Source organism: Streptomyces sp. CNH189, assembly GCF_000527195.1.
Window position 1 is genome coordinate 56,803 of sequence record NZ_AZUS01000001.1, and the last position, 57,671, is coordinate 114,473.

A 57,671-nucleotide genomic window follows, 5' to 3' on the forward strand; every position below is an offset into this window, starting at 1 on the left:
CGCTGATGCGCCGGTCCAGCCGGCTCAGGCCACGGGGATCCATGGCTCCACGGTAGGCGGCGGGCGGGTCACACGGGCGCGGGGTGCAACTCCACCTCCCCGGCCCGGTGCATCGGGCCCGCGCGGATATCCCGCACGGGCCGCGGGGCGCTGGGGCTAAGGTCGGGAGCATGGTTGCGGAGGGTGCGCAGGACGACAAGGTGGCCGGTACGGCCGGTGACGCGGCGGCGGACGGGCCCGCCGACGGCGCGGGGACGACGCCCGAGCCGACGGACCCGAAGATCGCCGCGGCGGTGGCGGCCGCCGAGGCGGCCGGACCGCAGAACGGCGAGAGCGTGCGGATCGACAGCTGGATCTGGGCGGTACGGCTGGTGAAGACCCGGTCCATGGGGGCCGCCGCCTGCAAGGGCGGGCACGTCCGGGTGAACGGCGAGCGGGTGAAGCCCTCGCACTCCGTGCGCGTCGGTGACGAGGTACGGGTGCGGGTCGAGACACGGGAGCGGGTCGTCTTCGTGAAGCGGCTGATCCGCAAGCGGGTGGGCGCCCCGGTGGCCGTCCAGTGCTACATCGACAACTCGCCGCCGCCCCCGCCCCGCGAGGCCGTCGCCCCGGCCGGTGTCCGCGACCGGGGCACGGGCCGCCCGACCAAGCGCGACCGCCGGGAGATGGAGCGGCTGCGGGCGCTGGGCGGCCCCGGCCCGTTCGGCGGGTTCGCGGGTCCGCCCGCTCCCGGCACCCCGTCCGCCGCAACCGACGGACCCGGCGGGCGAGGCAGGCCCGCGGGCCGCGGCACGGGCGGTGGCAACCGCCGGGGCCGGAACAAGTGAGCCCGGTGTCCCGCGGTCAGCCGCGGGACACCGGCACCGCCCTCACCCACGTCCGGTCCTCGGTCAGGTACCGGTCCACCTTCAGCCCCTGCTCCGCGAGTGCCGCCTCGAACTGCTCCCTGGTCAGCGGTCGCGCCCGGAACGTCTGCGTCCAGGTCGCGTCCGGGAACACGTACTCCGCGCGCACCGAGTCGACGCCGTCACCCACCGGCTCCACCGACGCGATCCGCACCGTGAAGCCCGCCGGGTCGGCCCGCTCGCGCGGCACGTCGGTGTGGTAGTCCTCGCCCTCCCGCTGGATCAGCACGCACCCGTCCTCCGCCAGGTGCCGCACGCAGGCGCGCAGCATGCCCCGCCGCACCTCCGTGTCCCCCGTGTGCACGAGGAACGAGGCGAGCAGCACCACGTCGAACGTCTCACCGAGGTCGAGCCGCTCCACGGTGCCGCATATCGTCCGCGCGCCGCGGACGCGCCGCAGCATCTCGGCGGACTCGTCCACCGCCGTCACCTCGAAGCCGCGCTCCACCAGCGCGTGGGTCATCCGCCCGACACCGCTGCCCAGCTCCAGGATCCGCGCCCCGGACGGCACCGCGGCGGCGATGACCTCCGGCTCCTTCCCGACGGGCAGCCGCTCGTACAGCTCCACCGCGCAGCCGTCCGGGGTGATCGCCCCGGGCCCCGTCCCCTCATGGCCTTCACGCATCGTCGGTTTCATGTCTGTCGAACGGCCCGCGCCCGCACGCCCGTTCCCCTCCCCGCCGATGCCACCCGATCGAGTGAACGCGTGGTCCGGGGCGATTCCGGGAAGCCGTGAGGAGAGGGACCGCCGGCGTGGACGGAGTGGGGATCGCGATGCGTACGGGCAGTGAACCGACGACCGCGCGGAGTCCGCTGCGGATGCGGTTCTGGCTCAGCGTGTGGGGCGTCGTCTGGACGGTGGCCGGGACGGTGGCGTTCGCGCTCGCGGGACATCCGGGCTGGGCGCTGGCCTGCGGAATGCTGTTCCTGCTCGTGACGGCCGACCTGGTCTTCGTCCTGCGGCACATCCGCCAGGGCCCGCACTACCAACCGGGCCGGGACGTCCCGCCGTACGAACCGCCGGCGGGCCGGCGCTGAACGGATACGGCGAGGCGTCGTCGCCTGCCCCGTGCGTCGGCTCAGCCGTCGATCAGTCGTCGAAGCGGGCCGCCTTCAGGTACTCCGGGTTGGGGTCCAGCGCGGCCGCCAGCCGGAAGTGGCGCTTGGCCGGGTGGGGGCGGCCCTGGCGCTGGTAGGTGCGGGCCAGCGCGAAGTGCGCGAAGGCGTTGTCCGGCTCCCGCTCCAGGACGAGGGAGAACTCCAGCTCGGCGGGCCGCAGCTGGGCCGCCGCGAAGAAGGCGCGCGCCCGCAGCAGCCGGGCGGCGGTGTTCTCGGGGTGGACGTCGATGACGCCGTCGAGCAGCTTCACCGCGCCCCGCGGGTCCCGGGAGGCGAGCAGGTGCTCGGCGGCACGGAAGTCGATGACGTGCGTCTCCGGCGTACGTCCGGGCGCACCACTGGTTTCGGGCACGGCGCAATCCTTCCCTCGCTGAACGGGATCAACGCCCCGGGCGGTGCCGGCTATTCCGGCGGGGACTCCTGCGCGCGCCGGACCAACTCGGCCCACACCTCCTCGACGCGCCGCCGCAGGGCGTCGAGGGGCACATCGTTGTCGACGACGATGTCGGCGATCGCCCGGCGCTGCTCGCGGCCTGCCTGGGCGGCCATGCGGGCCCTGGCGTCCTCCTCGCTCATGCCGCGCAGCCGTACCAGCCGGTCGAGCTGGGTCTCGGGGCTCGCGTCGACGACGATCACGAGGTCGTAGAGCGGGGCGAGGCCGTTCTCGGTGAGGAGGGGGACGTCGTGGACGACGACGGCGTCCTCGGGCGCGGCCTCCTCCAGCTCCCGCGAACGGGCGCCCACCAGGGGGTGCACGATGGCGTTCAGCCGGGCCAGCTTCTCCGGGTCGCCGAAGACGAGGGCGCCGAGGCGGGGCCGGTCCAGGCCGCCGTCCTCGGCGAGGATCTCCTCGCCGAAGGCCTCCACGACGGCGGCGAGGCCGGGAGTGCCCGGTTCGACGACCTCGCGTGCGATGCGGTCGGCGTCGATCAGCACGGCCCCGCACTTCACGAGCAGCCGCGACACCTCGCTCTTGCCGGCTCCGATACCGCCGGTCAGCCCCACTGTCAGCATGGGCAGCAGCCTAGGCCCTGACGCCGGCCGGCGGTCCGGCGGGCGTCAGTTGTCGCCCTCCCGCTCGGCCAGGAACTTCTCGAACTCGCGGCCGATCTCGTCCGCCGACGGGATGTCCACCGGCTCGGCCAGCATGTTGCCCCGGGTCGCGGCGCCCGCCGCTGCGTCGTACTGGTGCTCAAGACCCTGGACGAGGGCGGTGAGCTCGTCGTCGCCCTCCCGGATCTGGCGGTCGATCTCGGTCTGGGTGCGCTGGGCGTCGGTACGCAGCGCATGCGCCACGCCGGGCAGCACCAGTCCGGTGGCGGCCGTGACGGCCTCGAGCGCGGTCAGGGCCGCGTCCGGGTACGGGGAGCGGGCGATGTAGTGCGGCACGTGCGTCGCGACGCCCAGGACGTCGTGTCCCGCCTGCATGAGCCGGTACTCGACCAGGGCCTCGGCGCTGCCGGGGACCTGCGCCTCGTCGAAGGGGCTGTTGCTCACCGGGACGAGGTCGGTGCGGTTGCCGTGCGGGGTGATGCCGACGGGACGGGTGTGCGGGACGCCCATGGGGATGCCGTGGAAGTTCACCGAGAGGCGCACCCCGAGGCGTTCCACGATCTGGCGCACGGCGGCGGCGAAGCGCTCCCACTCCACGTCCGGTTCGGGGCCGGAGAGCAGCAGGAAGGGCGCGCCGGTGGCGTCCTGGACGAGCCGCACGGTGATGTCCGGCTCCTCGTAGTCGGTCCACCGGTCGCGGGTGAAGGTGAGCAGGGGGCGACGCGCCCGGTAGTCGACGAGCCGGTCGTGGTCGAACCGGGCGACGACCTGGTGGGGCAGCGAGTCGAGGAGCCGGTCGACGATCTGGTCCCCGGTCTCCCCCGCGTCGATGTATCCGTCGAAGTGGTAGAGCATGACAAGTCCGGCCGACTCCTGGGCCAGCGCCATGTCGACGACGCTCAGACCCTTCGGCTCCCAGGCGTACAAATCCTGCGGATCAAGCACAGTGACCGCTCCTCCTCGTGTTTCACCCACCACAACGTGGCACGAAGCACAGGCATTCCCAGCACGCCGCGGATGCCCTGAGGGGAACGCCTCGAAGGGGCGCGGGGAACTGCGCGGGACCCCCCACGGGTGCCGCAGCCGACAACGCACCGCACGGGGGCACGCCTGAGGGGCCGCACCTCGAAAGGTACGGCCCCTCAGTTCAACCGCTACACCTCAGCGGCGAGCGTTCAGCTCTGGCCACCCGCCAGCTTCTCGCGAAGCGCGGCCAGCGCCTCGTCCGAAGCCAGGGCGCCGGACTGGTCGCCACCCTCGGAGGAGTACGAACCGCCGCCGCCACCGCCGGACGCGACCGGAGCGGCAGCCTCGCCACCCTCGGCAGCGGCCTTCTCGTCCGCCTCGCGGGACTTGATGACCTGCGCCTGGTGCTGCTCGAAGCGCTGCTGCGCCTCGGCGTACTGGCGCTCCCACTCCTCGCGCTGCTTCTCGTAGCCCTCGAGCCAGTCGTTGGTCTCGGGGTCGAAGCCCTCGGGGTAGATGTAGTTGCCCTGGTCGTCGTAGGACGCGGCCATGCCGTACAGGGTCGGGTCGAACTCGACCGTCGACGGGTCGGCACCGAAGGCCTCGTTGGCCTGCTTCAGCGAGAGGCTGATGCGACGGCGCTCGAGGTCGATGTCGATGACCTTGACGAAGATCTCGTCGTTGACCTGGACGACCTGCTCCGGGATCTCCACGTGGCGCTCGGCCAGCTCGGAGATGTGGACCAGACCCTCGATGCCCTCGTCCACGCGGACGAACGCACCGAACGGAACCAGCTTCGTGACCTTGCCGGGCACGACCTGGCCGATCTGGTGGGTGCGGGCGAACTGCTGCCACGGGTCTTCCTGGGTCGCCTTCAGCGACAGGGAGACGCGCTCGCGGTCCATGTCGACGTCCAGGACCTCGACCGTGACCTCCTGGCCGACCTCGACGACCTCGGAGGGGTGGTCGATGTGCTTCCAGGACAGTTCGGAGACGTGAACCAGACCGTCGACGCCACCCAGGTCCACGAAGGCACCGAAGTTGACGATCGAGGAGACGACGCCGGAACGGACCTGACCCTTCTGCAGGGTGGTGAGGAACGTCTGGCGGACCTCGGACTGGGTCTGCTCCAGCCAGGCACGACGGGACAGGACCACGTTGTTGCGGTTCTTGTCCAGCTCGATGATCTTGGCCTCGAGCTCCTTGCCCACGTAGGGCTGGAGGTCGCGGACACGGCGCATCTCCACGAGGGAGGCCGGAAGGAAGCCACGGAGGCCGATGTCGAGGATGAGACCACCCTTGACGACCTCGATGACGGTACCGGTGACGATCCCGTCCTCTTCCTTGATCTTCTCGATGGTGCCCCAGGCACGCTCGTACTGGGCGCGCTTCTTCGAGAGGATCAGGCGGCCTTCCTTGTCCTCCTTCTGGAGAACAAGGGCCTCGATCTCGTCACCGACGGCGACGACCTCGTTGGGGTCGACGTCGTGCTTGATCGAAAGCTCGCGGCTCGGGATAACGCCTTCGGTCTTGTAACCGATGTCGAGCAGGACCTCGTCCCGGTCGACCTTCACGATGACGCCGTCGACGATGTCGCCGTCGTTGAAGTACTTGATCGTCTCGTCGATCGCGGCGAGGAAGGCTTCCTCGTTACCGATGTCGTTGACCGCTACCTGCGGGGTGGTGGCGGTGGTCTCGGTGCTGCTCGTCATGTGGGAAAGGGCTCCGGTACGGACATTGAAGTCGTAGGTACTGCTACGCCGGAGCCCGTTTCGCTCTGCAGAAGCCGGACAGCCAAGGAAGCGCCACGAAAAACCGGTGACGCCTCGACAACCGAGGGGACATACATACAGATGCGAGCGCAGCCTGCTACGTCTGAGGTGCGCAGGCCCGCAGCGCAACTTGTAGCATACGGGGACGGCCGGGCAGGGTCAATGCGCGAAGCCGCCCACCCGGGGCGGATCGCCGCATAACCGGCACAACTGCCGTCTCCCGAGGCCACGCAGGGGTGAAGAAGACCCCCTCGGCGACACACCGGGGACCCGGCTGGACGGAAGAGTACGACGAGGGAGCCCACCATCCAAGAGCCCGAAGTCCCCGAACCCGAGGCGACCCGGCGGCAGGCCGGGGTCACGGAGAGCTCCCGGGCCAACCGGGGCTGGTGGGACCGCAACGCCGACGAGTACCAGACCGATCACGGCACGTTCCTCGGCGACGACCGCTTCGTGTGGGGCCCCGAAGGCCTCGACGAGGTGGAGGCGGAGCTGCTCGGCCCGCCGGAGGAGCTGAAGGGGCGCGACGTCCTGGAGCTGGGCGCCGGCGCGGCGCAGTGCTCCCGCTGGCTGGCCGCGCAGGGCGCCCGTCCCGTCGCCCTGGACATCTCGCACCGCCAGCTCCAGCACGCGCTGCGCATCGGCGGGGCGTTCCCCCTGGTGTGCGCGGACGCGGTCGCCCTGCCCTTCGCCGACGGCTCCTTCGACCTGGCCTGCTCGGCGTACGGCGCGCTGCCCTTCGTGGCCGATCCGCGGCTGGTGCTGCGTGAGGTGCACCGGGTGCTGCGGCCGGGCGGGCGGCTGGTGTTCTCCGTGACCCATCCGATCCGCTGGGCGTTCCCCGACGAGCCGGGCCCGGAGGGGCTGAGCGTGTCCGGGTCGTACTTCGACCGCACTCCGTACGTCGAGCAGGACGACAGCGGGAACGCGGTGTACGTGGAGCACCACAGGACGCTCGGGGACCGGGTGCGTGACGTGGTCGCATCCGGTTTCCGGCTGGTGGACCTGGTGGAGCCGGAGTGGCCGGCCTGGAACACCTCCGAGTGGGGCGGCTGGTCCCCGCTGCGGGGCAACCTGATCCCCGGCACGGCGATCTTCGTGTGCGCGCGGGACTGAGCGCGTGATCCGTCAGGACGCCCTGGAGTCCCTTCCCGTCCGCGAGGCCCTGCCCGGGCTCACCGAGGCTCTCGCCACGCACGGCACGTCCGTGCTGGTCGCCCCGCCGGGCACCGGCAAGACGACCCTGGTGCCGCTGGTGCTGGCCGGCCTGTGGGGCGCGGGCCCCGCACGGCGGGTGCTGGTCGCCGAGCCGCGGCGGATCGCGGCCCGCGCGGCGGCCCGGCGCATGGCGTGGCTGCTGGGCGAGCGGGTCGGCGGGCCGGTCGGCTTCACGGTGCGCGGGGAGCGGGCCGTGGGCCCGGACACGCGCGTGGAGGTCGTCACGACCGGTGTGCTGCTCCAGCGGCTGCAGCGCGACCAGGAGCTGGCCGGGGTGGACGTCGTGGTGCTCGACGAGTGCCACGAGCGGCATCTGGACGCGGACACCGCGGCGGCGTTCCTGTGGGACGTGCGCGAGACGCTGCGGCCCGATCTGCGGCTGGTGGCCGCGTCGGCGACGACGGACGCGCAGGGGTGGGCCCGGTTGCTGGGCGACGCGCCCGTGGTCGAGGCGCGGGGCACCGCGCACCCCGTGGACGTGGTGTGGGCGCCGCCCCCGCGCGCGGTGCGGCCGCCGCACGGCATGCGGGTGGACCCGGCGCTGCTCACGCATGTGGCGGCGGTGGTGCGCCGGGCGCTGGCGGAGCGGGACGGCGACGTGCTGGTGTTCCTGCCGGGGGTCGGGGAGATCGCCCGGGTGGCCGGGCTGCTGGGCGGCCTGGCCGGGGTGGACGTCCTGCAGGTGCACGGCAGGGCGCCGGCCGCCGTGCAGGACGCGGTGCTGTCGCCCGGGGAGCGGCGCCGGGTGGTGCTGGCGACGTCCGTCGCCGAGTCGTCGCTGACGGTGCCCGGCGTGCGGGTGATCGTGGACTCGGGTCTCGCCCGTGAGCCCCGTGTCGACCACGCGCGCGGGCTGAGCGCCCTGGCGACGGTACGGGCCTCACGGGCCGCGGGGCGGCAGCGGGCGGGCCGCGCCGGGCGTGAGGCCCCGGGCGCGGTGTACCGCTGCTGGGCGGAGGCGGAGGACGGGCGGCTGCCGTCGTTCCCCTCCCCCGAGATCAAGGTGGCCGACCTGACGGCGTTCGCGCTGCAGGCGGCCTGCTGGGGCGATCCGGACGCCTCGGGGCTGGCGCTCCTGGACGCACCGCCGGGTGGTGCGATGGCGGCGGCCCGGGACGTCCTGGCGGCGATCGGCGCCGTACGTCCGGACGGGCGCCCCACGGAGCGCGGTGCCCGTCTGACCCGCCTCGGCCTGCATCCGCGTCTGGGGCGCGCCCTGATGGACGCCGCGCCCCGGGTGGGTCCCGGTCTCGCGGCCGAGGTCGTCGCCCTGCTGTCCGAGGAGCCACCGCGTGACTACGGCGACGACCTCGCCGCCGCGCTGCGCGCCGCACGCCGTGGCGGTGACGGGTACGCGGCCCGCTGGCGCACGGAGGTGCGCCGGCTGCGCCGGGCGGCGTCCGCGGCGGGCGGGACCGCGCCCGGCGGCGCCGCGGAAGGCGGCAGGACGGCATCCGCGTCCGCGGGCGTGGGTGCGGAGGAGCGGGCGGCCGGTGTCGTCGTGGCGCTCGCGTTCCCCGAGCGGGTGGCGCGGGCGGAGGGCGGGTCGTACCTGATGGCGGGCGGGACCCGTGCCGAGGTGGGGGCGGCGTCCGCGTTGCGCGGCACCGAGTGGATCGCCGTCGCCGTGGCCGACCGTCCCGTGGGGCGCGGGCACGCACGCGTACTGCTGGGGGCCGCCGTGGACGAGGACGTGGCCCGCTGGGCGGCGGGGGCCCTGGCGGAGCGGCGCGAGGAGGTGCACTGGGCCGACGGGGACGTGGTGGCACGGCGCGTCGAACGGCTCGGGGTGGTGGAGCTGACCGCGCGGCCGCTCACCGACGCCGACCCGTCGCTGGTGCGCGCCGCGCTGCTGGACGGGCTGCGGCGGGAGGGCTTCGGCTTGCTGCGGTGGCCGGCCGGGGCGGCCGTCCTGCGGCAGCGGCTGGCGTTCCTGCACGCGCTACGGGGCGCGCCCTGGCCCGACGTGTCCGACGAGGCGCTCCACGCGCGCGTGGACGAGTGGCTGGAACCGGAGCTGAGCCGGGCGCGGCGCCGGGCGGACCTCGCCCGGATCGACGCCGGGCAGGCGCTGGGGCGGCTGCTGCCGTGGGCCTCCGGGGACGCGGCGCGCCTCGACGAGCTGGCGCCCGAGCGGATCACGGTGCCCAGCGGGTCGGCGATACGGATCGACTGGTCCGACCCGGAGCGGCCGGTGCTGGCCGTGAAGCTCCAGGAGATGTTCGGCCTGCAGGAGTCGCCCACGGTCGCCGGGATGCCGCTGCTGGTCCACCTGCTGTCCCCGGCAGGACGGCCCGCCGCGGTGACCGCCGACCTCGCGTCCTTCTGGCGGGAGGGCTACCAGCAGGTGCGCGCCGAACTGCGCGGCCGCTACCCCCGCCACCCCTGGCCCGAGGACCCGGCGTCGGCCCGCCCGACCCGCCACACGAACGCACGGCTGCGCCGCTGAGCGGCGCGATCGCGCGCGGGGCGGTGGAGGGGGGCCGCCACCGCCCGCTCACCACGGTGAGCGGGCGTCAGGGCGTCAGGACGTCGGGGTCTCCGTCGGGGTCGGGTCCGGGTCGGAGGAAGGGTCCGGGTCCGGGTCCGGGGACGGGGTGTCGGCCGGGGCCACGGTCAGTTCCACCGTGAGGGTCGCGCCGCCCGCCGTGGTGAGGCGGAGCAGGAACGTGCCGGCGGTGTCGTCCGCGTACAGCTTCGGCAGGGTCAGCCGGCCGTCCGCGCCCGTCCTCAGCCCCGTCAAGGTGCGGACCGCCTTGCCGTCGGCGTCCTTGAAGAAGGGGCCCTTGTCGTTCTCGGTGAGGTCCTCGGCCGACGTGACGAGGGTGGCGGCGACGGCGACCTTGCCCGCGGCCTCGCCCCGGTAGGTGGCCCTGACCTCGACCGGCTCGGCGAACTCGCCGCCCGGCACGCATGTCAGCGCCTTCTCTCCGGTGCGGACGAGCGCGTCGGCGGCCCGCTCCGTGACCGTGGCCTTGTAGGCGACCCCCTTGACGGAGCGCCCCACGACGGCGGCCTGGACGGCGAACGCGCCGGTCCTCTCCCCCGCCAGCAGCGCGGGCGCCACGGCGACACCCGACGCGTCGGTGACGACGGTCGCCACGCTCTCCCCGCCGGCGAAGGTGGTGTCGGTGTCCCCGACGATCGTGAAGCGGATCCGTACCTTGGCCACCGCCTTGCCCGCGTCGGTCTCCGCGCGGGTGCTGATGCGCTCGGCGAAGGTGTGGCCCGCCATGGCGGTCAGGCTCGCCGTGCCGGCGTCCTCCAGGTGACCGACCGTGTCGGTGGGCGTCGGCGGGGTGGTCGCCGGCGGCGTGGTGGGCGGCGCGCTCGGGCCGCCGCCGGGGGCGGGCGAGGTGGGGGTGGGCCGGGAACCGGTGGGCTTGCCGGGCCGGGTGCCGGGCCTGGCCGGCGGGGTGGTGCCCGGGGCCGACGGGGTGACGCCGGGGCGGCCGTCGTCGCTGCGGTCCACCGGCAGGCTGCCGCTGCCGTCCGGGATCTCGTGCGTGCCCTTGCGGTAGAACTCCAGCCACGACAGGACGGTGTTCAGGTAGTCCGTGGAGTTGTTGTAGCTGAGGATCGCCTTCCTCAGATCCTTCGGCTCGGACAGGTCCCAGTCGAAGCGGCACAGATAGTGACCGGCGGCGAGGGCGGCGTCGTAGACGTTGTTGGGGTCCTTGCGGCCGTCGCCGTTGCCGTCACGGCCCGCCCAGTCCCACGTGGAGGGGATGAACTGCATGGGGCCGACGGCCTGGTCGTAGGTGGCGTTGCCGTCGTAGGCACCCTTGTCGGTGTCCTTGATGAGGGCGAAGCCGTTGCCGTCGAGCTGGGGGCCGAGGATCGGCGAGACGGTCGTGCCGTCGGCGGTGACCTGGCCGCCCCGGGCCTGACCGGACTCCACCTTGCCGATGGCGGCGAGGAGTTGCCAGGGCAGGTTGCAGCCGGGGCTCTTCTCGCGCAGCGCGGCCTCGGCCTTCTTGTAGGCGTCGAGGACGGTCGCGGGTATGCCGGCCTCCGTGGCGCCCTGGGCGCCGGTGCCGGTCTCCGAGCCGGCGGAGGGCGACGGGTTGGGGCTGCTGAGGGGAGGGAGGTCCGTGTAGTACGGCGAGTTGCCGGTGGCACTGTCGTCGCCGTCGACGGTCGTGTCGGGCGCGGACGTGGCGTCGCCGGTGTTCTGTCTGCCCTGGTCGTCGACCGTCACGCCGGGAGCCTGGGACGCGGACAGGGCCGCCACCGCTGCCGCGGCCACGGCGGTGGTTGCCGCTCCCTTGCGCAGCCTCCTGCCGAATTGCGCCGCCATAGAGTGAACCCCTCCCGTGGGCGCTGTCGGCGCCCGTCACCGTGTGCTGTGCCCGCCCTGTTGTGACGATCCGTGCGCCCCGCCGGTTGCCTTGTTGTGCGGCCCCGGCTCGGCGACCCTCGCGACCCTACGACAACTTGCTTTGCGCGGACACCCGTTGCTGCCCGATATTCACCGGTTGGCCATCTCTTCGAGGGGCAGGTCCGCGGGGTGGCGGCCGGTGGCGTCGCGCTCTGCCGAATACTGGGTGCCCCGATCACCGGGGCCGCCGGCCGACGCGCCCGTTGACCGTCCCGGCCAACCCTTGCCGCGAGGAGTCCCGTTGCCGTTCACACTCAGCCACGCGGCGGCGGTCCTGCCCGCCGTCCGCACCGACGGAGGCGGACGCGGCCCGCTGGTCCCGGCCGTGCTGGTCGCGGGCAGCTTCGCGCCCGACATGACCTACTACGCGGCAAGTGTGGTGTCCGGGGCCATGGAGTTCGGTGACGTGACGCACGCGGCCTGGGGCGTGTTCACCGTCGACGTCGTCATCGCCTGGGTGCTGGTGGGGCTGTGGCTGCTGGTGCGGGAGCCGCTGGTGGCGTTGCTGCCGCGGGCGGGTCAGGGGCGGGTGGCGGCGCTGACGCGGTGCGGTGCGCCGCGGGCGCGCGTACGGCCCTCCCTGGTGGCGCGCTGGTACGTGTCGGCGGTGCTGGGGGTCGCGACGCACGTGGTCTGGGACGCGTTCACCCATCACGACCGGTGGGGGACGCGGCTCGTCCCGGTGCTGGGCGAGGAGATCGGCGGGTCGCCGGTGTACTGGTACGCGCAGTACGGGAGTTCGGCGGTGGCCGCGGTGGTGGTCGCGCTGTTCGTGGCGCGGGCGGTGCGCCGCGCGGTCCCCGGGGCCGCGGGGCCCTCGGGGGTGCCGGTGCTGTCCGCGGGCGACCGGTGGCGGGCGCTCGCGCTGATCGGCGGCTGCGCGCTCGTGGCGGCGGTGCTGCGAGCTTCGCGGTGGTGGGCCTACTGGGGCTCCGTCGCGAAGCCCTACGAGCTGATTCCGACCGTGTGCTTCGGCGCGGGCGCGGGGCTGGTCCTCGCGCTGCCGGTGTACGCCGTGGCCGTCAGGGTGCGGCGTCCGGCCCCGGCCGCGGAGGACCTTGCGGACGTGGATACGCGGCGGCCGGACCGTACGGCCGCACGCTGAGCGTCTCGCTCGCGGCGACGAACACGGTGACCGTGCGGACCGGGCGGGGCCGGGGCAGCAGGGTGAGGACGAGGGTGAGGTAGGCGCGGGCCAGCTCGGCCCACAGCCGCCACGGCGGCTGCTCGGTCCCCTGGCCGGGGGCGGTGGGGGTGCGGCCGGTTCTCCATCGGCCGTCGGTGAGGCGGCGGCCGAGGTGGGCGGCGGCGTCACGGAGTCCGGTGGTGAGACCGGTGGGGATGCGGGCGGTACTTGCGGCGGCCGCGAAGACCGGGACCGGCGGAAACGTCTTGGGGGTGGGTCCGTCGGATCCGGCCCGCGGGGGTGCCGCTCTGCGGTGAAGCATGCGTATACCCATGCATGGCATGCTGTCCGCCCACCTCACCGACGGCCCCCCTGCGGGGGCCACGTGGGTGAAACACCCCCGTGCCCGGCATACGCCCCGACGCCCCTGCGGAAGCCCTTCCGGGCGGACGACCCACGCGGCGGACCGAGCCGCACGGTGCCGCTCAGGACCACGCCCGGCTCAGCTGCCCGCCGCCCACCAGGAAGTCGCGGTCCCGCCCGGCCGAAGGCCCCGACACCCGCACGGCGTCCGGGGGGAGACACGGCGATCTGCCGGCCCACTGCCTGCCGCGCGCAACGACAGGCCCTGCGTGACGCGCGGCCGGCGGCCAACGACGCACGGCGTCCGACGACGCGAGGTGCCCTGTCGGACCCTCGGTGTCGGACCCGCCGGCCGGACGCCCCGCAGCCGCGACGCGTGGCACCCCCGCGGGCGGCCGGCGGCGCACCGCTGCCCGCCGGACCGAAGCCCGGCGGGCAGCGCGAGCTGCTGTGGCCCGTGCGGAGCCGTCCCCGCGCACCGGCGAGGTGAGCCGATCGGACGCCCGCCCGATCGGGTCACGCTCTCCGCGGCCGCGGCGGCCGGCCTCAGTGGGCCGCCGACTCCCAGTCCGGGCCGACGCCGACCGAGACGCCCAGGGGGACCCGCAGCTCGACGGCGGACGCCATCTCGCGGCGGACCAGGTCCTCGACCTGCTCGCGCTCGCCGGGGGCCAGTTCCAGGACGATTTCGTCGTGGACCTGGAGGAGCATGCGGGAGCGCAGGTCCGCCGCACGCAGCGCGCGGTCCACGTTCAGCATGGCGATCTTGACGATGTCCGCCGCCGTGCCCTGGATCGGCGCGTTCAGCGCCATCCGCTCCGCCGCCTCGCGGCGCTGACGGTTGTCGCTGTTGAGGTCCGGCAGGTAGCGGCGGCGGCCGAACAGGGTCGCGGTGTAGCCCGTCGCCCGCGCCTCGTCCACGACGCGGCGCAGGTAGTCCCGTACGCCGCCGAAGCGCTCGAAGTACGCGTCCATCAGCTGGCGCGCCTCCGCCGCCTCGATGTTCAGCTGCTGGGAGAGGCCGAACGCGGACAGTCCGTAGGCCAGGCCGTAGGACATCGCCTTGATCTTGCGGCGCATCTCCGCGTCCACCGCGGACTGCTCGACCGAGAACACCTGGGCCGCGGCGGTGGTGTGCAGGTCCTCGCCGGAGGTGAACGCCTCGGTCAGGCCTGCGTCCTCGGAGAGGTGCGCCATCACGCGCAGTTCGATCTGGCTGTAGTCGGCGGTGAGCAGGGACTCGAAGCCCTCGCCGACCACGAAGCCGCGGCGGATCGCGCGGCCCTCGTCCGTGCGGACCGGGATGTTCTGCAGGTTGGGGTCGGTGGAGGAGAGCCGGCCCGTCGCGGCGACGGTCTGGTTGAACGTGGTGTGGATCCGGCCGTCCGCGGCGATCGTCTTGATCAGGCCCTCGACGGTGACCCGCAGCTTCGCCTGCTCCCGGTGACGCAGCATGATCACCGGGAGTTCGTTGTCCGTCTGGCCGGCCAGCCAGGCCAGGGCGTCCGCGTCCGTGGTGTAGCCGGTCTTGGTCTTCTTCGTCTTGGGCAGGGCCAGCTCGCCGAAGAGGACTTCCTGGAGCTGCTTGGGCGAGCCCAGGTTGAACTCGTGTCCCGCCGCCGCGTGCGCCTCCTTCACCGCCTGCTGCACCGCACCGGCGAACATCTGCTCCATGGCCTCCAGGTGCGCCCGGTCGGCCGCGATGCCGTGCCGCTCCATGCGGGCGAGCAGGGCGGAGGTGGGCAGCTCCATGTCGCGCATCAGGTCGGAGGCGCCGACGTCCGCCAGGCGGCCCTCGAAGGTCTCGCCCAGGTCGAGGATGGCGCGCGCCTGCACCATCAGCGACTGCGCCTGCGCGCCGTCGTCCGCGCCGAAGGCCAGCTGCCCGTCGGGGGCGGCGGCGGGCGCCAGCTCCCGGTGCAGGTACTCCAGGGACAGCGCGTCCAGGTCGAAGGAGCGGCGGCCCGGCTTGACCAGGTACGCCGCGAGCGCGGTGTCCATGGTGACGCCCTCGATCTCCCAGCCGTGCTCGGCGAAGACCCGCATGGCGCGCTTGGCGTTGTGGAACACCTTGGGCCGGGCGGCGTCGCCGAGCCAGGCGCGCAGCGTCTGCTCGTCGGTCTCGTCCAGCTCGGACGGGTCGAACCAGGCGGCCGGTCCGTCCGCCGTGGCCAGCGCGATCTCGGCGACGGAGCCGGTGCCGAGCGCCCAGGTGTCGACGGCGGCGACGCCGAGGGGTCCGGTGCCGTGTTCCGCCAGCCAGCCGGCCAGCTCGCCGGTGCCCAGCACGGTGCCGTCGACCTCCACGCCGTCCGTGACGACCGGGGTGGTGTCGGCCTCCTCGGCGCCGGGGTCGACGCCGAACAGCCGCTCACGCAGGGACGGGTTCCTGATCTCCAGGGTGTCGAGGATCATCGCCACGGCCTTGCGGTCGTAGGCGGTGCGCTCCAGGTCGAGCACACCCTTCGGCAGCTCCACCCGGCGCTCCAGCTCGGTGAGCCGGCGGTTGAGCTTGACGGCCTCCAGGTGGTCGCGGAGGTTCTGCCCGGCCTTGCCCTTGACCTCCTCGACCCGCTCGACCAGCCCGGCGAAGGAACCGAACTGGTTGATCCACTTCGCGGCGGTCTTCTCGCCGACGCCGGGAATGCCGGGCAGGTTGTCCGACGGGTCGCCGCGCAGCGCGGCGAAGTCCGGGTACTGCGCGGGCGTGAGGCCGTACTTCTCGAAGACCTTCTCCGGGGTGAAGCGGGTCAGCTCGGAGACGCCCTTGGTCGGATACAGCACGGTGACGTGGTCGGAGACCAGCTGGAAGGAGTCCCGGTCGCCGGTGACGATCAGCACGTCGAAGCCCTCGGCCTCGGCCTGGGTGGCGAGGGTGGCGATGACGTCGTCCGCCTCGAAGCCCTCGACGGCGAAGCGCGGCGCGTTCATCGCGTCGAGCAGCTCGCCGATCAGCTCCACCTGGCCCTTGAACTCGTCCGGGGTCTTTGAACGGTTCGCCTTGTACTCGGTGAACTCCTGGGACCGCCATGTCTTGCGGGACACGTCGAAGGCGACCGCGAAGTGCGTGGGCGCCTCGTCACGCAGGGTGTTGGCGAGCATCGACGCGAAGCCGTAGATCGCGTTCGTCGGCTGGCCCGTCGCGGTGGTGAAGTTCTCCGCGGGCAGCGCGAAGAACGCGCGGTACGCCAGTGAGTGCCCGTCCATGAGCATCAGGCGCGGGCGGCTTCCGCCGGGGGTCTGGTCGGTCTTCTTCGATGCTGTGTCTGCCACGTGTCCGATCCTGCCACGCCACACTGACACCGAGCCCCGCCCCCGCCGCGACCTCGCCCAAGGGGCACCGAGCACCGGCGTCGGCGTGGGCGTGGGGCGTCTGCGCGCCTCGGCGCCGACGAGGTGCCGCCGCGCCCACCCGTGCCGCCCCAGGCGGCACGATTGCCCGCAGTTGGCGGGACTGGCGCCCGCCGCCCGCCACCGGTGTCGGTGCAGCCGCTCGGGCGGGGAGGGGACGGGGTGGGGGTGGGCGCCCGCAGCGGCTGGCGCGTCCGCGCCGTTCCCCTTGCAAGCGGCCCCATCGCGCCAGACCGAGGACGACCGCCCCCACCGCGGCCCCGCACCACAAACCCACCGTCGGCGCTACGCCCGCCCCCACCGGACCGCCACCCTGCGCCGCAGGCACACGACCCCCAGCCCCCACCGGACCGCACCGTAGGCCCGGCCCCTCCCCCGTGCGAGGATCGAAGAGATCCACCTCACACATGCGTGAACAGGAGTGCGCGATGGCAACGAAGCCGCCCCAGGGCGACCCGGTTCAGGACGCGCCGCAGGTGGCCGAGCGGAAGCGGGCGGCCGCCGGACTTCCCGCGGTCGGCCACTCGCTGCGCATGGCCCACCAGCAGATGGGTGTGAGGCGCACGGCGCTGACGCTGCTGAGCGTGAACCAGAAGGACGGCTTCGACTGCCCGGGCTGCGCCTGGCCCGAGCCGGAGCACCGGCACAAGGCGGAGTTCTGCGAGAACGGCGCGAAGGCGGTGGCCGAGGAGGCCACTCTCCGCCGGGTCACCCCCGAGTTCTTCACCGCGCACCCCGTCTCCGACCTGGCCCGCCGCAGCGGTTACTGGCTGGGGCAGCAGGGCCGGCTGACCCACCCCATGTACCTCCCGGAGGGCGCCGACCACTACGAGCCGGTGAGCTGGGAGCGCGCCTTCGACATCGTCGCCGAGGAGCTGACCGCGCTGTCGTCCCCCGACGAGGCCGTCTTCTACACCTCGGGCCGGACCAGCAACGAGGCCGCGTTCCTCTACCAGCTCTTCGCCCGCAAGCTCGGCACCAACAACCTGCCCGACTGCTCCAACATGTGCCACGAGTCGTCCGGCTCGGCCCTGTCGGAGACGATCGGCGTCGGCAAGGGCAGCGTGCTGCTGGAGGACCTGTACCAGGCGGACCTGATCGTGGTCGCCGGGCAGAACCCGGGCACGAACCACCCGCGCATGCTGTCCGCCCTGGAGAAGGCCAAGGCGAACGGCGCGCGCGTGGTGAGCGTCAACCCGCTGCCCGAGGCGGGTCTGGAACGCTTCAAGAACCCGCAGACGCCCAAGGGCCTCACCGCCGGCACCACGCTGACCGACCTGTTCCTGCAGATCCGCATCGGCGGCGACCAGGCCCTCTTCCGTCTCCTCAACAAGCTGATCCTGGACACCCCGGGCGCGGTCGACGGGGAGTTCGTCCGCGAACACACCCACGGCTTTAAGGAGTTCACCGAAGCCGCGCGCGCCGCCGACTGGGACGAGACGCTCACCGCGACCGGCCTGGCACGCGAGGACGTCGAACGCTTCCTGCGGATGGTGCTGGACTCGGAACGCATCGTCGTCTGCTGGGCGATGGGTTTGACCCAGCACAAGCACTCGGTGCCGATGATCCGCGAGATCGTGAACTTCCTGCTGCTGCGCGGCAACATCGGCCGTCCGGGCGCGGGCGTGTGTCCGGTGCGCGGTCACTCCAACGTGCAGGGCGACCGCACGATGGGCATCTTCGAGCGGCCCGCGCCGGCGTTCCTGGACGCCCTGCAGCGGGAGTTCGGTTTCGCTCCGCCGCGTGAGCACGGCTACGACGTCGTACGGGCGATCCGCGCGCTGCGTGACGGCGAGGCGAAGGTGTTCTTCGCGATGGGCGGCAACTTCGTCTCCGCCTCCCCCGACACGGAGGTCACCGAGGCGGCCATGCGCCGGGCCCGGCTGACGGTGCACGTGTCGACGAAGCTGAACCGCTCGCACGCGGTCACGGGCGCGCGCGCCCTGATCCTGCCGACGCTGGGCCGCACCGAGCGCGATCTGCAGGCGAGCGGCGAGCAGTTCGTGACGGTGGAGGACTCCATGGGCATGGTGCACGCCTCCCGCGGGCGCCTGGAACCGGCGAGCCGGCACCTGCTGTCGGAGCCGGCCATCGTGTGCCGGCTGGCCCGCCGCGTCCTCGGCGCCGAGGACGACGTGCCGTGGGAGGAGTTCGAGAAGGACTACGCGACGGTCCGCGACCGCATCGCGCGCGTGGTGCCCGGCTTCGAGGACTTCAACGCGCGCGTGGCACACCCTGGCGGCTTCGCGCTGCCGCACGCCCCGCGCGACGAGCGCCGCTTCCCCACCGTCACCGGCAAGGCCAACTTCACAGCGGCGCCGGTCGAGTACCCGCACCTGCCCGAGGGGCGGCTGCTGCTGCAGACGCTGCGCTCGCACGACCAGTACAACACCACGATCTACGGCCTGGACGACCGTTACCGGGGCATCAGGAACGGCCGCCGGGTGGTGCTGGTGAACCCGGAGGACGCGCGGGACCTGAAGCTGGCGGACGGCACCTACGTCGACCTGGTCGGCGAGTGGAAGGACGGCGTGGAGCGCAGGGCGCCCGGTTTCCGCGTCGTGCACTACCCGACGGCCCGGGGCTGCGCCGCCGCGTACTACCCGGAGACCAACGTGCTGGTGCCGCTGGACGCCACCGCGGACACCTCCAACACCCCGGCCAGCAAGTCGGTCGTGGTGCGTCTGGAACAATCGGCGACCGACTGAGCGTTCGCTCAGCACACAGACGTACCGACGTACCGACGCACGACGATTGGAGCCGGGCCCATGGGAGAGTCGCAGCAGGTGAAGTTCCCGCAGGAGGTCATCGACGAGTACGCCGCGCTCGGTGTGGACCTGCGGGCGCTGTTCTCGGCGGGCCACCTGGGCACGCGGATGGGCGTGCAGATCACGGAGGCGTCGGCGGAGCGCGTCGTCGGGACGATGCCGGTGGAGGGCAACACCCAGCCCTACGGCCTGCTGCACGGCGGCGCGTCCGCCGTGCTGGCGGAGACGCTGGGCTCCGTCGGCTCGATGCTGCACGGCGGCGTGCACAAGATCGCGGTCGGGGTGGACCTCAACTGCACGCACCACCGCGGGGCGCGCTCCGGCCTGGTCACCGGGGTCGCCACCCCGGTGCACCGGGGGCGGTCCACGGCGACGTACGAGATCGTGATCACCGACGAGGCGGACAAGCGGGTGTGCACCGCCCGGCTGACCTGCCTGCTGCGGGACGTGCGGCCCGGCGACGCGGAGAAGGCCGCGGGCTGACGGCGGTTGGCGGTGCCGGGTGACAAAGCACCCGCACCGCCCCCCTCACCACGCACCGCGCCCTCGCGACCCGCATCGCACCCCAGCCGCCCCGCACCCCGCCCGGGTCGCCACGGGCGCACCGCCCCCGCCCCGTCCCTCACCGCGCCCGTCGCCGCCATTGCCTGCGGTCGGCGGGCGCCTTAGCGTTCGGGGCATGGGACGGGGCAGCACCTCTCGGCCGGGGGCGTTCGGTGTGCTTCTGCCGGCCGCGCTCGCGGCGGGCCTGACGGTGACCGTGGCCGGGTGCGGCGCGGCCGGCTCGGGCCAGGCGCGCGACGCCCCCTCGACGGCGCCCGGCCCCGCGTCACCGTCACCCCGGGTGACCTCCGACGTGGACCTGTGCGTGAGCATCGTCGGCCACTGGTCGCGCGAGGTGCTCGACGGCCGCGGGTACGGCGACTACCAGTCCATGGGGATGTCCGGCGGCCAGTACGAGATCCTGCGCGAGGTGGTGGACGCCGCCCGGGCCGCCCGGCGCCAAGGGACGCGCGTCGTGGACGCGTTGATCGACCGTCAGTCGCGCGAGGGGTGCGAGGCGTGGTACCGGGGCGGCGGGCCCGGCGAGGGGCCGTGGCGATGAGCGGGGGCGGGGTCGGCCCCGTGGAGCCGGAGGGGGACACGCACGTCCGGGACACGGACCCCGCCCCCGGCCTCCGGCGCGCGTTCCTCCCACGGTGGTCGCGCCGCCGCCGCAGGACCACGGCCGGCACCCTTCTCGCCGTGGCCGTCCTGGCCGGCGGCACGTCCCTGTACCTCACACGACCCCGCCCTGAACCGCCTCCCGAGCCCTCATTTCCGAGCCAGGTGACCGCCTTCGCGTACCTGGACATGCAGGTCAGGGGCTCGCGGGGGACTTTGCGAACTTTTGAGTTCACAATACAAGCATTTATGGAATCCGGCCCTCCGGTGACCGTTCTGCACATTTCCCAGCCCTATGCCGGTCTCAGCCTCACCTCCACCCCGACCGTCCCTTTCGGGGTGAAAAGCGGATCGCCACGCAAGATCACCGTGACCGCGGAGGTGACGGATTGCGGGAAAGTGCCACGGAACACCGGACTCCCTTTCCTGGATGTAACACTGCGTAACATGCGCGCAAAGGAGGTGCACAGCTTCATCCTGGGAGCCCGGTACGCACAGGACCTCTCGCAGGCCCTGCAGGTCGCCTGCGCCAACGAATTCCGGTAATCAGCAAAACGCCTGATACACCTGAACCGCCCCCGCCGAGTCCTGCGGTTTCTCACCATGCGGACAGGGCAAAACGGCGGGAATTCTGCTCTTCCCCCCACTCAGTACCGCTCTGCAATACGTCGTGTCATAACAAGAGCGTCACAGCCTTGGCCAGAGTCTCCTCCGCATTCCCCACACACGCTTAGAGTCACGGCCAGTCACCGCGCCGCCTGATTCTCACTCGGCCCAGCGCTCGACTCGGCCGTTTCCACCGGGAAGCGGCTGTCAGGGGAAAGGACTGGATCGTGCGTCAACGTTCGCTCATAGCCATCACCGCCGCCCTGGCGGCGGGTGCACTCACCCTCACCGCCTGCGGCTCACGCGACGACGACGGCGGCGGCAGCTCGGACTCCGGCAACGGTGGCACCACCGTGGTCATCGGCGTCGACGCGCCGCTGACCGGCGACCTCTCCGCGCTCGGCCTCGGCATCAAGAACTCCGTCGACCTCGCCGCGAAGACCGCCAACAAGGAGAAGTACGTCGAGGGCGTCACCTTCAAGATCGAAGCCCTCGACGACCAGGGCCAGGCCTCCGTCGGCCAGCAGAACGCCACCAAGCTCGTCGCCAACAAGGACGTGCTCGGCGTCGTCGGCCCGCTGAACTCCTCCGTCGGCGAGGCGATGCAGAAGGTCTTCGACACCGCCAAGCTCGTCGAGGTCTCCCCGGCCAACACCAACCCCGCACTCACCCAGGGCGTCAACTGGGCCAAGGAGAAGGCCCGGCCGTACAAGTCGTACTTCCGCACCGCGACCACGGACGCCATCCAGGGCCCGTTCGCCGCGCAGTACGTCTACAACGACGCCAAGAAGAAGAAGGTCTTCGTCATCGACGACAAGAAGACCTACGGCGCCGGTCTGGCCGCCACCTTCACCGAGGAGTTCAAGAAGCTCGGCGGCCAGGTCGTCGGCACCGAGCACATCAACCCGGAGAGCAAGGACTTCAGCGCCGTCGCGACGAAGGTCAAGAACTCCGGCGCCGACGTCGTCTACTACGGCGGCGAGTACCCGCAGGCCGGCCCGCTCAGCAAGCAGATCAAGGAAGCCGGCGCCAAGATCCCGCTCGTCGGCGGTGACGGCATCTACAGCGCCGACTTCATCAAGCTGTCCGGCGCCTCGGGCGTCGGCGACCTCGCCACCTCCGTCGGCGCGCCCGTCGAGACGCTGCCGTCCGCCAAGGAGTTCGTCGCCAACTACAAGGCCGAGGGCTACAAGGACGCCTTCGAGGCCTACGGCGGCTACTCCTACGACTCCGCCTGGGCGATCATCGAAGCCGTCAAGAAGGTCGTCGAGGACAACGACGGCAAGCTCCCCGACGACGCCCGCTCCAAGGTCGTCGACGCCATGCAGAACGTCTCCTTCGACGGCGTGACCGGCAAGGTCTCCTTCGACGAGTTCGGTGACGCGACCAACAAGCAGCTCACCGTCTACACCGTCAAGGGCGGCGACTGGGCCACGGTCAAGTCCGGCACCTTCACCGGCTGACCACCCCCGCACCACTCACACGGGCCGCGCGGGGCGCTGTTCCACTGGCGCCCCGCGCGGACCCGGTTCCGGCCCATCCGTCGAACATTCCGAAAGTCTCGGAGGACATGCGGTGAACGAACTGCCGCAGCAGCTGGTCAACGGCCTGCTACTGGGATCCATGTACGGCCTGGTCGCCATCGGCTACACAATGGTCTACGGCATTGTCCAGCTCATCAACTTCGCCCACGGCGAGATCTTCATGGTCGGCGCCTTCGGCGCCATCACCGTGCACCTGTACGTCTTGCCGGACGGCACCTCCATGTGGGTCGCCCTGCCGCTGATGCTGCTCGGCGCCATGATCGTCTCCGTGCTGGTCGCCATCGGAGCGGAACGGTTCGCCTACCGCCCGCTGCGCGGCGCACCCCGCCTGGCCCCGCTCATCACCGCCATCGGACTCTCCCTCGCGCTCCAGCAGGCCGTCTGGGCCTTCTACCCCGAGGCCAAGTCCAAACTGCCCTTCCCCCAGATCGAGGGCGGCCCCTTCACCATCGGCGGCGCCACCATCCAGACCGGTGACATCTTCCTGCTCGTCGCCGCGCCCATCAGCATGGCCTTCCTGGCCTACTTCGTGATGCGCACCCGCACCGGCCGCGGCATGCAGGCCACCGCGCAGGACCCGGACACCGCCAAGCTCATGGGCGTCAACACCGACCGCATCATCGTGATCGCGTTCGCCCTCGGCGCCGTCTTCGCCGCCGTCGGCGGTGTCGCCAGCGGTCTGAAGTACGGCCAGATCGACTTCAAGATGGGCTTCATCCTCGGCCTCAAGGCCTTCACCGCGGCCGTACTCGGCGGCATCGGCAACATCTACGGGGCCATGATCGGCGGTGTGGTCCTCGGCGTCGTCGAGACCCTGGCCACCGCCTACATCGCGGACATCCCCGGCCTGGACAAGTTCGGCAGCCAGTCCTGGGCCGAGGTCTGGGCCTTCATCCTCCTCATCCTCGTGCTCCTGTTCCGGCCACAGGGCCTGCTCGGCGAGCGCGTTGCGGACAGGGCGTGACACCGATGACCACACAGACCACCGCATCCGAGACCGTGGCCGCACCCACCCCGAGCACCCCCACCGGGCTCATCGGCATCCCCGCCCACCTCGGCCGCGCCCTCGCCACCGGCGGCAGCGTCCTCGCCGTCGTCTCGACCTTCCTCGCCTGGACCTGGACCGCCGAATTCCCCGGCGACCTCACCGTCTACGGCTACCCCGGCGGACTGCAGGTCCTGGTCCTCGTCGGCGGCGCCCTCGCCACCCTGTTCTCCATCGCCTCCTACGGCGTCAAAGGACTGCGCTGGCTCACCCCGGCCGGCGCCGACGCGGCCCTGAAGTACGCCGTCCTCGGCACCTTCGCCACCGCCTGGTACACCGTCGTCTCGATCAGCACCGAACTCGGCGGAGTCGTCAACCTCGAGCCCGGCGGCTACCTCGTCGCCGCCGCCACCCTCATAGCCCTCCTCGGCGCCCTCGCCCTCCCCTTCGAACGGCCCGAGCCCGACCCGATCGACCCCGACGAAAACGGCTGGGAACAGTTCAAGCACGACGCCGGCCACGCCATGGCCGTGCTCCGCGCCGCCTTCTCCTCCGGCAGCCCGCGCCCCCTGCGCACCCTGCCGTCCTACGCCGAGATCCTCGTCATCGTCGGCATCCTGGCCCTCGCCCTGGTCATCTTCACCTACGGCATCGGCACCGAATACGACGAACTGTTCGTCGGCTTCCTGATCACCGCCGGCTTCGGCTTCAGCGCGCTCAACCGCTCCGGCCTGATCGCCCACGCCTCCCAGATCAGCGCACGCCACCAGAACATCACCGTCTGCGGCGCGTTCATCGCCGCAGCCCTGTTCCCCTTCACCCAGACCGACGACCAGTACGCCACCCTCGGCGTCTACATCCTCATCTTCGCCACCGTCGCCCTGGGCCTGAACATCGTCGTCGGCCTCGCCGGCCTGCTCGACCTCGGCTACGTCGCCTTCCTCGGCGTCGGCGCCTACGCGGCCGCACTCGTCTCCGGCTCCCCCAGCTCACCGTTCGGCGTGCACTTCCCCTTCTGGGCCGCCGTACTCGTCGGCGCCGCCGCCTCGCTGATCTTCGGTGTGCTGATCGGCGCACCCACCCTACGACTGCGCGGCGACTACCTCGCCATCGTCACCCTCGGCTTCGGTGAGATCTTCCGCATCGCCGTCAACAACACCGACGGCACCTCCGGACCGGACCTCACCAACGGCTCCAACGGCATCGCGTCCATCCCGGACCTGAACATCCTCGGCTTCGACCTCGGCATCCAGCACGACATCGCGGGCTTCACCATCGGCCGGTTCGCGAACTACTTCTTCCTGATGCTGATCATCACGGCCGTCGTCGTCCTCGTCTTCCGGCGCAGCGGCGACTCCCGCATCGGCCGCGCCTGGGTCGCCATCCGCGAAGACGAGACCGCAGCCCTCGCCATGGGCATCAACGGCTTCCGCGTGAAGCTCATCGCCTTCGCCGTGGGCGCCACCCTCGCCGGCCTCGCAGGCACGGTGCAAGCGCACGTCACCTACACCGTGACCCCCGAGCAGTACCTGTTCGCCGGCACCACCCCGCCCAACTCCGCCTTCCTCCTCGCCGCGGTCGTGCTCGGCGGCATGGGCACCATCGCCGGACCCCTCCTCGGTGCGGCGCTGCTCTTCCTCATCCCCAACAAGCTCCAATTCCTGGGCGACTACCAGCTCCTCGCGTTCGGACTCGCGCTCGTCCTGCTGATGCGCTTCCGTCCCGAGGGCCTCATCCCCAACCGCCGCCGCCAACTGGAGTTCCACGAAGAGGCCGACGCGCCCACAGTCCTGAGCAAGACGGGGGCCTGACCACCATGACCACCGACACCACCACCAAGGACACCGCCGCGAGCGCGTCCGACCCCGGCAGCGTCGTCCTCGACGCCCGCGGCGTCACCATGCGGTTCGGCGGCCTCACCGCCGTCCGCAACGTCGACCTCACCGTCCGCAGCGGCGAGATCGTCGGTCTCATCGGCCCCAACGGCGCCGGCAAGACCACCTTCTTCAACTGCCTCACCGGGCTGTACATCCCGACCGAGGGCGAGGTCCGCTACCAGGACAAGGTCCTGCCGCCCAAGTCCTTCAAAGTGACCGCCGCAGGCATCGCCCGCACCTTCCAGAACATCCGGCTGTTCGCCAACATGACGGTCCTGGAGAACGTGCTCGTCGGCCGGCACACCCGCACCAAGGAAGGCTTCTGGTCCGCCGTCCTGCGCGGACCCGGCTTCCACAAGGCCGAGGCCGCCTCCCGCGCCCGGGCCATGGAACTCCTGGAGTTCGTCGGCCTCGCCGACAAGGCCGACCACCTCGCACGCAACCTCCCCTACGGCGAGCAACGCAAGCTGGAAATCGCCCGCGCGCTCGCGAGCGAACCCGGGCTGCTGCTCCTCGACGAGCCCACCGCGGGCATGAACCCCCAGGAAACCCGGGCGGCCGAAGAACTCATCTTCGCCATCCGCGACCAGGGCACCGCGGTCCTCGTGATCGAGCACGACATGCGATTCATCTTCAACCTCTGCGACCGGGTCGCCGTACTCGTCCAAGGAGAGAAGCTGATCGAGGGCGACCCCGCGACCGTCCAGGGCGACGAGCGCGTGATCGCCGCATACATCGGAGAGCCCCTCGCGGACGACCCCGGCGCCGCGGAAGTCGCCGAAGTCGAAGCCGCCGAGGCAGCCGCCGAGGCAGCAGGCCGGCCCCAGGCACCCGCCAAGACGGCCGCCACCGTCCCCACGGACGCCGCCCCGGACGACGCCGAAGCAGAGACCGAGGCGAACGCCGACGCCGACACGGACGCCGAGACAGCAGCACAGGCGCACACAGAGGCCGAGGCCACCACCGACGCCGCGCCCGGCAAGGAGAACGACCGATGACCGCACTCCTCGAGGTCGAGGACCTGAAAGTCGCCTACGGCAAGATCCAGGCCGTCAAGGGCATCACGTTCAGCGTCGAGGCCGGCGAAGTGGTCACCCTCATCGGCACCAACGGCGCCGGCAAGACCACCACCCTGCGCACCCTCTCCGGGCTCCTCAAGCCCGTCGGCGGCCAGATCAAGTTCAACGGCCGGTCCCTGAAGAAGATCCCCGCCCACAAGATCGTCTCCCTCGGACTCGCCCACTCCCCCGAGGGACGGCACATCTTCCCCCGCATGACGATCGAGGACAACCTGCGCCTCGGCGCCTTCCTGCGCACCGACAAGACGGGCATCGAACAGGACATCCAGCGCGCCTACGACCTCTTCCCCATCCTCGGGGAACGCCGCAAGCAGGCCGCCGGCACCCTCTCCGGCGGTGAGCAGCAGATGCTCGCCATGGGCAGGGCCCTGATGTCCCGGCCGCAGCTCCTCATGCTCGACGAACCCTCCATGGGCCTGTCGCCGATCATGATGCAGAAGATCATGGCGACCATCGCCGAGCTGAAGTCCCAGGGCACCACCATCCTGCTCGTCGAGCAGAACGCCCAGGCCGCCCTCTCGCTGGCCGACCACGGCCACGTCATGGAGGTCGGCAACATCGTCCTGTCCGGCACCGGCCGGGACCTCCTCCACGACGAGTCGGTCCGCAAGGCCTACCTCGGCGAGGACTGAACCCGCAGGCGAAAGGCCCGCACCCCCGGTCGGGGGGCGCGGGCCTTCGTCCTACCCGTGACCTCGGGCGGCGGCCCCGCTCAGCCGCCCTTCGCCGCCTTCTTCTCCTCGGCGTCGTCGATGACCGCCTGCGCGACCTGCTGCATCGACATCCGCCGGTCCATCGACGTCTTCTGGATCCACCGGAACGCCGCCGGCTCCGTCAGCCCGTACTGCGTCTGCAGCACCGACTTGGCGCGGTCCACCAGCTTGCGCGTCTCCAGACGCAGGCTCAGGTCGGCGACCTCGCGCTCCAGCTCCTTCAGCTCCGTGAACCGCGACACCGCCATCTCGATCGCGGGCACCACGTCGCTCTTGCTGAACGGCTTCACCAGGTACGCCATCGCACCCGCGTCCCGCGCCCGCTCCACCAGGTCGCGCTGCGAGAACGCGGTCAGCATCAGCACCGGGGCGATGGACTCCTCGGCGATCTTCTCGGCCGCGGAGATGCCGTCCAGCTTGGGCATCTTCACGTCGAGGATCACCAGGTCGGGGCGGTGCTCACGCGCCAGCTCGACGGCCTGCTCACCGTCACCGGCCTCGCCGACGACCGTGTACCCCTCCTCCTCGAGCATCTCTTTGAGATCGAGCCGGATCAGTGCCTCGTCCTCGGCGATGACGACGCGGGTCGTCATCGGCGGCACGTGCGACTTGTCGTCGTCGGGCACGTCTGCGGGCTGGGGCGACTCGGGGGCGCTCAACGTGGGCTCCTTGGTGCGAGGCAGGCCGGTACTGCTGCTTTGCAGCCTACCTAGAGGCGGCGGCCACGGCTGAACCGGTATGATTCCGTGAGCCAGTCCTGCCGGGTTGGTGGAATGGCATACACGGATGTCTCAAACACATCTGCCCGTGAGGGCTTGCGGGTTCGAGTCCCGCACCCGGCACATCACAGAGGCGGAGGATCACGTTCGCGTGGTTCTCCGCTTTTTGCTGCGTGGCGTAACGATGGCTCACACACAGTGGCCGTATGGAACAGCACAGTCCTTCGATCCGCGCACATGCTGTCGCCCTCATGCGACAGGGTGTCCCCAACCGTGAGGTGGCGGAGCAACTGAACATCCCGCGAGGCACCATTGGCTGGTGGCGTTGCGAGGACCGCAAACTGCGCGGTGAGGTGTACCGGCAGCCGACAGACTGCCCGAAGTGCACAGGCCGTGACTTCGACAGAGCAGCGTACTCGTACCTGCTGGGTCTATATCTCGGCGACGGCCACATCGTCTCGAAGCCGAAGCAGCGCCACCTGTCGATTTTCTGCAACGCCGAACAGACCGGCCTGATCGCGGCCGCCGAAGAAGCGATGCGCAAGGTAATGCCCTCCCCCAGCGTCGGACGGAACCGCAAGCCCGGCTGCATCGAGGTCAAGTCGTACACCAAGCACTGGACGTGCATGTTCCCCCAGCACGGCCCCGGCAAGAAACACACACGCAAGATCGCCCTCGAACCCTGGCAGCAGAGCATCGTCGACGAGCATCCCTGGGAGTTCATCCGCGGGCTCATCCACTCGGACGGCTGCAGGATCATCAACTGGACGACTCGCATGATCGCCGGCGAACGCAAGCGCTACGAGTATCCGCGGTACTTCTTCACCAACAAGTCCGACGACATCAGGAAGCTCTTCACGGACACGCTGGACAAGGTCGGCGTCGGGTGGACGACGCTGGCCCGTGGCAGCGACCCCTTCAACATCTCCGTCGCCCGCAAGGCGTCCGTCGCCCTGATGGATCTCCACGTGGGCCCCAAGTACTGACCGGGGCCCGGCGCTGTCACTTCGGGCTGTCGTCCTCGCCGATGTGGTGGACGCGGACCAGGTTGGTGGAGCCGGAGACCCCGGGCGGGGAGCCGGCGGTGATGACGACCGCGTCGCCCTTCGCGCAGCGCGCGTACCGCAGCAGCAGCTCGTCGACCTGGTCGACCATCGCGTCCGTGGAGTCCACGTGCGGGCCCAGGAAAGTCTCCACGCCCCAGGTGAGGCTGAGCTGGGAGCGGGTGGCCGGGTCCGGGGTGAAGGCGAGCAGCGGGATCGGTGAGCGGTAGCGGGAGAGGCGGCGGGCGGTGTCGCCCGACTGGGTGAAGGCGACGAGGAAGCGGGCGCCTAGGAAGTCGCCCATCTCCGCGGCGGCGCGGGCGACGGCGCCGCCCTGGGTGCGGGGTTTGTTGTGTTCGGTCAGTGGGGGCAGGCCGCGGGCGAGGATGTCCTCCTCGGCTGCCTCGACGATGCGGGCCATGGTGCGGACGGTCTCGACGGCGTGTTTGCCGACGCTGGTCTCGCCGGAGAGCATGACGGCGTCGGTGCCGTCGATGACGGCGTTGGCGACGTCGGAGGCTTCGGCGCGGGTGGGCCGGGCGTTGTCGATCATCGAGTCGAGCATCTGGGTGGCGACGATGACCGGCTTGGCGTTGCGCCGGGCGAGTTTGATGGCGCGTTTTTGGACGATGGGTACCTGTTCGAGGGGCATTTCGACGCCGAGGTCGCCGCGGGCGACCATGATGCCGTCGAAGGCGGCGACGATCTCGTCGAGGTTGTCGACGGCCTGGGGTTTCTCGATCTTGGCGATGACGGGGAGCCGGCGGCCCTCCTCGTCCATGATGCGGTGGACGTCCTTGATGTCGCGTCCGGTGCGGACGAAGGAGAGGGCGACGACGTCGAATCCGGTGCGCAGGGCCCAGCGCAGGTCGTCTTCGTCCTTTTTGGAGAGGGCGGGGACGGAGACGGCGACGCCGGGGAGGTTGAGGCCTTTGTGGTCGGAGACGATGCCGCCTTCGACGACGGTGGTGCGGACGTGGGGGCCGTCGACGGCGGTGACTTCGAGGGTGACTCTGCCGTCGTCGACGAGGATGCGTTCGCCTGGGGTGACGTCGTCGGCGAGGCCGGCGTGGGTGGTGCCGCAGAGGTGGCGGTCGCCTTCGACGCCGTCTTCGGCGCTGATGGTGAAGGTGTCGCCGCGTTCGAGGAGTACGGGGCCTTCGGTGAAGCGGCCGAGGCGGATTTTCGGGCCTTGGAGGTCGGCGAGGAGGCCTACGCTGCGTCCGGTTTCGTCGGCGGCCTTGCGTACCTTTCGGTACCGCTCCTCGTGCTGGGCGTGCTCGCCGTGGCTGAGGTTGAGGCGGGCGACGTCCATTCCGGCGTCGACCAGGTCCTTGATCTGGTCGTACGTGTCCGTCGCGGGCCCGAGGGTGCAGACGATTTTGGCTCGGCGCATGGTTCGACCCTAGGCCTTACTTGCGGGTAGTGATTTGGTGGCGCGTGGCCACTCAACGGCGTGCGGGTGAAGGGCTCTTGACGAGTGTTGAAGTGTGCGCAGGGTCGCTCGGATGAGCATGTGGATGGCTGGTCACCGGATCGCAACCTGGCGGGTCTGTTCCGGGTCGGCGTGTTCAGGTCAGAATCGTCGGGCGAATCTACGCGCGTTGTGCGCCGTCGTCGTACGAGGAGAACCTGAGATGCCGTTGGACCGCCGGAAGTTCCTGAAGAAGTCCGCCGTCACGGGGGCGGGGGTGGCGCTGGCGGGTACGGTGGCCACTCCCGCGGCCGAGGCCGCGGCACCTGCGGGACGGGGGAAGAAGCCGGTGAAGCGGTACGCACTGACCGTGATGGGCACGACCGACCTGCACGGACACGTCTTCAACTGGGACTACTTCAAGGACGCCGAGTACCAGGACACGGACGGCAACGCCCAGGGGCTGGCGCGCGTGTCCACGCTGGTGGAGCGGATCCGCAGGGAGCGGGGCCGGGAGAACACGCTGCTGCTGGACGCGGGCGACACCATCCAGGGCACGCCGCTGACGTACTACTACGCCAAGGTGGACCCGATCACCGCCGAGGGCGGCCCGGTGCACCCGATGGCGCAGGCGATGAACGCCATCGGGTACGACGCGGTGGCGCTCGGCAACCACGAGTTCAACTACGGCATCGAGACGCTGCGGAAGTTCGAGGAGCAGTGCGACTTCCCGCTGCTCGGCGCCAACGCCGTGGACGCGAAGACGTTGAAGCCGGCCTTCCCGCCATACTTCATCAAGAAGTTCCACGTGAAGGGCGCGGCGCCGGTGAAGGTGGCGGTGCTGGGGCTGACGAACCCGGGCATCGCGATCTGGGACAAGGCGTACGTGCAGGGGAAGCTGACGTTCCCGGGTCTGGAGGAGCAGGCGGCGAAGTGGGTGCCGAAGCTGCGCTCGATGGGCGCGGACGTGGTCATCGTGTCCGCGCACTCGGGTACGTCCGGCACCTCCTCGTACGGTGACCAGCTGCCGCACGTGGAGAACGCGGCGGCGAACGTGGCGCGGCGGGTGCCGGGTATCGACGCGATCCTGGTCGGTCACGCGCACGCGGAGATCGCGGAGCTGCGGGTGATCAACGAGAAGACGGGCAGGGAGGTCGTGCTGTCGGAGCCGCTGTGCTACGCGGAGCGGCTGACCCTGTTCGACGTCGAGCTGTCCTTCGAGCGGGGCCGCTGGCAGGTGGAGTCGGTGAGGGCGTCGCTGCGGGACGCGGCGTCGGTGGAGGACGACCCGCGCATCGCGCGGCTGCTGGGTGACGAGCACGCGCGGGTGGTGGCGTACGTCAACCAGGTGGTGGGGACGGCGACCGAGACGCTGACGACGGTGGAGGCGCGGTACAAGGACGCGCCGATCATCGACCTGATCAGCAAGGTGCAGGAGGACGTGGTCAGGGAGGCGCTGGCGGGTACGGAGTACGCGTCGCTGCCGGTGCTGTCGCAGGCGTCGCCGTTCTCGCGGACGAGTGAGATCCCGGCGGGTGAGGTGACCATCCGGGACCTCTCCAGCCTGTACGTGTACGACAACACGCTGGTCGCGAAGTTGCTGACGGGTGCTCAGGTGCGGGCGTACCTGGAGTACTCGGCGGAGTACTTCACGCAGACCGCGGCCGGCGCGCCGGTGGACGTCGACAAGCTGACGAACGCGGGCGGGCGTCCGGACTACAACTACGACTACGTGTCGGGTGTGAAGTACGACATCGACATCGCCCAGCCGGCCGGGTCGCGGATCAGGAATTTGACGTTCGACGGTGTCCCGGTGGACGACGCGCAGCGGTTCGTGTTCGCGGTGAACAACTACCGGGCGAACGGCGGCGGCGCGTTCCCGCACGTGGCGTCGGCGCAGGAGCTGTGGGCGGAGTCGACGGAGATCCGGACGCGGATCGCGGAGTGGGCGACGGCCAAGGGCGTGCTGGACCCGAAGGACTTCGCGTCTGAGGACTGGCGGCTGACCCGGGACGGCACTTTGGTGTTCTGACCGTCCGGGAGTACTGCCCGTGGGGGCGCCGCCGGTCTGTCCGGCGGCGTCCCCGCGGCGTTCCCGTCCGCCGTCACGCCTCCTGGACGCGCAGGGCGCGGGCCAGGTCGTCGAGCTGGTCGACGAGCTTGCGGCGCAGGGCGGGGGTCGGGTCGGCCTTGCGCAGGCACTTCTCGCCGAGCCTCAGGGTCTCGGTGTCGACCGCGTGGGCGGGGAAGGCCCAGCGTCCGGCGGCCTCGGCGATGGCGGGGCCCCGGCGGGCGGCGACGGCGACTGCGTCCTTGAAGTAGCGGGCCAGGTACGGGCGGACCAGTTCGGCCTGTTCGGGCTGCCAGAAGCCTTGGGCGGTGGCGGTGAACAGGTAGTTGGACAGGTCGTCGGAGGCGAACATGGCGTCCCAGGCGCGGGCCTTGGCGTCGGGGTCGGGCAGTGCGGCCCGGCAGCGGGCGGCGCCTTCCTGGCCGGTGGCGCTGGGGTCGCGGCGCAGTTCCTCGGCGATGTCGGTCTCGGTGACGGCGCCTAGTGTGGCGAGCCGGGCGAGGACGCGCCAGCGCAGTTCGGGGTCGAGTTCCGGGCCGCCGGGGACGGTGCCTTCGGTGAGCCATGCGGTGATGGGCTCCGGGTGGGCGGTGGCGTCGATGGAGTGGCGCACGGCGACCAGGCGCAGGCCGGGGTGGTCGCCGTCCTCGGTGCGGCGGATGAGGTCGCGGCACAGGTCGGTGAGGGTGGCGAGCGCGGCGGGGCGCCGGTCGGGGCTCAGGTAGCGGTCGGCGACGTGTCCGGAGGCGAAGGCGAGGACGCCTTGGACGAGGGCGACGTCGGTTTCGTGGGGCAGGTGGGCGCGGGCGATGTCGAGGTAGTCGGCGGCGGGCAGCTCGCCGTCGCGTACGGCGTCCCGGAGGGCGTTCCAGACGACGGCGCGGGTGAGGGGGTCCGGCAGGCCGGACAGGTGGGTGCGCAGGGTGGCGAGGGACCCGGTGTCGAAGCGGATCTTGGCGTAGGTGAGGTCGCCGTCGTTGAGGACGACGAGGGCGGGGCGGGTGCCGCCGGTGTCGAGGTTGACGGTCCCGTCGGCGGGGACGTCGGCCTCGATGCGCTCGCGCGGGGTGAGGCGTCCGGCGTCGTGCAGGTCGCGGTCGTAGACGCCGATGGTGATGCGGTGCGGGCGCCTGCCGCCGTCGGCGGACCCGGGGCCGCCGGTGTTGCGGACGGCGAGGGTCCAGGAGCCGGACTCGCCGCCGCGTACCTCCGGGGCGAGGGTGTCGACGCCGGTGGTGCGCAGCCAGGCGTCGGCCCAGGCGTGCACGTCGCGTTCGGTGGCGGCGGCCAGCGAGTCGATGAACTCGGCGAGTCCAGCGTTGCCGAACCGGTGGCGCTCGAAGTGGATGTTGATGCCGACGAGGAAGTCCTTCTCGCCGAGCCAGGCGACGAGCTGGCGCAGCGCGGAGGCGCCCTTGGCGTAGGAGATGCCGTCGAAGTTGAGCAGGGCGGAGGCGGTGTCCTCGACGTGCTCGGGGGCGACGGGGTGGGTGGAGGGCCGCTGGTCGGCGTCGTAGCCCCAGGCCTTGCGGGAGACGCCGAAGTCGGTCCAGGTGTCGGTGCCGCGCCAGCGGGGCGGTTGTCCGCCGGGGCCGGCGGGGGTGACCTCGTTGAGGGTCTGGTAGCCCATGTACTCGGCGAAGGACTCGTTGAGCCAGATGTCGTCCCACCAGCGCAGGGTGACGAGGTCGCCGAACCACATGTGGGCCATCTCGTGGGCGACGACCATGGCGCGGGTCTGCCGCTCGGTGTCGGTGACGGCGGAGCGGTAGACGAACTCGTCCCGGAAGGTGACCAGTCCGGGGTTCTCCATGGCGCCCGCGTTGAACTCGGGGACGAATGCCTGGTCGTAGGAGTCGAAGGGGTACGGCTCCTCGAACTTCTCGTGGTAGCGGTCGTAGCAGGCGCGGGTGATGTCGAGCAGTTCCTCGGCGTCCGCGTCCAGGTACGGGGCGAGGGAGCGGCGGCAGTGGAGGCCGAAGGGCAGGCCGTGGTGCTCGGTGCGCACGGAGTGCCAGGGGCCGGCGGCGACGGCCACGAGGTAGGTGGAGATCAGCGGGGTGGGGGCGGCCTTCCACACGCCGCCGCCGGTGTGCTCGGTGACGCCGTTGGCGAGGACCGTCCAGTTGTCGGGCGCGGTGACGGTGAGGTCGAAGACGGCCTTGAGGTCGGGCTGGTCGAAGGCGGCGAAGACGCGCTGCACGTCGTCCAGGAAGAGTTGGGTGTAGACGTAGGTCTCGCCGTCGGTGGGGTCGGTGAAGCGGTGCATGCCCTCGCCGGTGCGGGAGTAGTGCATGCGCGCGTCGACCAGCAGCTCGTGCTCGCCGGGGGTGAGGTTCTTCAGCGGGAGCCGGCCGTCGTCGAGGAGGGCGGGGTCGAGGGGCTGTCCGTCGAGCGTGACGGTGCGCAGCTTCGCGGGCTTGATCTCGACGAAGGTGTCCGCGTCGGTGCGGGCGCTGAACGCGATGAGGGTGCGGGAGTCGAACGTCTCGTCCCCGGCGGTCAGATCGAGGGCGATCGTGTAGCGGTGGACGTCGATGAGCTGTGCTCGGTTCTGCGCTTCGTCGCGCGTCAGTACGGACATGCGTGCCATGCTGCCTGATGGCGCCTGCCGGGCACAGAGGAGGATGGGGTACGCGGCCTATGTCCGGTCCCCGCCGAGCTCCGCGGTGTGCGCCCCCGGGGGCTGTGCGGGGGGCACGTGCGCGTGGGGACGGGGTGGCGCGGGGCGTGCGGGTGGGGTGCCGCGTTCGTCGAGCCGGGCACGCAGGGCGCGTATCTCGGCCTCCAGGGCGAGTCGCCGCTGGTGGGTGTCGTACAGGTGGCGCACCTTGGTGCGCAGGGCCCAGGGGTCGACGGGTGTGGTGACCAGGTCGGCCACGCCGAGGCGGTAGGCGGTGGCGCCGAGGCGGCGGTCGCGGGCGAAGCCGGTGAGCAGGACGACGGGGACGTGCCGGGTCTGTTCCAGGCGGCGCATGTGGCGTACGACGTCGAGGCCGCCCATGCCGGGCATGTGCGCGTCGAGGAGGAGCAGGCCGACGTTCCCGCGCAGCAGTTGCTTGAGCGCCTCGTCGCCGCTGGTGGCCCGGCCCAGCAGGTGGCCCAGCGGGGCCAGGGCGCTTTCCAGGGCGTACAGGGTGTCCTCGTGGTCGTCCACGAGGAGGATGCGGGCGGTGGGCGGCATGGCGCACGTCCTTTCCCGTCAGGGTCCGGGTGTGGCTCCGGGCGCTGACGGACGGTGCTCGCCGGTGGACGAGGAGTGCACGGCGCAGCATGCACCGCGCGGGCCGCCCTGTCACTCCCCGCGGAGGAGGAGACGGTGTCCGTCGTGCTCAGGCCGTGCCGTTCGCGGTGTCGTCGGCGATGCGCTCGTGGTGGCGGATCACCTCGGCGATGATGAACGTCAGGAACTTCTCCGCGAAGGCCGGGTCGAGTTTGGCGCTCTCGGCGAGGGCGCGCAGCCGGGCGATCTGGCGGGCCTCGCGTCCGGGGTCGGCGGGCGGCAGCCGGTGCTCGGCCTTGAGCCGGCCGACCTGCTGGGTGCACTTGAAGCGCTCGGCGAGCATGTGGACGACGGCCGCGTCGATGTTGTCGATGCTGTCGCGCAGACGGGTCAGCTCGTCGAGGACGGCGGGGTCGGCGTCCGGGGTGGCGGCGTTGCTGGTGGTCATGGCGGTTCAGCCTACGGCCGGGCGGCTCCGGGCGTGGACGGGGCGGCGCCGGGGGCGGGCCCGTACAGTGGAACGGGGTCCAGGCGCGGCGGGGGTGCGACGTGGCGAACGGCGGGCCGGTGGAGCACGGTTACCCGCATCTGCGGACGGTGCGGGAGTCCGTCACGGCGCTGTACCGGCGCCTGTCGTACGACACGGTCCGGACCTTCTCGGTGAGCGTGGCACCGGCGGACGTGGCGTTCTGTGACACGGACGACCTGCATCTGGGGGCGCAGCGGGTGGCTCGCGAGATGGTGGGGCACTACCGCCTGCCGGACGCGCGGCTGATCGTCGGGTTCCGTGAGATGACGCATGCGGCGAACGTGGAACTGACGGCGGGCCCGGAGTACTTCGTCGAGCTGAACGACCGGTTCCGTGACCATCGGCGGGACATCGGGGCGGCGCTGGCGCACGAGGTGGCGCATGTGTACCTGCACCGGCTGGGGCTGTCGTTCCCGTCGACGCGGGAGAACGAGATCCTCACGGACACCGCGGCGACGTATCTCGGGGCGGGCTGGCTGCTGCTGGACGCGTTCCGGGAGGACGGGGCGTCCTCGCAGAAGCTCGGGTACCTCACGCCGGAGGAGTTCGGCTACGTGCTGGCGAAGCGGTCCCTGCTGTTCGGCGAGGATCCGTCGGTGTGGTTCACCAGTGCGCAGGCGTACGCGGCGTACCGGGACGGGCTGGCGCTGGCGCGGCGTGACGCGGAGCAGCCGCCGTTGCGCTCGGCGGGGTGGGCCGGGCGGCGCCGGTACGCGCGGGACCGGCGGCACGCTCTGGGGCACGCGGAGGCGGCCGGGCCGGGGCGGGAGACGCCGTACCGCTTCTCGGCGGACGGCCGTGGGCTGCTGCGGGTGTCGTTCCCGTGCCCCACCTGCCACCAGCGGATCCGGGTTCCGGTGACGGGGCGGGTCCGGGCGCGGTGCGGTGTGTGCCGAACCGTCCTGGAGTGCGACACCTGAGGGCCGGATCCCGCTCCACCCCGTCAACGACCTCCACAGAAGCGGCATTTCACCCCGGTATTCGCTCATGTCTCGGGTGTTCGCTATTTTGTTCGCCGCTGTCGTCGTGTGCGCCGCCGTCCCCGCCGGCCCGTTTCCGTCCCGATCCCGCCGAGGAGCCGGCCTGTGGAGCCCGAGTCCGTCGTCACCACCTGTTACCGCCATCCGCGGGTCGAGTGTCACGTCCGCTGTGTCCGCTGCGACCGGTACATCTGCCCCGACTGCATGCGCGAGGCGGCCGTGGGTCACCAGTGCCCGGAGTGCGTGCGGGAGGGCGCCCGGTCGATGCGGCAGGCGCGCACCCTGGTGGGCGGCCGGGTCTCGGCCGTGCCCGTCGCGACGTACGTGCTGATCGCCCTGAACGTGCTGGCGTACCTGGCGGAGGTGGTCCGGCCGGAGATCGTGGACCGGTTCGCGATGCTCGGCGCGGGGCTGGCCGGCCCCGACGGCGGCCACTACCTGTGGACCGACGCGTACCCCCCGGGCTTCACCCCCGAGGGGCTGGCGGGCGGTGAGTGGTACCGGCTGCTGACCGGCGCGTTCCTGCACCTGCCGCCCACGGAGGGCACCTTCGGTGTCCTCCACCTGGTGATGAACATGGTGGCGCTGTGGAACCTGGGCCGGATGGTCGAGCCGATGCTGGGCCGCCTGCACTACCTCACGCTGTACCTGCTGTCGGCGCTGGGCGGTTCGGTGCTGGTGCTGCTGATCGCGCCTTCGGACCCCACGGTCGGCGCGTCCGGCGCCCTGTTCGGCCTGGGGGCCTCCTACTACGTGATGGCCCGGCGGGTGGGCGCCGACATGCGCGGGGTGAACCGCCTCGTGGGCGGACTGCTGCTGTGGCTGGTGGTGTCGGCGCTCTACACCTCCTGGCAGGGCCACCTGGGCGGGCTGCTGACGGGCGGGCTGGTGGCCCTGGCGTTCGCGTACGCCCCCCGTGACGGCCGCCGGGCCGCGGTGCAGATCGGTGCGTGCGCGGGGCTGGCGGTGCTGCTGGCGGTCCTGACGGTGGTCAAGGTGTCCGAACTGACAGGTGGAGGGATCCCCCAGTGAAACGTGCCGGTGTGCTCTTCCTCGCGGGCGTCCCCGTGGTCGCCACGGCGGTGTACTTCGTTCTGCCGTCGGGGGCCGCGGACGCGCCGGCCGCCCCGACGTCGGTCGGCGCGCAGTCCTCCCGGGACGACGTCAAGGACCGCGCCGAGCAGGACCACGAGGAGCAGCGGGACAAGGACGACGAGACGGTCGCCTCCCTGCCGCCCGGACTGGCCGGCCCGGCGAAGAAGGAGCTGGCCCACAAGCTGGTGGCGAGCGCCGAGCACTCCACCACCGACTGGCGCTCCACCTACGGGATCATCGAGGACCGGGACGACGACTGCGGCTACACCGCGGGCATCATCGGCTTCTGCACCGGCACCCACGATCTGCTCACCCTCGTGGAGCACTACACCGAGAAGCACCCCGGGAACGGTCTCGCACGCTATCTGCCCGCCCTGCGGGAGGTCGACGGCACCGACTCCCACGAGGGGCTGGACCCCGGCTTCACTGACGCCTGGAAGGCGGAGGCCGAGGTGCCGGAGTTCCGCGCGGCGCAGGAGAAGGAGCGCGACCGCGTCTACTTCGAACCGGCGGTGCGCCTCGCCAAGCTGGACGGCCTCGGCACCCTCGGCCAGTTCGTCTACTTCGACGCGATGGTCTTCCACGGCACCGGCACCGACGAGACCGGCTTCTACGCCCTGCGGGAGCGCGTGCTGAAGCAGGCGAAGACACCCGCCGCGGGGGGCGGCGAGAAGAAGTACCTGGACGCCTTCCTCGACGTCCGCCGCGACACCATGCTCACCCGGTACCCGGACCGCGACACCTCGCGTGTCGACACGGCGCAGCGCCGCTTCCTCCAGGCCGGGAACCTGGCACTGGACACCCCGCTGACCTGGGAGATGTACGGGGACCACTACACCCTGTCCTGAACGTGTTCGCGGCGCCTGCCCAGTCGGTCCGGTCGGGGACTGGCGGGCAGGCGCCGCGGTGTTCCGCACGCCTTTGTGCGGGACGTCTCGGAGTGGGTCAGACCGCCAGGGCGCGGTCCGTCGGGCGGATCGGGGCGGGCAGCGCGCTGGCCCCGGTGAGGAAGCGGTCGCAGCCCTGGGCGGCCGAGCGGCCCTCGGCGATCGCCCACACGATGAGCGACTGACCGCGGCCGGCGTCACCGGCGACGAACACACCCGGCACGTTGGTCCGGAAGTCGCCGTCGCGGGCGATGTTGCCGCGCGCGTCCAGTTCCAGGCCGAACTGCTCGACCAGGCCGTTGTCCCGGTCGGTGCCGGTGAAGCCCATGGCCAGGGTGACCAGCTGCGCGGGGATCTTGCGCTCGGTGCCCGGCTTCTGGGTCAGCTTGCCGTCGACGAACTCCACCTCGGTCAGGTGCAGCCACTGGACGTTGCCGTCCTCGTCGCCCTCGAAGTGGGTGGTGGAGACGGAGTAGACCCGCTCACCGCCCTCCTCGTGGGCGCTGGTGACCTTGTACAGCATGGGGAAGGTCGGCCAGGGCTGGGCGACCGGGTCCCGGTCGTCGTTCGGGCGGGGCATGATCTCCAGCTGGGTGACCGAGGCGGCGCCCTGGCGGTGGGCGGTGCCCACGCAGTCGGCGCCGGTGTCGCCGCCGCCGATCACGACGACGTGCTTGCCCTCGGCGGTGATCGGCGGGGAGACGTAGTCGCCCTCCTGCACCTTGTTGGCCAGCGGCAGGTACTCCATGGCCTGGTGGATGCCGTTGAGCTCGCGGCCCGGCACCGGCAGGTCGCGCGCGGTGGTCGCGCCGACCGCGAGGACGACGGCGTCGTACCGCTTGCGCAGCGCGGTCGCCGGCATGTCGCGGCCGATCTCGATGCCGGTGCGGAACTTGGTGCCCTCCGCGCGCATCTGCTCGATGCGGCGGTTGATGTGCCGCTTCTCCATCTTGAACTCGGGGATGCCGTACCGCAGGAGGCCGCCGATGCGGTCGGCCCGCTCGTAGACGGCGACGGTGTGGCCGGCCCGGGTCAGCTGCTGGGCGGCGGCCAGGCCCGCGGGGCCCGAGCCGACGACCGCGACGGTCTTGCCGGACAGTCGCTCGGGGATCTGCGGGGCGACGTCACCGGTCTCCCACGCCTTGTCGATGATCGAGACCTCGACGTTCTTGATGGTGACCGGCGGCTGGTTGATGCCGAGCACGCACGCCGACTCGCACGGCGCGGGGCACAGCCGCCCGGTGAACTCCGGGAAGTTGTTCGTGGCGTGCAGCCGGTCGCTCGCCGCGCCCCAGTCCTCGCGGTAGGCGTAGTCGTTCCACTCGGGGATGAGGTTCCCGAGCGGACAGCCGTTGTGACAGAAGGGGATGCCGCAGTCCATGCAGCGGCTGGCCTGCTTGCTGATGATCGGCAGCAGGGAGCCGGGGACGTAGACCTCGTTCCAGTCCTTCTTCCGCTCCTCGACCGGACGGGACCTGGCGACCTCGCGGCCGTGGTTCAGAAAGCCCTTCGGGTCAGCCATTGATCGCCGCCTCCATCATCTTCTCGGTGATCTCGGTCTCGGACAGACCGGCTCGCTCGGCGGCGTCCTTGGCGGCGAGCACTGCCTTGTACGTGCTGGGGATGATCTTGCTGAAGCGCTCCACTGCGGTGTCCCAGTCGGCGAGCAGCTTCTCGGCGACGGTGGAGCCCGTCTCCTCCTGGTGACGGCGGACCACGTCGTGCAGCCACTGCCTGTCGGCGTCGTCCAGCGCCTCGACGGCGTCGGCGTTGCCGGCGTTGACGTTGTCCCGGTCGAGGTCGATGACGTAGGCGACGCCGCCGGACATGCCGGCCGCGAAGTTGCGCCCGGTCTCGCCGAGGACGACCGCGTGGCCGCCCGTCATGTACTCGCAGCCGTGGTCGCCCACGCCCTCGGAGACGACCAGCGCGCCGGAGTTGCGGACGCAGAACCGCTCGCCGGTCTTGCCGCGCAGGAACATCTCGCCGCCGGTGGCGCCGTAGGCGAGGGTGTTGCCCGCGATGACGCTGTACTCGGCGAGGTGGTCGGCCGCCCGGTCGGGCCGCACGACGATCCGGCCGCCGGACAGGCCCTTGCCGACGTAGTCGTTGGCGTCGCCCTCCAGGCGCAGCGTGACACCGCGCGGGACGAAGGCGCCGAACGACTGGCCGGCGGAGCCGGTGAAGGTGATGTCGATGGTGTCGTCGGGCAGGCCCGCGCCACCGAACTTCTTGGTCACCTCGTGGCCGAGCATGGTGCCGACCGTGCGGTTGATGTTGCGGATGGCGACCTGGGCGCGCACCGGCTGGGCGTCCTCGGCGCCGGTGGCGGAGAGCGCGTCGGCGGCGAGTTTGATCAGCTCGTTGTCGAGGGCCTTCTCCAGGCCGTGGTCCTGGGCGACGACCCGGTGGCGGACGGCGCCCTCGGGCAGCTCGGGCACGTGGAACAGCGGCTCGAGCTCCAGGCCCTGCGCCTTCCAGTGGTCGACCGCGCGGGTCACGTCGAGGACCTCGGCGCGGCCGACGGCCTCCTCGATGGAGCGGAAGCCCAGCTCGGCCAGCAGCTCGCGGACCTCCTGCGCGATGAACCGGAAGAAGTTCACCACGTACTCGGCCTTGCCCGTGAAGCGTTCGCGCAGCACCGGGTTCTGGGTGGCGATGCCGACCGGGCAGGTGTCCAGGTGGCAGACGCGCATCATGACGCAGCCGGAGACCACCAGCGGGGCGGTGGCGAAGCCGAACTCCTCGGCGCCGAGCAGCGCGGCGATCACCACGTCACGGCCGGTCTTCAGCTGGCCGTCGGTCTGCACGACGATGCGGTCGCGCAGGCCGTTCAGCAGCAGGGTCTGCTGGGTCTCGGCGAGGCCGAGCTCCCAGGGGCCGCCCGCGTGCTTCAGCGAGGTCAGCGGCGAGGCGCCGGTGCCGCCGTCGTGGCCGGAGATCAGCACGACGTCCGCGTGGGCCTTGGAGACACCCGCGGCGACGGTGCCGACGCCGACCTCGGAGACCAGCTTGACGTGAACGCGCGCCTGGGGGTTGGCGTTCTTCAGGTCGTGGATCAGCTGGGCGAGGTCCTCGATGGAGTAGATGTCGTGGTGCGGCGGCGGGGAGATGAGCCCCACGCCGGGCGTCGAGTGCCGGGTCTTCGCCACCCACGGGTAGACCTTGTGGCCGGGCAGCTGGCCGCCCTCGCCGGGCTTGGCACCCTGGGCCATCTTGATCTGGATGTCGTCGGAGTTGACCAGGTACTCGGAGGTCACGCCGAAGCGGCCGGAGGCGACCTGCTTGATGGACGACCGGCGGGCCGGGTCGTACAGGCGCTCCGGGTCCTCGCCGCCCTCGCCGGTGTTGGACTTGCCGCCCAGCTGGTTCATGGCGATGGCGAGGGTCTCGTGCGCCTCCTGGGAGATGGAGCCGTACGACATGGCGCCGGTGGAGAAGCGCTTGACGATCTCGGAGACCGGCTCGACCTCCTCGACGGGGATCGGACCGCGGCCCGGCTTGAAGCCGAACAGGCCGCGCAGCGTCATCAGCCGCTCGGACTGCTCGTTCACCCGCTCCGTGTACTTCTTGAAGATCTCGTAGCGGCCGGAGCGCGTGGAGTGCTGGAGGCGGAAGACCGTCTCCGGGTCGAACAGGTGCGGCTCGCCCTCGCGGCGCCACTGGTACTCGCCGCCGATGTCCAGGGCGCGGTGCGCCGGGGCGATGCCGGAGGCGGGGTACGCCTTGGCGTGGCGGGCGGCGACCTCCTTGGCGATCACGTCGATGCCGACGCCGCCGATCTTGCTGGTGGTGCCGTTGAAGTACTTCTCCACGAAGCCCTCCTCGAGACCGACGGCCTCGAAGACCTGGGCGCCGCGGTAGGAGGCGACCGTGGAGATGCCCATCTTGGACATCACCTTCAGCACGCCCTTGCCGAGGGCGTAGATGAGGTTGCGGATGGCCTTCTCGGGCTCGACGCCCGGCAGGAAGGTGCCGGCGCGGACCAGGTCCTCGACCGACTCCATCGCCAGGTACGGGTTGACCGCGGCGGCGCCGTAGCCGATGAGCAGGGCCACGTGGTGGACCTCGCGGACGTCGCCGGCCTCGACCAGCAGGCCCACCTGGGTGCGCTGCTTGGTGCGGATGAGGTGGTGGTGGACGGCCGCGGTGAGCAGCAGCGACGGGATCGGCGCGTGCTCGGCGTCGGAGTGCCGGTCGGACAGGACGATCAGGCGGGCGCCGTTCTCGATGGCGGCGTCGGCCTCGGCGCAGATGTCCTCGATGCGGGCGGCGAGGGCCTCGCCGCCGCCGGCCACCCGGTAGAGGCCGGAGAGGGTCGCGGCCTTGAAGCCGGGCATGTCGCCGTCGGCGTTGATGTGGATGAGCTTGGCCAGCTCGTCGTTGTCGATCACCGGGAAGGGGAGGGTGACGCTGCGACACGCCGCGGCCGTCGGCTCCAGCAGGTTGCCCTGCGGGCCGAGGGAGGAGCGCAGCGAGGTGACCAGTTCCTCGCGGATGGCGTCCAGCGGCGGGTTGGTGACCTGCGCGAACAGCTGGGTGAAGTAGTCGAACAGCAGCCGCGGGCGCTCGCTGAGCGCGGCGATCGGCGAGTCGGTGCCCATGGAGCCGATGGGCTCGGCGCCGGCCTTGGCCATCGGGGCGAGGATGACGCGCAGTTCCTCCTCGGTGTACCCGAAGGTCTGCTGCCGGCGGGTGACCGAGGCGTGGGTGTGCACGATGTGCTCGCGCTCGGGCAGGTCGCTCAGCTCGATCTCGCCGGCCTCGAGCCACTCGGCGTAGGGGTGCTCGGCGGCGAGGGCGGCCTTGATCTCGTCGTCCTCGACGATGCGGTGCTCGGCGGTGTCCACGAGGAACATCCGGCCGGGCTGCAGCCGGCCCTTGCGGACCACCTTGGCCGGGTCGATGTCGAGCACGCCGACCTCGGAGCCGAGGACGACCAGGCCCTCGTCGGTGACCCAGTAGCGGCCGGGGCGCAGGCCGTTGCGGTCGAGTACGGCGCCGACCTGGGTGCCGTCGGTGAAGGTGACGCAGGCCGGGCCGTCCCAGGGCTCCATCGTCGTGGAGTGGTACTGGTAGAAGGCGCGCCGGGCTGGGTCCATGGAGTCGTGGTTCTCCCACGCCTCCGGGATCATCATCAGCACGGAGTGCGGGAGCGAGCGGCCGCCCAGGTGCAGCAGTTCGAGCACCTCGTCGAACGAGGCGGAGTCCGAGGCGTCCGGGGTGCAGACCGGGAAGGTGCGCTCCAGGTCCTTCGCCGTGCCGAACAGGTCGGACATCAGCTGGGACTCGCGGGCGCGCATCCAGTTGCGGTTGCCCTTGACGGTGTTGATCTCACCGTTGTGCGCGACGAAGCGGTACGGGTGCGCCAGCGGCCACGACGGGAAGGTGTTCGTGGAGAACCGGGAGTGCACCAGCGCGATCGCGGAGGCGAAGCGGCGGTCGGACAGGTCCGGGAAGAAGGGCTCGAGCTGGCCGGTGGTCAGCATGCCCTTGTAGACGATGGTCCGCGCGGACAGCGACGGGAAGTAGACGCCCACCTCGCGCTCGGCGCGCTTGCGCAGCAGGAACGCCTTGCGGTCCAGGGCGATGTCCCGGCTGGTGCCGTCGGAGACGAAGAGCTGCCGGAAGACCGGCATGGTGGAGCGGGCGGTGGCGCCCAGCAGCTGGGGCGCGACCGGCACCTCGCGCCAGCCGAGCACGGTGAGCCCTTCGGCGGCGGCGATCTCCTCGATGCGGGCGACGGCGGCGTCCGTGCCCACCCCGGGCAGGAAGGCGATACCGGCGGCGTATCCGCCCGCCTCGGGCAGGTCGAATCCGGCCACCTCGCGGAAGAAGGCGTCCGGGATCTGGGAGAGGATGCCCGCTCCGTCGCCGGAGTCCGGCTCGGAGCCGGTGGCACCGCGGTGCTCCAGGTTGCGCAGGACCGTGAGGGCCTGGTCGACCAGGGTGTGGGACGCCTCGCCGGTGAGGGTGGCGACGAAGCCGACGCCGCAGGCGTCGTGCTCGTTGCGGGGGTCGTACATACCCTGCGCAGCAGGGCGAGCATCCATGAACGACCAGCTCGTGCGGTCGTTCGAGGAATGCTGGGACGGCTGGCGCGGCGTACGCATCGGCTCTCCCGTCGTCGTCATGTGGCATGTGCGTGCCGAGGGACGACGTTGGCCCTCTGCGTGGCTAAATTTCGTGCAGGTTACATGATGGAACGATTCTCGGGAACCGGGACTTCCGTTCCATCATGCGGACATCGAGTGGGTCGCGGCGGGGTTCCGCGCCTGTCGACGAGAGGCTGTGGGGGACCGCGGCGGGCAGATCGGTGTCCGCCGGTCCGACGGCGGGGGGAGGCTTCGTCGCCTCGCCCGCTGGGCGCGCCGCAGGCCTCATTGCCTTCAGCGCGTACGGCTCATGCCCACTGGTCACACGTGCGAAACCAGCAAGTAATGATTATTTATGCGGCGCCCCGCATAAACGCAAGGGGTCTTATCCTACGGCCGTTCCGAACAGCGAGCCCAGGGCGTACGTCACACCGGCCGCCGCACCGCCGAGGGCCAGCTGCCGCAGTCCGCTGTACCACCAGGACCGCGCCGTGACCTTGGCGACCACGGCACCGCACAGGAACAGTCCGAGCAGCGCGACCAGCACGGCCGGCCACAGGCTGCTCGCGCCGATCAGGAAGGGCAGGACCGGCAGCAACGCGCCCAGGGCGAAGGAGCCGAAGCTGGACACGGCGGCCACGGTGGGCGAGGGCAGGTCACCGGGGTCGATGCCCAGCTCCTCACGGGCGTGTATCTCCAGCGCCTGCTCGGGGTCGCGGGAGAGCTGCCGGGCGACCTCGCGGGCCAACTCCGGCTCGACCCCGCGGGCCTCGTAGAGCGCGGCGAGCTCGGCCTCCTCGTCCGCCGGGTGCTTGCGCAGCTCGCGCCGCTCGACGGCCAGCTCGGCCTCGACCAGCTCGCGCTGGGAGGCGACGGAGGTGTACTCGCCGGCCGCCATGGAGAAGGCACCGGCGGCCAGTCCCGCGAGGCCGCTGATAACAACCGTCTGCTGGCCGACCGCGCCGCCGGCCACGCCTGTCATCAGGGCGAGGTTGGAGACCAGCCCGTCCATGGCGCCGAACACCGCCGGGCGCAGCCAGCCGCCGTTCACGTCGCGGTGGGTGTGGTTGTCGCGGTGCGCCTCGTGCAGCGTCGCCTCGGTCTCGATGATGGCCATGCCGGTCCCCCAGGACACTCTCGGGCGCCCTCGCCCGGACGCTTCTTTGGACTCATTCCACTTTTCGACGGACCCCAGTCTACGCCTCGACCGAACCTCCTGCCAGCAAGGAAAGGCTGCGCTAACCAGCGGTTTTGCGGTTCTCGCAGCGGTGCGTGGATGTCCCCGCCGATGTCGTCCGGGTGACGCTCGGGCGGACGAGGCTGCGGCGAACACGGCACCGGGGACAGTTCCGCAAAGGGCCCGCGCCCCGCGGGGCGCGCCTGAGAGGAGAGCCGCGTATGGCATCGACCGCCCGCATCCCCTCGGTGCCCGCGCCCGGGGACGCCCCCGGGCTCCGGGAACGGGCACGCGGCGCGCTGCTCGGCCTGGCCGTCGGCGACGCCTTGGGCGCGCCCGCCGAGAACATGAAGCCCTCCGAGATCCGCGCGAAGTGGGGCCGCGTCACGGGATACGTGACCGACCCCCCGGCGGGCACGGACGACACCGAGTACGCCATCTTCTCCGGACTGCTGGTGGCCCGGCACGGCTCCGCGCTCACCCCCGCGCACGTCGAGGCGGCCTGGCACGAGTGGATCGCCGACCGCGCCGAGGGCCCCTTCCGGGGCGCCGGCTTCAGCGAGCGGGGCACCCTGGAGAACCTGCGCCGGGGGCTCGCCGCGCCCATCTCCGCCCAGCACCGGCATGCCTGGAGCGACGGGCTGGCGATGCGGGCGGCGCCGTACGGCGTGCACGCGGCCGGACGGCCGGACGAGGCGGCCCGGCTCGCGGCGATCGACGGTTCGGTCAGCCACGACGGCGAGGGCATCTACGGCGGGCAGGCGGTCGCGGCGGGCGTCGCGGCGGCCATGGCCGGGGCACCGGTGGTCACCGTCGTGGCCTCGGCGCTGGCGGTGGTCCCGGACGACTCCTGGACCGCCCGCTCGCTGCGCCGCGCGGTGACCGCCGCCCACCACGGCGAACGCGCGGTCCGCGCCGCGGTGGTGATCGGCGGCTACCCCTGGACCGACCTGGCGCCCGAGGCGGTGGCCCTCGCCTTCGGCGCGTACGCGGCGGCCGACGGCGACTTCGAACAGGCGGTGCTGACCGCCGTGAACATGGGCCGCGACGCCGACACGACGGCGGCGGTCGCGGGCGCGCTGGCGGGGGCGACCCAGGGGGTCGCCGCCGTCCCGGAGCGCTGGGCCGCGGCCATCACCCCGGCCCGCGGCAGCTGCCTGCCCGCCATGGCCGGCCACCACGTCCTCGACATCGCGGACCTCCTGACCCCGGAGACCCCCACATGACCTCCACCACCCCCGCACCGACCACCGACGACACGCCGGCCCCCAGCGACATGCCGCCCCCGGGCACCGCGCGGGACGACGCGGCCCCGGCGCCGCGCCCACCCGCCGGACCCGCCCCCCGTCCGGCCCGCTCGGCCGTCGAGGGCCTGCTCCTCGGACTCGCCGCCGGGGACGCCGCCGGCTGGCCCGCCGCCCGCCACCGCGCCGCCCGCATGCCCGAGTGGACCCGGCGCCTCACCCGCGAGCTGGACACCTTCGCCGAGCAGAACGCCACCACCACGCTCCCCGTCCCCATCGCCCTCAACCAGCCCCCCGAGCCCCTGCGCCTCGGCCCCTCCGACGACGCCGAGTGGGCCGCGTTCGCCGCCGAGGCGGTGCTGCGCGCGGGCGACGACATGGTGCTCGGCGACCTCAGCCGGGAGCGCCGCACCCGTGCCGCCATCGACCTGACCTGGAACGCGGTCGCGGCCGAGGTCGCCGCCGCCACCGAGCGGGCCCCGGAGACCGAGTCCGCCGTCCTGCCCCTGCGCGCCCGCATCTCCGTGCGGGCCGGCCTCGGCAACCTCGCCACCGGTCTGCGCCCGCCCGCCACCGGGCACGACAACCCGCACTACTTCGACGACGCCGCCTGCGTCCGGGCCTGCGTGCTGGCCGTGGCGCACGCGGGCGACCCGCGGGCCGCCGCCGACCTCGCCGAGTTCGACGCCCGCTACACCCAGGACGGCGACGGCGTGCACGGCGCGCGCGCCATGGCCGCCGCCGTGTCGCTCGCGCTGGCCGGGGCGGACCCGCGCGCCTGCGCGGACGCCGCCTGTGCCGAACTGCCCGAGGACACCGAGATCGGCCGCAACGCCCGGCACGCGCTGGCCCTCGCGGCGGACGCCGACAGCGCCTTCGCCCTGGTGCCGTCGCTGGAGCACCAGATCGTCGACCACGTCTACAGCTACGGCGTCGCCGCCGCCGAGACCGTCCCCGTCGCCCTCGCCCTGACCACCGCCGCCCGCGGCCGGATCGCGGAGGCCGTCCCCGCGGCGGCCTGCCTGTCCCGGGTGGCGGACTCCGCCCCGGCGCTGGCCGGCGCCCTCACCGGGGCGCTGGGCGGGAGCGCCGCGATCCCCCGGTCGTGGCGGGAGAGCTGCCGCACCCTCTCCGGCTGTGTGCTGCCCCGGCTGACGGGGACGGACCTGGTCGAACTCGCCGGGCTCCTGGAAGCCGCCCGGCCGGCCGCACCGAGAGGATGATTCCGGCATGACACGCGAATCCACCGAAGAGCAGGCAAGCACGCCTTCCCTGGCGGAACGGATCACCGGGGCCCTGGTCGGGGCGGCCGTCGGCGACGCCCTCGGCGGCCCGGTCGAGGGGTACTCCCCCGAGCAGATCACCGAGCGCCACGGCGGCCGGGTGCACGGCGTGGTCGGCCCGTGGAACGGCGACGCCTGGCGCACCGCCCGCCCCGTCGCGCCGTACCACAAGGGTGACGGCCACGTCACCGACGACACCCTGATGACCCACGCGCTGGTCCGGGTGTACGCGCGGGTCCGCGACCACCTGGACGCCTACGCGGTCGCCGACCACCTGGTGCCGGACCTGATGACGAACCCGCGCTGGATCCCGGAGCTGGAGGCGGAGACGATCCCGCTGCACCGGATCTTCCTCGCCGAGAAGTGGCTGGTGGCCCGCCTGCACTACAGCCACGTGGACCCGCGCGAGGCGGGGGTGGGCAACATCGTCAACTGCGGCGCGGCGATGTACATGGCCCCGGTCGGGCTGGTCAACGCGGCCCACCCGGCCGCCGCGTACGCCGAGGCCCTGGACGTCGCGGGCGCCCACCAGTCGTCGTACGGCAGGGAGGCGGCCGGGGTGTTCGCGGCGGCCGTGGCGGCGGCCTGCACGCCGGGGGCGACCCCGGAGTCGGTCGTCGCCGCGTGCCTGTCCCTGGCCAAGGACGGCACCCGCGAGGCGATCGAGCGGGTCTGCTCGGAGGCGGCGCGTTACACCGACTTCGAGTCGGCGCTCGGTCCGCTGCGCGAGGCGGTCGCCCCCTACGACACCGTGGGCCCCGACTACCGCTCCCCCTCGCTGGGCGCCCGGCGCCCCTCCCGGCTGCACGCGATCGAGGAGCTGCCGGTCGCCCTCGGCATGGTGCTGGTGGCGCGCGGCGACGCCCGGCACGCGGTGCTGGGCGCGGTGAACTACGGCCGCGACTGCGACTCCATCGCCACGATGGCCGGGGCGGTGACCGGCGCGCTCGGCTCGTCCGTCCCCGAGGAGTGGGCCAAGACGGTGGCGGAGGCCAGCCGCCTCGACCTGTGGGAGCCGGCCGCCACGCTGACCGGGGTGGCCCGCGAGGTCTTCGCCCGGGACGTGGAGCGCCGCCGCGCCCACGAGCGGGCGTTCGCACAGCTGGGAGGGGCCGGATGCTCCGACTGACCTGGGTCCAGCCCGAGGACCTCGTCGGCCACGAACTGCGCCAGGCCGCCCTGGACGGCCGTGAGCCGTCGGCGGTCGCCGCCCGCTGGCTCGCGGCGGGCGGCCCGCCGGCCCCGTCCGCCGCCGGCGCCTCCCCCCGGCCGGCCTCCCGTTGTCTGCGGCTGCTGGCCGGTGACCTGCTGGACGAACTGGCCGACCTGCCCAGCACCCTGGCGGACGACGAACCGACCGACCTCCCCGCCATCAGGGCGCTGTGCCCGCACTGGCCCGCCTCCCCCGCCGCCCCGCCGGGCTGGGACGGGCCCGCGTTCGAGGCCCGGCTGGAGGCCGCCTGGCTCGGCAGGGCGGCCGGCTGCCTGCTGGGCAAGCCGGTCGAGAAGCTCCCCCTCGCCGCCATCCGCGCCCTCGCCCGCGCCACCGGCAACTGGCCGCTGAACGACTGGTTCACCGCGCGGGGAGTCCCCGCGGAGCTGCTGGCCGCGCACCCCTGGAACCGCCGCTCCGCGGCCACCTCGCTCGCCGAGAACATCGACGGCATGCCCGAGGACGACGACCTCAACTACCCGCTCCTCGCCCTCCTCGTGCTGCGCCGCCACGGCCGCCGCTTCAGCACCGCCGACGTGGCCCGCGTCTGGCTCGACGAGCTGCCCGCCGGCCGCACCTTCACCGCCGAGCGCATCGCCTACCGCAACCTCCTCGACGGCCTCGAACCCCCGCTCACCGCCCGCCACCGCAACCCGTTCCGCGAGTGGATCGGCGCCCTGATCCGCGCCGACGTCCACGGCTGGACCAACCCCGGCGACCCGGGCGCCGCCGCCGCGCAGGCGCACCGCGACGCCGTCCTCACCCACACCGCCAACGGCGTCTACGCGGCGATGTTCACCGCCGCCGTCATCGCCACCGCGGCCACGGGTGAGCACGACGTGCACGCCTGTCTGCGCGCCGGCCTCACCGTCGTCCCGCCCCGCTCCCGGCTCGCCCTGGCCGTCCGCGACGCCGTACGGCTGGCCCGGGAGCACACCGGCTTCGACACCGTCGTCGACCTGCTGCACGCGGCGCACGGCGCCACCCACCACTGGGTGCACGCCGTCCCCAACACCGCGCTGCTCGCCGCCGCCCTCACCCACGCCGACGGGGACTTCACCGCCTCGGTCTGCCGCGCGGTGTCCGGCGGCTGGGACACCGACTCGGTCGGCGCCACCGCCGGCAGCGTCGCCGGACTGCTGGCCGGCTCGCCCCGCTCACTCCCCGAACGCTGGACGGCCCCGCTGAAGAACCGCCTGGCCACCTCCGTCGGCGACTTCGACGGCACCGGCTTCGACACCCTGGCCCGTCTGACCCACCTGGAGGCGTCCCGCCCATGACACCCGCCGAACCGGCCGCCGCCGCCCCCGCCGCTCCCCCGCTCACCGGTCTGCGCGTCCTGGACCTCGCCACCCTCTTCGCCGGCCCCCTCGCGGCGACCCTGCTCGGCGACTTCGGCGCCGAGGTCGTCAAGGTCGAGCACCCGAGGAGACCGGACCCCTCTCGGGGCCACGGGCCGTCGAAGGACGGCATCGGCCTGTGGTGGAAGGTGCTCGGCCGCAACAAGCGCGCCATCACCCTCGACCTGTCCACGTCGGGCGGCCGGGACACCCTGCTGCGCCTGGTGCGCACCGCCGACGTGGTCGTCGAGAACTTCCGTCCCGGCACCCTGGAGAAGTGGGACCTGGGCTGGCCCGAGCTGTCCGCCGCCAACCCGAGGCTGGTCCTGGCCCGGGTCACCGGCTTCGGCCAGTTCGGCCCGTACGCGCACCGGCCGGGCTTCGGCACCCTCGCCGAGGCGATGAGCGGCTTCGCCGCGCTCACCGGCGAACCGGACGCCCCGCCCACGCTGCCGCCGTTCGGTCTGGCCGACTCGATCGCGGGGCTCACCACCGCCTACGCGGTCATGACCGCCCTCGCGGGGCGCGACCGCACCGGCGAGGGTCAGGTCGTGGACATGGCCCTGATCGAGCCGGTCCTCAGCACCCTCGGCCCCCACCCCACCTGGTACGACCAGCTCGGTCACGTCCAGCCCCGCACCGGCAACCGCTCGCAGAACAACGCCCCGCGCGGCACGTACCTCACCGCCGACGGCACCTGGGTCGCCGTCTCCACCTCGGCCCAGTCGATCGCCGAGCGGGTGATGGTGCTGGTGGGCCGCCCGGAGCTGATCGACGCGCCCTGGTTCGCCACCGGCGAGGGCCGCGCCCGGCACGCGGACGTCCTGGACGAGGCGGTGGGCGGCTGGATCGCCCGGCACACCCGCGCCGACGTCCTGGCCGCCTTCGAGAAGGCGGAGGCGGCCGTCGCCCCCGTCCAGGACGTGCGGGACGTGATGGCGGACCCGCAGTACCAGGCGCTGGGCACGATCACCACGGTCGACGACCCGGAACTGGGCCCGCTGCGCATGCAGAACGTGCTCTTCCGGCTCTCCGGCACCCCGGGCGCGATCCGCTGGGCGGGCCGCCCGCACGGCGCGGACACCGAGGAGGTCCTCACCGAGCTGGGTCTCACCCCGGCCGAGCTCGCGGAACTGCGCGCGGAGGGCGCCCTGTGACGGGCTTCCCGCTGACCTGGCTGTACGCCCCGGGCGACCGTCCGGCGGTGGTGGCGAAGGCGCTCCGCTCCGGGGCCGACGTGGTGGTGATCGACCTGGAGGACGCGGTCGCGCCCGACCGCAAGGCCTACGCCCGCGGCGCCACCGCCGAGCTGCTGCGCGACCCGCAGCCGGTGCCGGTGCACGTGCGCGTCAACGCCCTCACCGGCCCCTGGGGACCGGCCGACCTGGCGGCCGTCGCGCCGGCCCCCGGCCTGTCGGGGCTGCGGCTGCCCAAGGTGTCCTCGCCGGCCGACGTGGTGCGCGTGGCGCGCCGGACCGTCTCCGCGCGGGGCGGGTCCCCGCCGCTGTACGCCCTGCTGGAGACCGCGCTGGGCATCGAGCACGCCCACGCCGTGGCGATCGCCCATCCGGCCCTGCGCGGCATCGCCCTCGGGGAGGCGGACCTGCGGGCCGACCTCGGGGTGCGCGAGGACTCCGGCCTGGACTGGTGCCGGGCCCGGGTGGTGGTCGCGGCCCGCGCGGCCGGGCTGGCCCCGCCCACGCAGTCCGTGCATCCGGACATCCGCGACCTGGAGGGCCTGGAGGCGTCCTGCGTGCGGGGCCGCGCCCTGGGGTTCCTCGGCCGCGCCGCGATCCACCCACGCCAGCTCCCGGTCATCGAGCGCGCCTATCTGCCGACGGCGCGCGAGATCGAGCAGGCGGAGACGGTGCTCAAGGCAGCGGCGGCCACGCGGGGGGCCCAGGCGCTCCCGGACGGCACCTTCGTGGACGCCGCGGTGGTGGCGGCGGCCCACCGCACGCTGTCCCTGGCCCACAAACGCTGACGCGCTGAGGGCGCCCGGGGTCTCCCCGGGCGCCCTCAGCGGCTGTACTGCGGGCGGTCAGCCCTTCTTGGCCGACCCGGCCCCGTCCTTGGACTCCTCGGAGTCCGCGGAGGCGTCGGAGTCCGCGGCGGACGCGTCCGCCTGCTCCTTCGCCGAGATCTCGCCCTCCTCGGCGTCGTCGGCCGTCTTCCCGGCCTTCTCGTCGCCGGCCTTCACGTCGTCGGCCTTCACGTCGTCGGCCTTCACGTCGTCGGCCTTCACGTCGTCGGCCTTGTTCGTCCCGTCGGCCGGTCCGTCGCCGTCGGTCGCGCCGGGCTCGACCACGGCCTCCCGCCCCGGCCGCTTCCGCGCGGACAGCACGATGTACAGCACCGCGAGCAGGAAGACCAGGAGCGCGGTCCAGTTGTTCAGCCGCAGCCCGAGGACGTGGTGCGCCTCGTCGACCCGCATGTACTCGATCCAGAAGCGGCCCGCGCAGTACGCGGCGACGTACAGCGCGAAAGCGCGTCCGTGGCCGAGCTTGAAGCGCCGGTCGGCCCAGATCACCAGCAGCGCCACGCCGACGCACCACAGCGACTCGTACAGGAACGTCGGGTGGTACGTGCCCGGCACCCGGCCGTCGGAGGAGGAGGTGATCTCCACCGCCCACGGCACGTCGGTGGCCCGCCCGTACAGCTCCTGGTTGAACCAGTTGCCCCAGCGGCCGATGGCCTGCGCGAGGGCGATGCCGGGGGCGATGGCGTCGGCGTACGCGGGCAGCGGGATGCCGCGGCGACGGCAACCGATCCACGCGCCGAGCGCGCCCAGGGCGATGGCGCCCCAGATGCCGAGGCCGCCCTCCCAGATCTTGAAGGCGTCCACCCAGTCACGGCCCTCGCTGAAGTACAGCTGGTAGTCCGTGACCACGTGGTAGAGCCGGCCGCCGATCAGGCCGAACGGCACGGCCCAGACAGCGATGTCCGCCACCGTGCCGGCCCGCCCGCCCCGGGCGATCCAGCGCTTGTTGCCGAGCCAGACGGCAACGAAGACGCCGATGATGATGCAGAACGCGTAGCCGCGCAGCGGAACGGGGCCGAGGTACAGCACCCCGCTCGACGGGCTGGGAATGTAGGCAAGTTCCATGGCAGGGTCGACGCTACCGTGCCGGACGGCCCGCACGGCAGGCAGTCCGGCTACGGCTCCATAACAGGCCCCTCGGGAACACGCCCCTCAGGACTTGTTGGCCTCCTCGACCATCTCCTTCAGCTTCTCGGGCGTCATGGAGCGGTCCTGGTAGATGTTCTTGCCGTCGAACAGCACGGTCGGGGTGCCGCTGAAGCCGCCCTTCTGGAAGGCCTCGTTGGACTTGACCACCCAGCTGTCGTGGGTGCCGTCCTCGACGCAGGTGCGGAAGGCGGGGGTGTCGAGTCCGTCGACCTTGCTCGCCAGGTCGAACAGCTTGGTGTCGCTGGAGAAGGCGTCGTCGCTCTCCATCGGCTGGTTCTCGAACAGCACGTCGTGGTACTGGGTGAACTTCCCCGCGTCCTGGGAGCACGCCGCGGCGTTGGCCGCGCTCAGCGAACCGCTGCCGCCGAGGCCGCCGTCGATCAGCGTGACCAGGTGGTACTCGACCTTCAGCTTGCCGGCCTCGGTCAGCTCGTTCAGCGTGGAGCGGTAGGTCTGCTCGAAGGCCTTGCAGGCGGGGCAGCGGAAGTCCTCCCACACCGTGAGGGTGGCCTTGGCGTCCTCCTTGCCGACGAGGATGGCCAGGCCGTCCTTGCCCTGCGCGCCCGAGGGCGCCACGACGGGGCCGGACGCCTTGCTCTCGTCGTCCCCGCCCGAGTTCGCCGCGACGACGCCGATCACCGCCGCGAGCCCCAGGACACAGACCACGCTCGCGCCCACGATCAGGGTGCGGCGCCGCTTGTCCGCCGTCTTCTGCTTCTCGCGCTCTGCCGCCATCCGCTCCCGGGCGGTGCGCTTTCCCTCACGGTTCTTGTCGCTCACACCCCGCAGAACGAACCGGGGAGGCGCCCAGCGCCTCCCCGGTCCCAGGTCCACCCGTACGAGGGACCCCACGGCCCGCCTCGCACGGCCGGCGGGTCACACCTGCCCGCGCACTCCCCTGGCCAGATCGCCGGCGAGGGCCCGGACCGCCTCGACGCCCGCCGCGTCGTCGGGCGCGTCCAGCATCCGCTTGACGAAGGCGGAGCCGACGATCACCCCGTCGGCGAACCGGGCGACCTCGGCGGCCTGCGCCGGGTTGGACACGCCGAGCCCGACGCAGACGGGGGTGTCGGTGGTGGCGCGGGTGCGCCGCACCAGGTCCTCGGCCTGGGAGCTGACCGACGCGCGGGTGCCGGTGACGCCCATGAGGGAGGCGGCGTAGACGAAACCGCTGCCGGCCGCGGTGATCTCGGCGAGCCGCTCGTCCTTGCTGCTGGGCGCCACCACGAAGACGGTGGCCAGCCCGTGCTTCTCGGCGTGCTCCCGCCACAGCGCCGACTCCTGCACCGGGAGGTCGGGCAGGATGCACCCGGCGCCCCCGGCCTCCGCCAGCTCGGCGGTGAACCGCTCCACGCCGTAGCGGTCGATGGGGTTCCAGTACGTCATGACGAGGATCGGCGCGCCCGTGGCCGCGTGGGCCTCGCGCACCGTGCGCATCACGTCCGCGATCCTCACCCCGCCGCGCAGGGCGATGTCGTCGGCGGTCTGGATGACCGGGCCGTCCAGGACGGGGTCGCTGTGCGGCAGCCCCACCTCGACGACGTCGGCGCCGCCCTCGATCGCCGCCTTGACCGCCTCGATGCCGCCGTCCACGGTCGGGAACCCGGCCGGGAGGTAGGCGATGAGGGCGGCACGGCCCTCGGTCTTGGCCGCGGCGAGGGTGTCGCTCAGCAGCCGCACGTTCCCGCTCACTTGGCGTCCCCCTCGATCTCGGCGGTGCCGGCGGCGTCCTCGCTGACCTCGGCGTCCGTGTCGTACAGCCCGAAGTAACGGGCCGCGGTGTCCATGTCCTTGTCGCCGCGCCCCGAGAGGTTGACGACGACGAGCCCGTCCTTGCCCAGCTCCTTGCCGACCTCCAGGGCGCCGGCCAGGGCGTGCGCGGACTCGATGGCCGGGATGATGCCTTCGGTGCGCGACAGCAGGCGCAGGGCCTGCATGGCGGCGTCGTCGGTGACGGCGCGGTACTCGCCGCGGCCGCTCTCCTTGAGGTAGGCGTGCTCGGGTCCGATGCCCGGGTAGTCCAGGCCGGCGGAGATCGAGTACGGCTCGGTGATCTGGCCCTCGTCGTCCTGCAGGACGTAGGAGCGGGAGCCGTGCAGGATGCCGGGCTCGCCGGCGGTGAGGGTGGCCGCGTGCTCGCCGGTCTCGATGCCGTGTCCGGCGGGCTCGCAGCCGATCAGGCGCACGTTCTCGTCGGGGATGAAGGCGTGGAACAGGCCGATGGCGTTGGAGCCGCCGCCGACGCAGGCGATCGCGGCGTCGGGCAGCCGGCCGGCCTGCTCCAGGAGCTGGCGGCGGGCCTCCACGCCGATGACGCGGTGGAAGTCGCGGACCATCGCCGGGAAGGGGTGCGGGCCGGCGACGGTGCCGAACAGGTAGTGGGTGCGGTCGACGTTGGCGACCCAGTCGCGGAACGCCTCGTTGATGGCGTCCTTCAGGGTGCGGCTGCCGGACTTCACGGCGATGACCTCGGCGCCGAGCATCCGCATCCGGGCCACGTTGAGGGCCTGGCGCCGGGTGTCGATCTCGCCCATGTAGATCGTGCACTCGAGGCCGAACAGGGCGCAGGCGGTGGCGGTGGCCACGCCGTGCTGCCCGGCGCCGGTCTCGGCGATGACCCGGGTCTTGCCCATGCGCTTGGTGAGCAGGGCCTGGCCGAGCACGTTGTTGATCTTGTGCGAGCCGGTGTGGTTCAGGTCCTCGCGCTTGAGGAAGAGGCGGGCGCCTCCGGCGTGTTCGGCGAAGCGGGGGACCTCGGTGAGGGCGCTGGGGCGGCCGGTGTAGTGGGCCAGGAGCTCGTCGAGCTCCCGGGCGAACTCCGGGTCGGCCTTGGCCTTGTCGTACTCGACGGCGACCTCGTCGACGGCGGCGACGAGGGCCTCGGGGATGAACTTGCCGCCGAAGGCGCCGAAGTAGCCCTCCGCGGAGGGGGTTTGACCCTCCGGGTCGGGGATGAAGAAGGTGCTGGGCATGGGTGTACCTCACGGTGAGTGCGATGGAGAACACTGAGCGCCGTGGGGGCGGGGGTTTTCGTCGACCGCGGGTCGTACGTGGCCGGTCGCGCAGTTCCCCGCGCCCCTTTCGGGGGCGGGAGCTGTCCGGTCGGCCGCCGGTCGTACGTGGCCGGTCGCGCAGTTCCCCGCGCCCCTTTCGGGGCGGAGACTGTCGGTCGGCCGCA

General features: G+C 72.2%; 44 protein-coding genes and 1 tRNA gene (1 of these 45 running past the window's edge). 25 read left to right on the forward strand and 20 right to left on the reverse strand.

Features of this window, described 5'->3' with window-relative positions; all coding sequences use genetic code 11:
- Positions 1-43, reverse strand: the start of a protein-coding gene (locus B100_RS0100265; RefSeq protein ID WP_024882468.1) for a uracil-DNA glycosylase. Its footprint begins 680 nt before the window's first position; only the first 43 of its 723 coding nucleotides appear in the window; the start codon lies at positions 41-43; its stop codon lies beyond the left edge, outside the window.
- Positions 44-170: 127 nt separating this feature from the next.
- Between B100_RS0100265 and B100_RS0100270 the strand changes: the two genes are divergently transcribed.
- Positions 171-827 (forward strand): RNA-binding S4 domain-containing protein, encoded by a 657-nt coding sequence (locus tag B100_RS0100270; protein WP_024882469.1) that lies wholly within the window; start codon positions 171-173, stop codon positions 825-827.
- A 16-nt stretch (positions 828-843) separates the two neighbouring features.
- Here the strand turns inward: B100_RS0100270 and B100_RS0100275 are convergent, their stop codons facing one another.
- On the reverse strand, positions 844-1,530 hold the full coding sequence (locus tag B100_RS0100275; RefSeq protein WP_024882470.1) for a class I SAM-dependent methyltransferase: 687 nt from the start codon (positions 1,528-1,530) through the stop codon (positions 844-846).
- Between the two features lie 149 nt (positions 1,531-1,679).
- On the opposite strand from B100_RS0100275, the gene B100_RS0100280 reads away from it, so the two are divergent.
- Positions 1,680-1,943, forward strand: a complete 264-nt coding sequence (locus B100_RS0100280; protein ID WP_024882471.1) for a DUF6343 family protein — start codon at positions 1,680-1,682, stop codon at positions 1,941-1,943.
- A gap of 52 nt (positions 1,944-1,995) precedes the next feature.
- Here the strand turns inward: B100_RS0100280 and B100_RS0100285 are convergent, their stop codons facing one another.
- The 4 genes from B100_RS0100285 to rpsA form a co-directional block, all read right to left on the reverse strand.
- On the reverse strand, positions 1,996-2,376 hold the full coding sequence (locus B100_RS0100285) for a tetratricopeptide repeat protein (RefSeq protein ID WP_024882472.1): 381 nt from the start codon (positions 2,374-2,376) through the stop codon (positions 1,996-1,998).
- A 50-nt stretch (positions 2,377-2,426) separates the two neighbouring features.
- Positions 2,427-3,038 carry a dephospho-CoA kinase gene (coaE, locus tag B100_RS0100290; protein WP_024882473.1) on the reverse strand — a complete coding sequence of 204 codons (612 nt, stop codon included), beginning with the start codon at positions 3,036-3,038 and terminating at the stop codon, positions 2,427-2,429.
- Positions 3,039-3,083: 45 nt separating this feature from the next.
- Complete coding sequence (locus tag B100_RS0100295) at positions 3,084-4,022, reverse strand: PAC2 family protein (protein ID WP_024882474.1); 939 nt, start codon at positions 4,020-4,022, stop codon at positions 3,084-3,086.
- 230 nt (positions 4,023-4,252) lie between these two features.
- Positions 4,253-5,755, reverse strand: a complete 1,503-nt coding sequence (rpsA, locus tag B100_RS0100300; RefSeq protein WP_024882475.1) for a 30S ribosomal protein S1 — start codon at positions 5,753-5,755, stop codon at positions 4,253-4,255.
- A gap of 366 nt (positions 5,756-6,121) precedes the next feature.
- Between rpsA and B100_RS0100305 the strand changes: the two genes are divergently transcribed.
- Both B100_RS0100305 and hrpB read left to right on the forward strand, forming a co-directional pair.
- Complete coding sequence (locus B100_RS0100305; protein WP_024882476.1) at positions 6,122-6,931, forward strand: class I SAM-dependent methyltransferase; 810 nt, start codon at positions 6,122-6,124, stop codon at positions 6,929-6,931.
- 4 nt (positions 6,932-6,935) lie between these two features.
- On the forward strand, positions 6,936-9,482 hold the full coding sequence (gene hrpB / locus B100_RS0100310) for an ATP-dependent helicase HrpB (RefSeq protein ID WP_024882477.1): 2,547 nt from the start codon (positions 6,936-6,938) through the stop codon (positions 9,480-9,482).
- Between the two features lie 75 nt (positions 9,483-9,557).
- Here the strand turns inward: hrpB and B100_RS0100315 are convergent, their stop codons facing one another.
- Positions 9,558-11,333: a lytic transglycosylase domain-containing protein gene (locus tag B100_RS0100315; RefSeq protein ID WP_024882478.1), complete on the reverse strand. Its 1,776-nt coding sequence runs from the start codon at positions 11,331-11,333 to the stop codon at positions 9,558-9,560.
- 322 nt (positions 11,334-11,655) lie between these two features.
- Between B100_RS0100315 and B100_RS0100320 the strand changes: the two genes are divergently transcribed.
- Complete coding sequence (locus tag B100_RS0100320; RefSeq protein WP_024882479.1) at positions 11,656-12,519, forward strand: DUF4184 family protein; 864 nt, start codon at positions 11,656-11,658, stop codon at positions 12,517-12,519.
- A 930-nt stretch (positions 12,520-13,449) separates the two neighbouring features.
- Here B100_RS0100320 and polA read toward each other — a convergent pair.
- Positions 13,450-16,176, reverse strand: a complete 2,727-nt coding sequence (gene polA / locus B100_RS0100325) for a DNA polymerase I (protein WP_024882480.1) — start codon at positions 16,174-16,176, stop codon at positions 13,450-13,452.
- Between the two features lie 506 nt (positions 16,177-16,682).
- Here polA and B100_RS0100330 point away from each other — a divergent pair.
- The 8 genes from B100_RS0100330 to B100_RS0100370 all read left to right on the forward strand — a co-directional run bounded on the left by B100_RS0100330 (position 16,683) and on the right by B100_RS0100370 (position 26,909).
- The gene (locus B100_RS0100330; RefSeq protein WP_024882481.1) at positions 16,683-18,962 is read left to right on the forward strand and encodes an FdhF/YdeP family oxidoreductase; all 2,280 of its coding nucleotides are present in this window, start codon (positions 16,683-16,685) and stop codon (positions 18,960-18,962) included.
- A 60-nt stretch (positions 18,963-19,022) separates the two neighbouring features.
- Positions 19,023-19,505: a hotdog fold thioesterase gene (locus B100_RS0100335; protein WP_024882482.1), complete on the forward strand. Its 483-nt coding sequence runs from the start codon at positions 19,023-19,025 to the stop codon at positions 19,503-19,505.
- A 196-nt stretch (positions 19,506-19,701) separates the two neighbouring features.
- Entirely contained in the window at positions 19,702-20,127 is a 426-nt protein-coding gene (locus B100_RS0100340; protein ID WP_024882483.1) for a hypothetical protein, read from the forward strand.
- An 892-nt stretch (positions 20,128-21,019) separates the two neighbouring features.
- Positions 21,020-22,255, forward strand: coding sequence for a branched-chain amino acid ABC transporter substrate-binding protein (locus B100_RS0100350; protein ID WP_024882485.1), 1,236 nt, complete (start codon positions 21,020-21,022; stop codon positions 22,253-22,255).
- Positions 22,256-22,367: 112 nt separating this feature from the next.
- Positions 22,368-23,300, forward strand: coding sequence for a branched-chain amino acid ABC transporter permease (locus B100_RS0100355; RefSeq protein ID WP_024882486.1), 933 nt, complete (start codon positions 22,368-22,370; stop codon positions 23,298-23,300).
- A 5-nt stretch (positions 23,301-23,305) separates the two neighbouring features.
- Positions 23,306-25,132 carry a branched-chain amino acid ABC transporter permease gene (locus B100_RS0100360; RefSeq protein ID WP_024882487.1) on the forward strand — a complete coding sequence of 609 codons (1,827 nt, stop codon included), beginning with the start codon at positions 23,306-23,308 and terminating at the stop codon, positions 25,130-25,132.
- 5 nt (positions 25,133-25,137) lie between these two features.
- On the forward strand, positions 25,138-26,196 hold the full coding sequence (locus B100_RS0100365; protein WP_024882488.1) for an ABC transporter ATP-binding protein: 1,059 nt from the start codon (positions 25,138-25,140) through the stop codon (positions 26,194-26,196).
- Positions 26,193-26,909 (forward strand): ABC transporter ATP-binding protein, encoded by a 717-nt coding sequence (locus tag B100_RS0100370; RefSeq protein ID WP_024882489.1) that lies wholly within the window; start codon positions 26,193-26,195, stop codon positions 26,907-26,909. The genes B100_RS0100365 and B100_RS0100370 overlap by 4 nt, the downstream gene beginning before the upstream one ends.
- 80 nt (positions 26,910-26,989) lie before the next feature.
- Here the strand turns inward: B100_RS0100370 and B100_RS0100375 are convergent, their stop codons facing one another.
- Positions 26,990-27,649 carry an ANTAR domain-containing response regulator gene (locus tag B100_RS0100375; protein ID WP_024882490.1) on the reverse strand — a complete coding sequence of 220 codons (660 nt, stop codon included), beginning with the start codon at positions 27,647-27,649 and terminating at the stop codon, positions 26,990-26,992.
- 100 nt (positions 27,650-27,749) lie between these two features.
- Between B100_RS0100375 and B100_RS0100380 the strand changes: the two genes are divergently transcribed.
- Both B100_RS0100380 and B100_RS0100385 read left to right on the forward strand, forming a co-directional pair.
- Positions 27,750-27,832 (forward strand) — tRNA-Leu (locus B100_RS0100380).
- 83 nt (positions 27,833-27,915) lie between these two features.
- Entirely contained in the window at positions 27,916-28,695 is a 780-nt protein-coding gene (locus tag B100_RS0100385; RefSeq protein WP_024882491.1) for a helix-turn-helix domain-containing protein, read from the forward strand.
- Between the two features lie 16 nt (positions 28,696-28,711).
- Here the strand turns inward: B100_RS0100385 and pyk are convergent, their stop codons facing one another.
- On the reverse strand, positions 28,712-30,148 hold the full coding sequence (pyk, locus tag B100_RS0100390; RefSeq protein WP_024882492.1) for a pyruvate kinase: 1,437 nt from the start codon (positions 30,146-30,148) through the stop codon (positions 28,712-28,714).
- 241 nt (positions 30,149-30,389) lie between these two features.
- On the opposite strand from pyk, the gene B100_RS0100395 reads away from it, so the two are divergent.
- A complete protein-coding gene (locus B100_RS0100395; protein ID WP_024882493.1) occupies positions 30,390-32,198 on the forward strand; it encodes a 5'-nucleotidase C-terminal domain-containing protein in 1,809 nt (602 codons plus the stop codon).
- 73 nt (positions 32,199-32,271) lie between these two features.
- On the opposite strand, the gene pepN is transcribed toward B100_RS0100395, so the two are convergent.
- The 3 genes from pepN to B100_RS0100410 form a co-directional block, all read right to left on the reverse strand.
- Positions 32,272-34,830 (reverse strand): aminopeptidase N, encoded by a 2,559-nt coding sequence (gene pepN / locus B100_RS0100400; protein WP_024882494.1) that lies wholly within the window; start codon positions 34,828-34,830, stop codon positions 32,272-32,274.
- 48 nt (positions 34,831-34,878) lie between these two features.
- Complete coding sequence (locus B100_RS0100405) at positions 34,879-35,421, reverse strand: response regulator (RefSeq protein ID WP_024882495.1); 543 nt, start codon at positions 35,419-35,421, stop codon at positions 34,879-34,881.
- Positions 35,422-35,569: 148 nt separating this feature from the next.
- On the reverse strand, positions 35,570-35,908 hold the full coding sequence (locus B100_RS0100410; RefSeq protein ID WP_024882496.1) for a chorismate mutase: 339 nt from the start codon (positions 35,906-35,908) through the stop codon (positions 35,570-35,572).
- A gap of 101 nt (positions 35,909-36,009) precedes the next feature.
- Between B100_RS0100410 and B100_RS0100415 the strand changes: the two genes are divergently transcribed.
- The 3 genes from B100_RS0100415 (at position 36,010) to B100_RS0100425 (ending at position 38,912) form a co-directional block, all read left to right on the forward strand.
- A complete protein-coding gene (locus B100_RS0100415) occupies positions 36,010-36,909 on the forward strand; it encodes a hypothetical protein (RefSeq protein WP_024882497.1) in 900 nt (299 codons plus the stop codon).
- 165 nt (positions 36,910-37,074) lie between these two features.
- The gene (locus B100_RS0100420) at positions 37,075-38,001 is read left to right on the forward strand and encodes a rhomboid family intramembrane serine protease (RefSeq protein ID WP_024882498.1); all 927 of its coding nucleotides are present in this window, start codon (positions 37,075-37,077) and stop codon (positions 37,999-38,001) included.
- On the forward strand, positions 37,998-38,912 hold the full coding sequence (locus B100_RS0100425) for a chitosanase (RefSeq protein ID WP_024882499.1): 915 nt from the start codon (positions 37,998-38,000) through the stop codon (positions 38,910-38,912). The genes B100_RS0100420 and B100_RS0100425 overlap by 4 nt, the downstream gene beginning before the upstream one ends.
- A gap of 97 nt (positions 38,913-39,009) precedes the next feature.
- Here B100_RS0100425 and B100_RS0100430 read toward each other — a convergent pair whose 3' ends face one another.
- The 3 genes from B100_RS0100430 to B100_RS0100440 all read right to left on the reverse strand — a co-directional run bounded on the left by B100_RS0100430 (position 39,010) and on the right by B100_RS0100440 (position 46,163).
- A complete protein-coding gene (locus B100_RS0100430) occupies positions 39,010-40,473 on the reverse strand; it encodes a glutamate synthase subunit beta (RefSeq protein ID WP_024882500.1) in 1,464 nt (487 codons plus the stop codon).
- Positions 40,466-45,064, reverse strand: coding sequence for a glutamate synthase large subunit (gene gltB / locus B100_RS0100435; protein ID WP_078540646.1), 4,599 nt, complete (start codon positions 45,062-45,064; stop codon positions 40,466-40,468). Before gltB ends, B100_RS0100430 begins: the two co-directional genes overlap by 8 nt.
- A gap of 367 nt (positions 45,065-45,431) precedes the next feature.
- The gene (locus tag B100_RS0100440) at positions 45,432-46,163 is read right to left on the reverse strand and encodes a VIT1/CCC1 transporter family protein (protein ID WP_024882502.1); all 732 of its coding nucleotides are present in this window, start codon (positions 46,161-46,163) and stop codon (positions 45,432-45,434) included.
- A 281-nt stretch (positions 46,164-46,444) separates the two neighbouring features.
- On the opposite strand from B100_RS0100440, the gene B100_RS0100445 reads away from it, so the two are divergent.
- The 6 genes from B100_RS0100445 to B100_RS0100470 are packed head-to-tail and all read left to right on the forward strand — an operon-like array spanning position 46,445 to position 53,287.
- Positions 46,445-47,449, forward strand: a complete 1,005-nt coding sequence (locus tag B100_RS0100445; protein ID WP_024882503.1) for an ADP-ribosylglycohydrolase family protein — start codon at positions 46,445-46,447, stop codon at positions 47,447-47,449.
- The gene (locus B100_RS0100450; RefSeq protein WP_024882504.1) at positions 47,446-48,690 is read left to right on the forward strand and encodes an ADP-ribosylglycohydrolase family protein; all 1,245 of its coding nucleotides are present in this window, start codon (positions 47,446-47,448) and stop codon (positions 48,688-48,690) included. Before B100_RS0100445 ends, B100_RS0100450 begins: the two co-directional genes overlap by 4 nt.
- A 7-nt stretch (positions 48,691-48,697) precedes the next feature.
- Positions 48,698-49,879: an ADP-ribosylglycohydrolase family protein gene (locus B100_RS0100455; RefSeq protein ID WP_024882505.1), complete on the forward strand. Its 1,182-nt coding sequence runs from the start codon at positions 48,698-48,700 to the stop codon at positions 49,877-49,879.
- Positions 49,867-51,243, forward strand: coding sequence for an ADP-ribosylglycohydrolase family protein (locus B100_RS0100460; RefSeq protein WP_024882506.1), 1,377 nt, complete (start codon positions 49,867-49,869; stop codon positions 51,241-51,243). Before B100_RS0100455 ends, B100_RS0100460 begins: the two co-directional genes overlap by 13 nt.
- Entirely contained in the window at positions 51,240-52,460 is a 1,221-nt protein-coding gene (locus tag B100_RS0100465) for a CoA transferase (protein ID WP_024882507.1), read from the forward strand. The genes B100_RS0100460 and B100_RS0100465 overlap by 4 nt, the downstream gene beginning before the upstream one ends.
- Positions 52,457-53,287: an HpcH/HpaI aldolase/citrate lyase family protein gene (locus B100_RS0100470; protein WP_024882508.1), complete on the forward strand. Its 831-nt coding sequence runs from the start codon at positions 52,457-52,459 to the stop codon at positions 53,285-53,287. The genes B100_RS0100465 and B100_RS0100470 overlap by 4 nt, the downstream gene beginning before the upstream one ends.
- Before the next feature lie 57 nt (positions 53,288-53,344).
- Here B100_RS0100470 and lgt read toward each other — a convergent pair whose 3' ends face one another.
- The 4 genes from lgt to trpB form a co-directional block, all read right to left on the reverse strand.
- Positions 53,345-54,409, reverse strand: coding sequence for a prolipoprotein diacylglyceryl transferase (lgt, locus tag B100_RS0100475; RefSeq protein WP_024882509.1), 1,065 nt, complete (start codon positions 54,407-54,409; stop codon positions 53,345-53,347).
- Positions 54,410-54,496: 87 nt separating this feature from the next.
- Complete coding sequence (locus B100_RS0100480) at positions 54,497-55,273, reverse strand: thioredoxin domain-containing protein (protein ID WP_024882510.1); 777 nt, start codon at positions 55,271-55,273, stop codon at positions 54,497-54,499.
- A 96-nt stretch (positions 55,274-55,369) separates the two neighbouring features.
- On the reverse strand, positions 55,370-56,185 hold the full coding sequence (gene trpA / locus B100_RS0100485; RefSeq protein ID WP_024882511.1) for a tryptophan synthase subunit alpha: 816 nt from the start codon (positions 56,183-56,185) through the stop codon (positions 55,370-55,372).
- Positions 56,182-57,465, reverse strand: a complete 1,284-nt coding sequence (gene trpB / locus B100_RS0100490; protein ID WP_024882512.1) for a tryptophan synthase subunit beta — start codon at positions 57,463-57,465, stop codon at positions 56,182-56,184. Before trpB ends, trpA begins: the two co-directional genes overlap by 4 nt.
- Positions 57,466-57,671 lie beyond the last annotated feature (206 nt).

Bases quoted from the DNA above. Each gene is read 5' to 3' on its own strand.
- B100_RS0100270 (WP_024882469.1), top strand. From the start codon at position 171: ATGGTTGCGGAGGGTGCGCAGGACGACAAGGTGGCCGGTACGGCCGGT.
- B100_RS0100275 (WP_024882470.1), bottom strand. From the start codon at position 1,530: ATGCGTGAAGGCCATGAGGGGACGGGGCCCGGGGCGATCACCCCGGAC.
- B100_RS0100280 (WP_024882471.1), top strand. From the start codon at position 1,680: ATGCGTACGGGCAGTGAACCGACGACCGCGCGGAGTCCGCTGCGGATG.
- coaE (WP_024882473.1), bottom strand. From the start codon at position 3,038: ATGCTGACAGTGGGGCTGACCGGCGGTATCGGAGCCGGCAAGAGCGAG.
- rpsA (WP_024882475.1), bottom strand. From the start codon at position 5,755: ATGACGAGCAGCACCGAGACCACCGCCACCACCCCGCAGGTAGCGGTC.
- B100_RS0100315 (WP_024882478.1), bottom strand. From the start codon at position 11,333: ATGGCGGCGCAATTCGGCAGGAGGCTGCGCAAGGGAGCGGCAACCACC.
- B100_RS0100330 (WP_024882481.1), top strand. From the start codon at position 16,683: ATGGCAACGAAGCCGCCCCAGGGCGACCCGGTTCAGGACGCGCCGCAG.
- B100_RS0100335 (WP_024882482.1), top strand. From the start codon at position 19,023: ATGGGAGAGTCGCAGCAGGTGAAGTTCCCGCAGGAGGTCATCGACGAG.
- B100_RS0100340 (WP_024882483.1), top strand. From the start codon at position 19,702: ATGGGACGGGGCAGCACCTCTCGGCCGGGGGCGTTCGGTGTGCTTCTG.
- B100_RS0100360 (WP_024882487.1), top strand. From the start codon at position 23,306: ATGACCACACAGACCACCGCATCCGAGACCGTGGCCGCACCCACCCCG.
- B100_RS0100365 (WP_024882488.1), top strand. From the start codon at position 25,138: ATGACCACCGACACCACCACCAAGGACACCGCCGCGAGCGCGTCCGAC.
- B100_RS0100370 (WP_024882489.1), top strand. From the start codon at position 26,193: ATGACCGCACTCCTCGAGGTCGAGGACCTGAAAGTCGCCTACGGCAAG.
- B100_RS0100385 (WP_024882491.1), top strand. From the start codon at position 27,916: ATGGAACAGCACAGTCCTTCGATCCGCGCACATGCTGTCGCCCTCATG.
- pyk (WP_024882492.1), bottom strand. From the start codon at position 30,148: ATGCGCCGAGCCAAAATCGTCTGCACCCTCGGGCCCGCGACGGACACG.
- B100_RS0100395 (WP_024882493.1), top strand. From the start codon at position 30,390: ATGCCGTTGGACCGCCGGAAGTTCCTGAAGAAGTCCGCCGTCACGGGG.
- pepN (WP_024882494.1), bottom strand. From the start codon at position 34,830: ATGGCACGCATGTCCGTACTGACGCGCGACGAAGCGCAGAACCGAGCA.
- B100_RS0100405 (WP_024882495.1), bottom strand. From the start codon at position 35,421: ATGCCGCCCACCGCCCGCATCCTCCTCGTGGACGACCACGAGGACACC.
- B100_RS0100410 (WP_024882496.1), bottom strand. From the start codon at position 35,908: ATGACCACCAGCAACGCCGCCACCCCGGACGCCGACCCCGCCGTCCTC.
- B100_RS0100430 (WP_024882500.1), bottom strand. From the start codon at position 40,473: ATGGCTGACCCGAAGGGCTTTCTGAACCACGGCCGCGAGGTCGCCAGG.
- gltB (WP_078540646.1), bottom strand. From the start codon at position 45,064: ATGCGTACGCCGCGCCAGCCGTCCCAGCATTCCTCGAACGACCGCACG.
- B100_RS0100440 (WP_024882502.1), bottom strand. From the start codon at position 46,163: ATGGCCATCATCGAGACCGAGGCGACGCTGCACGAGGCGCACCGCGAC.
- B100_RS0100445 (WP_024882503.1), top strand. From the start codon at position 46,445: ATGGCATCGACCGCCCGCATCCCCTCGGTGCCCGCGCCCGGGGACGCC.
- B100_RS0100450 (WP_024882504.1), top strand. From the start codon at position 47,446: ATGACCTCCACCACCCCCGCACCGACCACCGACGACACGCCGGCCCCC.
- B100_RS0100455 (WP_024882505.1), top strand. From the start codon at position 48,698: ATGACACGCGAATCCACCGAAGAGCAGGCAAGCACGCCTTCCCTGGCG.
- B100_RS0100460 (WP_024882506.1), top strand. From the start codon at position 49,867: ATGCTCCGACTGACCTGGGTCCAGCCCGAGGACCTCGTCGGCCACGAA.
- B100_RS0100465 (WP_024882507.1), top strand. From the start codon at position 51,240: ATGACACCCGCCGAACCGGCCGCCGCCGCCCCCGCCGCTCCCCCGCTC.
- lgt (WP_024882509.1), bottom strand. From the start codon at position 54,409: ATGGAACTTGCCTACATTCCCAGCCCGTCGAGCGGGGTGCTGTACCTC.
- trpB (WP_024882512.1), bottom strand. From the start codon at position 57,465: ATGCCCAGCACCTTCTTCATCCCCGACCCGGAGGGTCAAACCCCCTCC.